The 57671-nt window shown below is 35.9% G+C and carries 48 protein-coding genes and 3 pseudogenes (2 of these 51 cut by a window edge); 16 read left to right on the forward strand and 35 right to left on the reverse strand.

Going from position 1 to position 57671, the window contains the following annotated elements; translation table 11 throughout:
* From rbsA to CQ058_RS20040, 6 genes are all read right to left on the reverse strand, one after another.
* Positions 1-1206 carry the 5' portion of a ribose ABC transporter ATP-binding protein RbsA gene (rbsA, locus tag CQ058_RS20015; protein ID WP_002125250.1) on the reverse strand. The gene continues 279 nt to the left of window position 1, outside the view, so the window shows 1206 of its 1485 coding nt (coding positions 1-1206); it begins with the start codon at positions 1204-1206; its stop codon lies off the left edge, out of view.
* An 18-nt stretch (positions 1207-1224) separates the two neighbouring features.
* Positions 1225-1620 (reverse strand): D-ribose pyranase, encoded by a 396-nt coding sequence (rbsD, locus tag CQ058_RS20020; RefSeq protein ID WP_002125248.1) that lies wholly within the window; start codon positions 1618-1620, stop codon positions 1225-1227.
* Positions 1617-2513, reverse strand: coding sequence for a ribokinase (rbsK, locus tag CQ058_RS20025; RefSeq protein WP_002010585.1), 897 nt, complete (start codon positions 2511-2513; stop codon positions 1617-1619). The genes rbsD and rbsK overlap by 4 nt, the downstream gene beginning before the upstream one ends.
* 13 nt (positions 2514-2526) lie before the next feature.
* Positions 2527-3498 (reverse strand): ribose operon transcriptional repressor RbsR, encoded by a 972-nt coding sequence (gene rbsR / locus CQ058_RS20030; protein ID WP_105589943.1) that lies wholly within the window; start codon positions 3496-3498, stop codon positions 2527-2529.
* A 138-nt stretch (positions 3499-3636) separates the two neighbouring features.
* Complete coding sequence (locus CQ058_RS20035; protein ID WP_105589944.1) at positions 3637-5250, reverse strand: MDR family MFS transporter; 1614 nt, start codon at positions 5248-5250, stop codon at positions 3637-3639.
* Between the two features lie 19 nt (positions 5251-5269).
* On the reverse strand, positions 5270-5728 hold the full coding sequence (locus CQ058_RS20040; protein ID WP_002125240.1) for a MarR family winged helix-turn-helix transcriptional regulator: 459 nt from the start codon (positions 5726-5728) through the stop codon (positions 5270-5272).
* 271 nt (positions 5729-5999) lie between these two features.
* On the opposite strand from CQ058_RS20040, the gene glpT reads away from it, so the two are divergent.
* The 6 genes from glpT to opp4A all read left to right on the forward strand — a co-directional run bounded on the left by glpT (position 6000) and on the right by opp4A (position 13259).
* Positions 6000-7349 carry a glycerol-3-phosphate transporter gene (glpT, locus tag CQ058_RS20045; protein ID WP_002188318.1) on the forward strand — a complete coding sequence of 450 codons (1350 nt, stop codon included), beginning with the start codon at positions 6000-6002 and terminating at the stop codon, positions 7347-7349.
* Positions 7350-7623: 274 nt separating this feature from the next.
* Positions 7624-8643, forward strand: a complete 1020-nt coding sequence (locus tag CQ058_RS20050) for an ABC transporter ATP-binding protein (protein ID WP_002188317.1) — start codon at positions 7624-7626, stop codon at positions 8641-8643.
* A complete protein-coding gene (locus CQ058_RS20055) occupies positions 8630-9556 on the forward strand; it encodes an ABC transporter ATP-binding protein (RefSeq protein WP_002188316.1) in 927 nt (308 codons plus the stop codon). Before CQ058_RS20050 ends, CQ058_RS20055 begins: the two co-directional genes overlap by 14 nt.
* A gap of 14 nt (positions 9557-9570) precedes the next feature.
* On the forward strand, positions 9571-10539 hold the full coding sequence (gene opp4B, locus CQ058_RS20060) for an oligopeptide ABC transporter permease (RefSeq protein WP_002188315.1): 969 nt from the start codon (positions 9571-9573) through the stop codon (positions 10537-10539).
* 18 nt (positions 10540-10557) lie between these two features.
* The gene (locus CQ058_RS20065) at positions 10558-11463 is read left to right on the forward strand and encodes an ABC transporter permease (RefSeq protein ID WP_000880731.1); all 906 of its coding nucleotides are present in this window, start codon (positions 10558-10560) and stop codon (positions 11461-11463) included.
* 14 nt (positions 11464-11477) lie between these two features.
* Positions 11478-13259, forward strand: coding sequence for an oligopeptide ABC transporter substrate-binding protein (gene opp4A / locus CQ058_RS20070; protein WP_002188314.1), 1782 nt, complete (start codon positions 11478-11480; stop codon positions 13257-13259).
* A gap of 104 nt (positions 13260-13363) precedes the next feature.
* On the opposite strand, the gene CQ058_RS20075 is transcribed toward opp4A, so the two are convergent.
* The 4 genes and pseudogenes from CQ058_RS20075 to CQ058_RS20090 form a co-directional block, all read right to left on the reverse strand.
* A complete protein-coding gene (locus CQ058_RS20075; RefSeq protein ID WP_002188313.1) occupies positions 13364-13480 on the reverse strand; it encodes a DUF4027 family protein in 117 nt (38 codons plus the stop codon).
* Positions 13481-13694: 214 nt separating this feature from the next.
* Positions 13695-14117, reverse strand: coding sequence for a universal stress protein (locus CQ058_RS20080; protein WP_002010593.1), 423 nt, complete (start codon positions 14115-14117; stop codon positions 13695-13697).
* A 65-nt stretch (positions 14118-14182) separates the two neighbouring features.
* Positions 14183-15634, reverse strand: coding sequence for a SulP family inorganic anion transporter (locus tag CQ058_RS20085; RefSeq protein WP_002188312.1), 1452 nt, complete (start codon positions 15632-15634; stop codon positions 14183-14185).
* Between the two features lie 156 nt (positions 15635-15790).
* Positions 15791-17038 (reverse strand): annotated as a pseudogene (locus tag CQ058_RS20090) (cell wall-binding repeat-containing protein).
* A gap of 174 nt (positions 17039-17212) precedes the next feature.
* On the opposite strand from CQ058_RS20090, the gene CQ058_RS20095 reads away from it, so the two are divergent.
* Both CQ058_RS20095 and CQ058_RS20100 read left to right on the forward strand, forming a co-directional pair.
* Entirely contained in the window at positions 17213-17890 is a 678-nt protein-coding gene (locus CQ058_RS20095; protein ID WP_002029819.1) for a response regulator transcription factor, read from the forward strand.
* Positions 17891-17901: 11 nt separating this feature from the next.
* Positions 17902-19272, forward strand: a complete 1371-nt coding sequence (locus CQ058_RS20100) for a sensor histidine kinase (RefSeq protein WP_002188309.1) — start codon at positions 17902-17904, stop codon at positions 19270-19272.
* 38 nt (positions 19273-19310) lie between these two features.
* Here CQ058_RS20100 and CQ058_RS20105 read toward each other — a convergent pair whose 3' ends face one another.
* Positions 19311-19835, reverse strand: coding sequence for a dihydrofolate reductase family protein (locus tag CQ058_RS20105; RefSeq protein WP_002186949.1), 525 nt, complete (start codon positions 19833-19835; stop codon positions 19311-19313).
* A gap of 65 nt (positions 19836-19900) precedes the next feature.
* On the opposite strand from CQ058_RS20105, the gene CQ058_RS20110 reads away from it, so the two are divergent.
* On the forward strand, positions 19901-20884 hold the full coding sequence (locus tag CQ058_RS20110; protein ID WP_181150772.1) for a helix-turn-helix transcriptional regulator: 984 nt from the start codon (positions 19901-19903) through the stop codon (positions 20882-20884).
* Positions 20885-20905: 21 nt separating this feature from the next.
* On the opposite strand, the gene CQ058_RS20115 is transcribed toward CQ058_RS20110, so the two are convergent.
* The 14 genes from CQ058_RS20115 to CQ058_RS20185 all read right to left on the reverse strand — a co-directional run bounded on the left by CQ058_RS20115 (position 20906) and on the right by CQ058_RS20185 (position 37938).
* Positions 20906-21340, reverse strand: a complete 435-nt coding sequence (locus tag CQ058_RS20115; protein WP_002188308.1) for an HIT family protein — start codon at positions 21338-21340, stop codon at positions 20906-20908.
* A 62-nt stretch (positions 21341-21402) separates the two neighbouring features.
* A complete protein-coding gene (locus CQ058_RS20120) occupies positions 21403-21780 on the reverse strand; it encodes an OsmC family protein (RefSeq protein WP_002193359.1) in 378 nt (125 codons plus the stop codon).
* Positions 21764-23182: an amino acid permease gene (locus tag CQ058_RS20125; protein ID WP_002029755.1), complete on the reverse strand. Its 1419-nt coding sequence runs from the start codon at positions 23180-23182 to the stop codon at positions 21764-21766. The genes CQ058_RS20120 and CQ058_RS20125 overlap by 17 nt, the downstream gene beginning before the upstream one ends.
* Before the next feature lie 204 nt (positions 23183-23386).
* Positions 23387-24031 carry an amino acid ABC transporter permease gene (locus CQ058_RS20130; RefSeq protein WP_002188305.1) on the reverse strand — a complete coding sequence of 215 codons (645 nt, stop codon included), beginning with the start codon at positions 24029-24031 and terminating at the stop codon, positions 23387-23389.
* Positions 24032-24688, reverse strand: a complete 657-nt coding sequence (locus CQ058_RS20135) for an amino acid ABC transporter permease (RefSeq protein ID WP_002188304.1) — start codon at positions 24686-24688, stop codon at positions 24032-24034.
* An 87-nt stretch (positions 24689-24775) separates the two neighbouring features.
* A complete protein-coding gene (gene glnH, locus CQ058_RS20140; protein WP_000916483.1) occupies positions 24776-25606 on the reverse strand; it encodes a glutamine ABC transporter substrate-binding protein GlnH in 831 nt (276 codons plus the stop codon).
* Positions 25607-25618: 12 nt separating this feature from the next.
* Positions 25619-26350, reverse strand: coding sequence for an amino acid ABC transporter ATP-binding protein (locus CQ058_RS20145; RefSeq protein ID WP_002193360.1), 732 nt, complete (start codon positions 26348-26350; stop codon positions 25619-25621).
* 134 nt (positions 26351-26484) lie between these two features.
* Positions 26485-27945 (reverse strand): alanine/glycine:cation symporter family protein, encoded by a 1461-nt coding sequence (locus CQ058_RS20155; protein WP_002010512.1) that lies wholly within the window; start codon positions 27943-27945, stop codon positions 26485-26487.
* Positions 27946-28104: 159 nt separating this feature from the next.
* Positions 28105-29076, reverse strand: coding sequence for a phosphotransferase enzyme family protein (locus tag CQ058_RS20160; protein WP_002188298.1), 972 nt, complete (start codon positions 29074-29076; stop codon positions 28105-28107).
* Between the two features lie 29 nt (positions 29077-29105).
* The gene (locus CQ058_RS20165) at positions 29106-29792 is read right to left on the reverse strand and encodes a CPBP family intramembrane glutamic endopeptidase (RefSeq protein WP_002188296.1); all 687 of its coding nucleotides are present in this window, start codon (positions 29790-29792) and stop codon (positions 29106-29108) included.
* Positions 29793-29992: 200 nt separating this feature from the next.
* Complete coding sequence (locus CQ058_RS20170; RefSeq protein ID WP_002188294.1) at positions 29993-30592, reverse strand: TasA family protein; 600 nt, start codon at positions 30590-30592, stop codon at positions 29993-29995.
* A gap of 258 nt (positions 30593-30850) precedes the next feature.
* On the reverse strand, positions 30851-35092 hold the full coding sequence (locus CQ058_RS20175; protein WP_002188293.1) for a S8 family serine peptidase: 4242 nt from the start codon (positions 35090-35092) through the stop codon (positions 30851-30853).
* A 370-nt stretch (positions 35093-35462) separates the two neighbouring features.
* Positions 35463-36104 (reverse strand): response regulator, encoded by a 642-nt coding sequence (locus CQ058_RS20180; protein ID WP_002188290.1) that lies wholly within the window; start codon positions 36102-36104, stop codon positions 35463-35465.
* Position 36105: 1 nt separating this feature from the next.
* Complete coding sequence (locus CQ058_RS20185; protein WP_105589945.1) at positions 36106-37938, reverse strand: GAF domain-containing sensor histidine kinase; 1833 nt, start codon at positions 37936-37938, stop codon at positions 36106-36108.
* A 393-nt stretch (positions 37939-38331) separates the two neighbouring features.
* Here CQ058_RS20185 and CQ058_RS20190 point away from each other — a divergent pair.
* Positions 38332-38511: pseudogene (locus CQ058_RS20190) on the forward strand (spore germination protein); the annotation flags it as partial.
* A pseudogene (locus CQ058_RS32745) lies at positions 38511-38639 on the forward strand (Ger(x)C family spore germination C-terminal domain-containing protein); the annotation flags it as partial. The pseudogenes CQ058_RS20190 and CQ058_RS32745, both read left to right, overlap by 1 nt.
* A 31-nt stretch (positions 38640-38670) precedes the next feature.
* Here the strand turns inward: CQ058_RS32745 and treC are convergent.
* From treC to treR, 3 genes are all read right to left on the reverse strand, one after another.
* The gene (treC, locus tag CQ058_RS20195) at positions 38671-40332 is read right to left on the reverse strand and encodes an alpha,alpha-phosphotrehalase (protein WP_002188285.1); all 1662 of its coding nucleotides are present in this window, start codon (positions 40330-40332) and stop codon (positions 38671-38673) included.
* Between the two features lie 13 nt (positions 40333-40345).
* Positions 40346-41773 carry a PTS system trehalose-specific EIIBC component gene (gene treP / locus CQ058_RS20200; RefSeq protein ID WP_002188283.1) on the reverse strand — a complete coding sequence of 476 codons (1428 nt, stop codon included), beginning with the start codon at positions 41771-41773 and terminating at the stop codon, positions 40346-40348.
* A gap of 140 nt (positions 41774-41913) precedes the next feature.
* Positions 41914-42624 carry a trehalose operon repressor gene (gene treR, locus CQ058_RS20205; RefSeq protein ID WP_002010502.1) on the reverse strand — a complete coding sequence of 237 codons (711 nt, stop codon included), beginning with the start codon at positions 42622-42624 and terminating at the stop codon, positions 41914-41916.
* 438 nt (positions 42625-43062) lie between these two features.
* On the opposite strand from treR, the gene CQ058_RS20210 reads away from it, so the two are divergent.
* Positions 43063-44460 (forward strand): amino acid permease, encoded by a 1398-nt coding sequence (locus tag CQ058_RS20210; protein ID WP_002188282.1) that lies wholly within the window; start codon positions 43063-43065, stop codon positions 44458-44460.
* A gap of 31 nt (positions 44461-44491) precedes the next feature.
* Here the strand turns inward: CQ058_RS20210 and CQ058_RS20215 are convergent, their stop codons facing one another.
* Together CQ058_RS20215 and CQ058_RS20220 are read right to left on the reverse strand one after the other, a co-directional pair.
* Positions 44492-46195 carry a putative bifunctional diguanylate cyclase/phosphodiesterase gene (locus tag CQ058_RS20215; protein ID WP_002010499.1) on the reverse strand — a complete coding sequence of 568 codons (1704 nt, stop codon included), beginning with the start codon at positions 46193-46195 and terminating at the stop codon, positions 44492-44494.
* Positions 46196-47017: 822 nt separating this feature from the next.
* Complete coding sequence (locus CQ058_RS20220; RefSeq protein WP_002188278.1) at positions 47018-47338, reverse strand: hypothetical protein; 321 nt, start codon at positions 47336-47338, stop codon at positions 47018-47020.
* Positions 47339-47679: 341 nt separating this feature from the next.
* Between CQ058_RS20220 and CQ058_RS20225 the strand changes: the two genes are divergently transcribed.
* The 3 genes from CQ058_RS20225 (at position 47680) to CQ058_RS20235 (ending at position 52117) form a co-directional block, all read left to right on the forward strand.
* A complete protein-coding gene (locus tag CQ058_RS20225) occupies positions 47680-49209 on the forward strand; it encodes a cardiolipin synthase (RefSeq protein WP_002188277.1) in 1530 nt (509 codons plus the stop codon).
* Positions 49210-49336: 127 nt separating this feature from the next.
* Entirely contained in the window at positions 49337-50230 is an 894-nt protein-coding gene (locus tag CQ058_RS20230; RefSeq protein WP_000892986.1) for an ATP-binding protein, read from the forward strand.
* Between the two features lie 3 nt (positions 50231-50233).
* Positions 50234-52117, forward strand: a complete 1884-nt coding sequence (locus tag CQ058_RS20235) for a vWA domain-containing protein (protein ID WP_002029726.1) — start codon at positions 50234-50236, stop codon at positions 52115-52117.
* A gap of 40 nt (positions 52118-52157) precedes the next feature.
* Here the strand turns inward: CQ058_RS20235 and CQ058_RS20240 are convergent, their stop codons facing one another.
* Genes CQ058_RS20240 through CQ058_RS20250 form a run of 3 tightly spaced genes read right to left on the reverse strand, consistent with a single transcriptional unit; the run spans position 52158 to position 54841 of the window.
* Complete coding sequence (locus CQ058_RS20240; protein ID WP_002188276.1) at positions 52158-52580, reverse strand: NUDIX hydrolase; 423 nt, start codon at positions 52578-52580, stop codon at positions 52158-52160.
* A 60-nt stretch (positions 52581-52640) separates the two neighbouring features.
* Positions 52641-53606 (reverse strand): L-threonine 3-dehydrogenase, encoded by a 966-nt coding sequence (locus tag CQ058_RS20245; RefSeq protein WP_002188273.1) that lies wholly within the window; start codon positions 53604-53606, stop codon positions 52641-52643.
* Positions 53607-53650: 44 nt separating this feature from the next.
* Positions 53651-54841, reverse strand: a complete 1191-nt coding sequence (locus CQ058_RS20250; protein ID WP_105589946.1) for a glycine C-acetyltransferase — start codon at positions 54839-54841, stop codon at positions 53651-53653.
* Between the two features lie 212 nt (positions 54842-55053).
* Between CQ058_RS20250 and CQ058_RS20255 the strand changes: the two genes are divergently transcribed.
* Positions 55054-55785 (forward strand): class I SAM-dependent methyltransferase, encoded by a 732-nt coding sequence (locus CQ058_RS20255; RefSeq protein ID WP_002090994.1) that lies wholly within the window; start codon positions 55054-55056, stop codon positions 55783-55785.
* A gap of 32 nt (positions 55786-55817) precedes the next feature.
* Here the strand turns inward: CQ058_RS20255 and CQ058_RS20260 are convergent, their stop codons facing one another.
* Positions 55818-56639, reverse strand: a complete 822-nt coding sequence (locus CQ058_RS20260) for an ABC transporter ATP-binding protein (protein ID WP_002188271.1) — start codon at positions 56637-56639, stop codon at positions 55818-55820.
* A 12-nt stretch (positions 56640-56651) separates the two neighbouring features.
* Positions 56652-57671, reverse strand: the 3' portion of a protein-coding gene (locus CQ058_RS20265; protein ID WP_002188270.1) for a FecCD family ABC transporter permease. It continues 39 nt past the right edge of the window; only the last 1020 of its 1059 coding nucleotides appear in the window; its start codon lies beyond the right edge, outside the window; the stop codon is at positions 56652-56654.

Here is a 57671-nt window from a genome sequence, read left to right on the forward strand (position 1 = left end):
CTTTTGCTGATTTCCACCAGAAAGAGATTTGACAGCTTGCTCTCCGTTTGCTGCTTTCACATTAAGAAGCTTCATCATATCCTCTGTAAATTGCCGTTCTAAACCTTTATTAACCACGCTTCCCTTTGAAAGACTTTCTAAATTTGGTAAAGCTAAATTTTCACGAATCGAAAAATCTAACACAAGCCCTTCAGATTTTCTATCCTCTGTAATAAAGGCAATTCGTTGTCTAATCGCATCAATTGGACTATCAATTTTTACTTCTTGTCCATTCATGAAAATTTTTCCTGAATCGAGCGGTTCATATCCAAATATTGCTTTCATAATATCCGTGCGACCAGCTCCCATCAAGCCCGCAACACCAAGGATTTCACCTTTTCTAACTTGAAACGAAACATTTTCAAATTTTCCTTTTTTCGTTCCGTTTCGCATTTCAAAAATCACTTCGCCAATTTGACTATTTCGTTCTGGATAACGTTCACCAATACTGCGGCCCACCATCATGCTAACTACTTCATCAAATGACGTTTCTGGAATTAATCTTTTCCCTACATATTCTCCATCACGCAAAATCGTAATAGCATCACATATTGAAAAAATTTCTTCCATCCGGTGTGAAATATAAACGAATGAAACGCCCTCTTTACGCAATTTATTAATAACAATAAACAGAGTTTCAATTTCGCGATCTGTTAATGCTGCTGTAGGTTCATCCATAATAATAACGCTCGCCTTTGTCATTAATGCTTTAGCAATTTCAATAATTTGCTGTTGTCCAACTGATAATTCACCTGCTAGCATAGCACCTCTCACATGTAGACCAAGATCTGCTAATTGTTGCTGGGCAATCGCATTCATTTGACGCGTACGTAAAATGCCCGTTTTCCCATACATTAACTCTTTTCCAAGAAACATATTTTCAGCTACCGTTAAATTCGGTAATATGTTCAACTCTTGATGGATAAATGCAATACCATACTCTTCAGCTTCTTTCGCACTTTTAAAAGTTCGTTCTTTCCCATCAATCATGACTGTTCCACTGTCTTTTTTATATACACCTGTTAAAATCTTCATGAGCGTCGATTTCCCCGCTCCATTTTCCCCCATCAATGCATGGACTTCTCCTGTTTCAATCATAAACTGTGCGTTTTTTAGAACAGGATTACCACTGAACGCTTTTGAAATGTTCTTCATTTCAATATGCATTCTCATCACATCCCTTTATTAAAAAATCACGCCTGCATGTAAAATAACATTCGCATAAGGCGTTGCTTCTCCTGTACGAATAATCGCCTTCGCTCTCTTTGTATGCTCTTTAAATTCCTTATGAGACACATATTCAAATGCTGGCTCTATTAATCGCATCTCAACTTCTTTATTTACCTCTGCATTATTTATAATAACTTCTTCTGCTAACATCACTTTTTCAATTGCCATATCATCAGCAACTACTTGTAATACGTCTAAAAAGCTAGGCTTTCCGATTTCAACTGCTAAATCAATTCGTTTTACTCCATCAGGAATAGGTAACCCGCAATCAGCAATTACAATCGTATCTGTATGTCCAAGTGAAGCAAGGACTGCCGCAATTTCGCTATTTAATACACCGTGCTTTTTCATCCGACAATCACCTGCACTTCACGTACTCTATCTCTCGTTGGCATACCGCCCTGTGCCCCAAGTTTCGTTACAGAAAGACCACCAGCAATATTTGCAAAACGAATTGCCTTTTGAAGTGTTGCTCCTTCAGAAAGCGCAACTGCTAACGCACCGTTAAATGTATCACCTGCTCCAGTCGTATCTACTACGTCTACAGCAATACTTGGAACTTGAACAACTTCCGTTCCGTTATGGAAACGAACACCATTAGACCCTTCCGTCATCAATAGCTTATTTGGATATTTCGCAAGTAACTCTTCAATTGGTGATGTGAAATCATTTAATACGATGCGACATTCATGTTCATTCGGCGTAATATAAGTCGCTTTTTCTAAAATATCTTCTGATAAAAATTGTGCTGGAGCCGGATTCAACATAACTGGAATTTTATGCTCCTCACAAATAGACAGAACGTATTTTACTGTTTCAAGCGGAATCTCTAGTTGAAGAACAACCATATCAGCTTTTACAAGAAGGTCTTTTGAACGATCTACAATCGACTCATTTACAAGAGCATTTGCTCCTTGTACGACAACAATACTGTTATCCTCTTCTGCTAAAACGATATGAGCGATTCCTGTCGTCCTATCTGTAACCGGTACCACATAGTCGATAAAAATGCGTTCGTTCTCCAAATTTTTTCTAACTACTGTTCCGTAATCATCATTTCCTACTGCACCAACCATCGCTACATTTGCTCCTAATCTAGCTGCAGCAACTGCTTGGTTGGCCCCTTTTCCTCCTGGTATCGTATGAAACGCTTCACCAATTACTGTTTCTCCTGCTTTCGGCCGTATTTTTGAAACAGCCACTAAGTCCATTGAAATGCTACCTACTACTGCAATATTTGGCATCTGTCTCATCTCCTTACTTCGTTGTATTTCGTTCTATAATTTCAATCGGTAAACGATAGTGTTTCTCTTCTAATGGATTTCCTTCCATCTGCTCTAACAACAATTCTGTTGCAATTTTCCCCATTTCATAAATTGGCTGTGCAACAGTCGTAATAGATGGATACATCATTTCAGTTAAAGAAATTCCATCGAATCCAATAATTTGTAAATCGTCTGGAATAGAAATTCCCTTTTGAAGTGCAGCCTTTACAACGCCGATTGCAATTAAATCATTCCCAGCAACAATTCCATCAATATGCGGATATTCTTCTAATAATTCCACCGCTACCCGTTCACTATTAGCTGGATCGAATGTACTCTCTGCAATCATATAAGAAAGATTATTTTGCGTAATAACGTCTACAAAACCTTCAAAACGTTCATTAGCTGTGCTCACATCACGCGGTCCACGAATATGTGCAATATGTTTACACCCTTTGTCTATTAATAACTTTGTCGCCGCCTGGCTCCCTGCATAGTTATCTGCATATACAGTAGGAATGCGCTCATTAAACATACGGTCAATCGCAACAACTGGAATAGACAAATTCATGTAATTAACACTATTTTGTGGATTCGTTGCTACAATAAATCCGTCCACATTATTTTGTCTAAGCACATCAATGTATTGCTTCTCTTTTTCTAAATTTTCATCAGAGTTACAAAGTACAACTGTGTAACCTTGCTTATGTGCTACATCTTCTACAGCACGTGCAACTTCCGGAAAGAATGGATTCATGATATTTGGAACAACTAAGCCAATTAAACGAGACTTTTTATTATATAAAGAACGCGCTACTGTACTAGGCTTATAATCTAGCATTTCAATTGCTCGCTCTACTTTCTTTAATGTATCCTCATGGACATATCCATTTTTATTTAACACTCTGGAAACGGTCGCAACAGATACCCCTGCTAATTTTGCAACGTCTTTAATCGTACTCATTCTCTTTTCTCCTCATTTCATGTAACCGTTTACAGAAAATAATATAACGCATTTATAAAAATACGTCAATCATTTCTAACTAAAAAGCTTTTAAGGTTATACTCAAAAAAAGCATCGCCATAAGGCGATGCTTTTTTATTACGAATATGATACAGTTTTTTCCTTTTCTTCTACAGCAGGCTCTTCAGCATCTTTTTTACGATCAGACAGTTTAATTTTCTGTAAGAAAATCGTAAAGATAGCACCTACTACGATAAATACCAATCCTGTTAAGAATACAGTATGAAGTGAGTCCACTAAAGAGCTTTTCAAAATTGGTACGATGCTATTAGAAAATGCTTCTGGCATTTGTTTTAATGCCTCTGGACTAAATAGCATAGAATATAAACTTTGTGGATCTGTATGAATCATATCTTTAAATTTTGTTACCATTTGTCCCGCTTCTTTTGGGAATGTGTCTAATACAGGTACTAATTTATTTGTTAACGTTGTGCCTGAAGTATTATTCATAATTGATCCTAAAATTGTAATCCCAAACGTTCCACCGATTTGACGGAAGAATTGACTTGATGATGTTACAACGCCAAGATCTTTTTTCGGGAAGCTTTCTTGTAATGCTAATGTTAATATCGGCATAACAAGACCCATTCCTAAACCGATAACCATCATATAAGAAGTAGCGGTAAGCTTAGTTGTGTGCATATCCATCGTTGTTAATAACCAGAAACCACTAGCCATAATAAGCATCCCTGTAATAATTTGTGGTTTCACACCAATTTTTAATACAAGCTGACCACCAATAATACTCATAACGATCATTGTAATCATCATCGGTGTCATAATCGTTCCTGATTCAGCAGCACTTACGCCTACAATTCCTTGCATAAAGAACGGTACGAACATAATTGCTCCAAACATTCCGATACTCATAAAGAAACCGATCGCATTCAGTAGTGTAAATGTGCGGTTTTTAAAGAAGTACATCGGTAAAATTGGTTCTTCAGCCTTCGTTTCAACGATAATAAAGCTAACAATACCAATGGCAGCTAGTGCAAATAACCCGATAATTTGCCAAGAACCCCATGCATAATCTTTTCCGCCAAACGTTAACGCAAGTAATAAACTTACAACACCGAGAATCATCGTGAAGATTCCAGCGATATCAATTTTAATTGGTCCTGTTTGTTTATGTGCTTTTAATCCCATTGCAATGAAGATTGTCGCTAAAATACCAACTGGTAAGTTAATATAGAATACCCATCTCCAGTTCACTGCGTCTACAATCCAACCACCAACTTGTGGTCCAATTACAGAGGCAAGACCGTATAGAGCTCCAAAAATACCTTGCCATTTAGCACGTTCTTTTCCCGTGAACATATCTCCGATAATAATCATAGCCATTGGCATCATAATACCGCCACCAAGACCTTGAATACCACGGAAAATAATTAATTCTGTCATACCGTTTGCCATACCACATAACGCTGAACCAACCATAAAGATAATTAATCCTGCTATATATACGTTACGACGCCCAAGTAAATCCGCTAATTTACCTGCAATCGGTACAACCGTTGTTGATGTTAACATGTAAGCTGTTGTTAACCATGTCATTAAACTTAATCCACCTAGTTCACCGACGATACGCGGCATTGCTGTACCAACGATTGTTCCGTCCAATGCAGCAAATAGCATTGCGATTACTAAACCGATTAACAACAACTTTCTATTCTGATTTTCTTGTTGCTCCATGTAATCTCCTCAATTCCTCTTAGTTTTTCTCTTTTTTCTCTGGTTTCCCGCAAATAATTGTTTCTAGCTTTTCAAAGAGGCGCAACAAATCTTCCCTCTCTTGTAATTCTAAGTGTGAGAAGTACTTTGCAATATGCTCATTACGAGCCGCCATCGCTTCTTCTACTGTAGCTTTCCCCTTCTTCGTTAGCTCAATGACAACAACGCGGCGATCATTATCGTCGTGATAGCGCTCTACTAACCCATGATCAATTAAACGATCAGTCATTACTGTAATCGCGCTCGGTTTCACGTACATTTTCTCCGCCAATTGTGTCGCTCTTGAAGCTCCGTAATGATCTAAAATCTTTAAAATATAAAACTGCGGTGGTGTAAGTCCTGATGCTTGCATTTGTTCTAATAGCTCTGTTTGCATTTTCTTTCCTATAGCGAATGTAAGAGCTTGAATCTTATCAATATGAGTCATATCATTTGGCATGTTATCCACCTCTTATTTAAGCAATAAAATATTTAACGTATTTAAATATTAATCCCACAAACAAAATACGTCAACAACTTTCTTTATAAAAACGTTTACATTCTTGTCACAAAGTTGTATAATTTTCGTCGAAGTTAATATTGACAGTCACGGAGAATCGGAGTATATGGCTATGAATCATAAAGAAGGGAACTTTTTTATATTTCATAGCCTTTTTGTATTCTCTCTGTCTTAAAACGCTTCCAATTAATTAGGGGAGGATTTTCATTTTATGTTTTTCACACAATTATTTAAACCTGCGCCCCACGCAGAACGCTTACCAGCTGATCGCACTGATAGCGAATACCGCAAATTGCGTTTGCAAGTATTCTTAGGTATCTTCATCGGTTATGCGGGTTACTACTTTGTTCGAAAAAACTTTTCACTCGCAATGCCATACTTAATCGAACAAGGCTTTAGTAAAGGGGAACTTGGGGTTATCCTTTCAGCAGTATCTATCGCTTACGGATTAAGTAAATTTCTTATGGGTATCGTATCCGATCGTTGTAATCCTCGCTACTTTTTAGCAGCTGGGCTATTTTTATCCGGTATCATTAATATTATTTTCGGCTCATTTTCTTTCATTACAACGAGCATTATACTTATGTTTGTACTTCAGTTTTTAAATGGATGGGTACAAGGTATGGGATGGCCTCCTTGTGGTCGTACGATGGTTCACTGGTTCTCCATTAGTGAACGTGGTACAAAAATGTCTATTTGGAACGTCGCTCATAATGTCGGCGGCGCGCTTATGCCTTCTCTCGTTACATTAGGCTTATATTTCTTTGCAAATGACTGGAAAAGTATATTTTACTTCCCAGGTATTCTTTCAATTTTGGTGGGGATTTATGTATTAATTACGATGAGAGATACACCTCAATCTTGCGGATTACCTTCTATTGAAGAACATACTGGGGAATATCCATCAGATGAAAAAGTAGCGGACCGTGAACGCGAACTTTCGGTAAAGGAAATTTTATTTACATACATATTAAACAATAAGTTTTTATGGTACATCGCTATCGCTAATGTCTTTGTTTATTTCGTTCGTTACGGCGTTGTAGACTGGGCTCCTACTTATTTAGTAGAAGAAAAAAGCTTTACTCACAGTAGCTCACGTACAGCTTATGCTCTATACGAATGGGCTGGTATTCCAGGTACACTTCTTTGCGGATGGATGAGTGATAAACTATTTAAAGGGCGCCGCGCACCTGCTGGCATTCTATTTATGGTCGGTGTATTCATTGCCGTTCTTGTTTACTGGCTAAATCCTGCTGGGCATCCAATCATTGATAGTATCGCACTTGTTTCCATTGGATTTTTAATTTACGGACCTGTTATGCTAATTGGTCTTCACGCGCTTGACTTAGCACCCAAAAAAGCTGCTGGAACTGCCGCTGGGTTAACTGGGTTCTTCGGTTACCTAGGGGGAGCTACTTTTGCTAGCGCAGCTATGGGCTTTATTGTAGATGGATTCGGATGGGACGGCGGATTCATTTTGCTCCTTGCTTCTTGTGTGCTTGCAATGTTCTTCCTTGCTCTTACTTTAAATACAGGATCTACAAAACAAAAACAAGCTTAAACACTAATATTATACTTACAAAAAAAAGAGAGACAGTTCTTTCCAGAACACCTCTCTTTTTTCTACATATAGTACTTTTTTATTACAAATAATTTATCAATCCAACCCATAATTGTGAGCGTTTTAAAAGGGTTTTTATCCTTATATTACTGCATCTCATCTCTATATAAAAAGATTTTTGAATATTTACTCTTGTCAAACATTGTCACTTTATATTAAAATAGCAACAACATACTAAATATTTAGTCTTTTCAGAAAAGATGGAGGGATAACCATGAAGAATCCACTTCTTCGCATTGAAAACTTACAGACTTCCTTTCGCATACAAGATCAATATCATGCAGCAGTTGATAACGTTTCGTTAACTGTCCATGAAAATGAAATTGTCGCGATAGTTGGTGAATCCGGTTGCGGAAAAAGTGCACTTGCCCTTTCCATTATGCGACTGCATAATGAAGCAAATACAAAATTACAAGGGCAACTTAACTATAGAGATAAGGATTTACTTACTATGTCGACCGCAGAGATGAATAAAGTACGCGGATCAAACATCGGTATGATTTTCCAGGAACCTCTTACAGCACTCGATCCTCTTATGACAGTTGGAAAACAAATCGAAGAAAACTTAGACTACCACACAAACCTTTCGAAAGCAGAAAAGAAAGAACGCACCTTAGAACTACTCCATCAAGTTGGTATTCCAAAACCAGAATTTACATATAAACAATACCCTCACGAATTATCTGGCGGAATGAGACAAAGAATTGTTATCGCGATTGCGATTGCTTGTAACCCAGCACTCATTATTGCGGATGAGCCAACAACGGCTCTTGACGTAACCATCCAAGCACAAATTTTAGACTTACTAAAATCTATTCAAGAACAAACGAAAATGGGCATCATTTTAATTACACATGATTTAAGCGTTGTTGCCGAAACAGCTGATCGTATTGTCGTTATGTATGCAGGACAAGTTGTAGAAACAGGAACAGTAGAAGAGATTTTTAATAACCCGCTTCACCCATATACTCGTTCTCTATTAAACTCAATTCCATCTGCGTATGCGGAAAAAGAAAAATTGCATGTAATTCAAGGCGTGGTTCCTTCGTTAGCGAAGCTTCCTCGCACTGGATGTCGATTCCAAGCCCGAATCCCTTGGGTTAGACCAGATCAACATGAGGAAAATCCTGTTTTACATGAAGTAAAACCAGACCATTGGGTACGTTGTACTTGCTATAAGCACTTCAACTTCCAACATAAGAAAGGAGATGACGTAACTCATGGCACTGCTTAAAGTAGAAGATTTAAAAGTACACTTTCCAATTAAGGGTGGGTTCTTCGGACGTACATTAGATTACGTACGAGCAGTTGATGGCGTAAGTTTTGAATTGCAGCCTGGTGAAACATATGGAATCGTTGGTGAATCAGGTAGCGGCAAATCAACAACTGGTAAAGCAATTATGCACTTAACGAAAGCTACAGGCGGTAACATTCATTTTAATAATAGAGATTTAACGAAATTAAGTCGCTCGGAGCTACGTGAACAACGAAAAGATATTCAGATGATTTTTCAAGATCCTTATTCATCCTTAAACCCGAAGAAACGTGTTATCGATATTATTGCCGAACCACTTCGGAATTTTGAAAAGCTCTCACCCGATGAAGAGCGTCGAGCAGTTCAAGAATACCTTGATAAAGTTGGGTTAAATCCAGAGTCTATTTATAAATACCCACATGAATTTTCCGGTGGACAAAGACAGCGGATTGGTATTGCACGCGCACTTACATTAAAACCGAAGCTTATTATCGCAGATGAACCTGTATCTGCACTTGACGTGTCGGTACAAGCGCAAGTTTTAAACTTCTTACAAGATTTACAATCTGAACTTGGATTAACGTACCTATTCATAAGTCACGATTTAGGCGTAATTCGTCATATGTGTGATCGCATCGGTGTAATGTATCGAGGGCGCATTGTCGAAGAAGCAACTAGTGCAGAAATTTATAATAATCCACAGCACATCTATACGAAACGCCTAATATCAGCTATTCCTGATATTCGTCCAGAAAACCGCGAGCAACAACGTAAATTGCGTCGTGAGGTAAGCGCTGAGTATGAGAAATCCTACGAAAATTATTTCAATGAAAATGGACGTGCTTACGATTTAAAACCAATCTCGCCAACTCACCGGGTGGCATTACCTTAAGGGAGTGATAAAACATGTGGAAATTTATATTACGCCGGGTTTTAGTTATGATACCGCAATTATTCATATTAAGCGTACTCGTCTTTACACTGGCTAAGGCAATGCCAGGTGATGCATTAAGTGGCGCTGAACTAGCAAATCCAAAAGCCGATCCAAAAGTGATTGAAGAACAACGTGAAAAACTAGGTTTAAACGATCCTATTCCCACTCAATATGTAAGGTGGATTTCAAATGCCGTGCAAGGGGATTTCGGTATTTCTTACGCACATAAAATAAAAGTAACGGATATTATTGGGGAACGTCTTGGCAATACAATACTGTTAGCTCTTTTTATTCTTATTCTTACTTACTTAATTGCTATTCCACTTGGAGTTATAAGTGGACGTTGGAATGATACGTGGGCTGATCGACTCATTACGCTATATAACTTTTTAGGATTCGGTACACCACTGTTTATTTTCGGATTAGTAATGTTATTCTTATTCGGCTTTTTATATCCAATTTTCCCTACGAGTGGTAGCGTTGACCCACAAGTTGCAACCGGATCATTTGATTACTACTTAAGTAAATTAAATCATATGATTTTACCAGCTTTATCTGGGGCATTAATTGGAACTGTAGGAACTGTCCAATATTTACGAAGTGAAATTATCGATACGAAACATAAAGATTTTGTACGCACGGTAAAGGCAAAAGGTGTACCAGAATCTAAAGTATATTCCAGACATATTTTACGAAATTCATTTTTACCAATCGCAGCATTTTTAGGATATGAAATTACAGGTTTAGTTGGGGGCTCTATTATTCTAGAAAACATTTTCGGCTACCCAGGAATTGGACAACTATTTTTCCAATCTATCACTCAACGTGATTTCAGTGTCGTAACTGCTCTTGTATTATTTACTGGATTCGCAACGCTACTCGGGACTCTTCTTTCCGATATTATTCTAAGCATCGTTGATCCACGTATTCGTATTGATTAATGGAGGTGAAGAAACGTTATGTTAGCAAATCCTGAAAAACAAACTGAAGTCATTCATTACGAAAAGAGCCCTTCTGGTTTCTCCATTATGTGGCGAGAATTTCGTAAAGATAAACTAGCAATGTTTTCTCTATTCTTTTTAGCTTTAATATTAATAGCCGTTTATGCAACTTCATTTATTATGAAGCAAGAAGATATCGTCCGAGTCGATCTGTTCGCCATTTATGATCCTCCTTCTGCTGAACATTGGTTAGGAACTGATTATGGAGGTCGCGATATTTTCGGACAATTAATTATTGGTACACGTAACTCCTTTACAGTTGGTTTAGCTATCACTCTTTTATCAACCCTTATCGGTCTTACGATGGGACTAATTGCTGGCTATTTTGGAGGAGTTGTCGATAACATCATTATGCGTTTTATCGACTTTATGATGATTTTACCATTCTTAATGATTGTTATCGTGTTTATCTCACTCGTTCCAACTTTCAATATTACGACATTTATTCTCATAATGACCGCTTTCTTATGGGTCGGAAAAGCAAGGCTGATACGTTCTAAAGTATTGACTGAGAAAGAACTTGATTACGTATCTGCATCAAAAACGTTAGGAACACCAAATTGGAAAATAATCTTCCAGCAAATATTACCTAATTTAAGTTCTATTATCATCGTAAATATTACATTAAATCTTGCTGGTAACATCGGAATTGAATCTAGTTTAACTTACTTAGGCTTCGGTCTACCAGAGAGCACACCAAGTCTTGGTACACTTGTAAGTTACGCAACTAACCCAGATGTATTGCAAGAAAAGTGGTGGATTTGGTTACCCGCATCAATCATGATTTTAGTGTTGATGCTGTGTATAAATTTTATTGGTCAAGCGTTAAAGCGTGCGGCTGATGCTAGACAAAGAAAAGGATAAGGGGTGGAGAAGTTATGAACAAACCAAAACTGTACAAAGTATTAAGCACACTTGCTGCTTCAGCATTATTACTATCTGCATGTGGGGGTGCTGATAGCGGTAGTAAAAAAGCAAACACAAAAAAAGTAGAAACAAATAAATTTAGTGCTACTGTAAAAAATGACGGTAAAGAAATTAAAGACGGATCATTAACTTATGGACTCGTTTCAAATTCACCTTTCTCTGGTGTTTTAAGTAGGGTATTGTATGAAGTTGCTCCAGATTCAGAAATTATGGATTTCTTTGATGAACAATTATTAGCTACAGATAAAAACTGGGAAATTACAAATGAAGGTGCTGCAACTTATACAATTTCTGAAGATAAAAAAACAATTACAATTAAAATTAAAGATAATGTAAAATGGCATGATGGTAACCCTTTAACAGCTGAGGATTTAGAATATTCTTACTTAATTATCGGTAATAGTAAATATACAGGTATTCGTTACGATACACAAATGCAAATGATTGAGGGTATGGAAGAATATCACACTGGAAAAGCTGACAAAATTTCTGGTATTAAAGTAGTCGATCCAAAAACAATTTCCATTACTTATAAAGAAGTAAACCCTTCACTGAAAACTGGTATTTGGACATATCCTACACCTAAAAAATATTTAGGTGATGTACCAATTGAAAAACTAGCTGAATCAGATAAAATCCGTCAAAATCCAATTGGATTCGGTCCATTTAAAGTGAAGAAAATCGTTCCTGGTGAATCAGTTGAGTATGAGCGCTTTGATGATTACTGGGGTGGCAAACCTAAGCTGAAAAATGTAACATTAAAAGTTGTAAATCCATCTATTGTTAGTGCATCTCTGAAAAAAGGTGATATTGATATTGCATCAATTACTGCTGATCAATATCCGAACGTAAGTAAATTAAAAAACACACAACTAATTGGTAAAACTGACCTTGCTTACACTTATATCGGATTTAAGTTCGGACATATGGACAAAGCAAAGAATGAAGCTGTAATGGATAACGATAAGTTCAAAGACGTTCGTTTACGTCAAGCGATGGCATATGCAATTGATAGAGAAAAATTAGGAGAAAAAGTATATCACGGACTTCGTGTTCCAGCTAACTCTCCAATTCCACCATCTATGCCAAAGTACCATAATAACAGTGTTGGCGCATATAACTTAGATGTAGATAAAGCGAAAAAACTATTAGATGAAGCTGGCTATAAAGACAAGAATGGTGATGGATTCCGTGAGGATCCAAAAGGTAATGAATTTAAAATTAACTTCCTAGCTAGTAACGGTAGTGAGACAAGTGAACCACTTGCAAAATTCTATATTCAATCTTGGAAAGATATCGGCTTAAAAGTAGAACTTCTTGATGGACGCTTACACGAATTTAATGCTATGCGTGATATGATTAAAAAAGATGATCCGAAGGTTGATATTTTCTCTGGTGCTTGGAATACTGGCTCTGACCCTGACCTTTCTGGCCTATGGGGCAAAAATGCCGGATTCAACTACCAGCGCTGGGTAAATGATGAAAATACGAAGTTATTAGACGCAGGATTATCAGAAAAAGCTACTGATGAAAAATATCGTAAAGAAATATACGATAAATGGCAAAAATTAATTCATGACGAAGCACCGATGATTCCAATTCATTACACATTTGATTTAACAGGTGTTAATAAGCGCGTAAAAAATTATGATGTCAACACTGAAGTAAATCAAATAACTTCACATTGGAAAGACGTTACTGTAACAAGTGAGAAGCCAGAAGTAGAAAAATAATCATAAAAATAGCTCTTAGCATCTACATACATGCTAAGAGCTATTTTTTATTTACAATCCTTTTCTTACTATTTATAACAACCAATTCCTTCCCTACTATAAAATCAAAAAATTTGATGAATCATCTTTATTAAAACAGCTAACGTAACAGATCCAGCAAATCCACCTAAACAAATTAAACTTACCCCTTGGCTATAAGACAAATTTTGAAATGATTTCATACCTTCCATCCTCCCTATGTCCCCATTGATATTCTTATTGTATCAATGGGAAAAATTTCATAACATCGATTTCGCTGACAACTAACTTACAAATTTGTAAGTTAGCAATTTCCCTCTAAACTTATATCTAGTATTTCCATAATCTCCCCCTCTATACATCAAAAAAGACCTCGAATTATATCAAGGTCCTGCTTACACTACAGAATATCTCACTTTATTTTATAATCATAACCGGGCATTTCACACGCTTTGCTATTTTATGACTTACACTACCAAGCACCATCTCTTGCAGTGTATTTAGCCCTCTACTCCCAGCAATAATAAGATCTATATCTCCTGTATTTACATATTGAACAATCGTATCTCCTGGATCGCCATGTAGAATCGTAATTTTGTAGGAAATGTTCTCTTTCTTTAATAAACCCTCAATCTCTTTTAATTTATCTTTTCGACTAGCTGATATTGTTTCTAAATCCGTTTGTCCTTGTATAATATCTGACTTTGCCGTTCTATTATCTACTACGTACACAACTTCAACATGTGTTTCTTCGTTAAATTTCGCAATATATGTTGCATGCTCGGCTGCTCGAAGTGCATGTTCAGAACCATCGCATGCTAATAAAATTTGTTTGTACATATGCTGAATCCCCTTTTCGTTATCCTACCCGTATTATATAATAAAGCCCCCTAAAAAGGAGGCTTCTAACTAGCAATTCTCTTATTATAAGTAGCTAAATTCGCAACGAGCTTCGAGCTACGTTCATTTAACCCTGTGATCCTTACTTTTACACCGTTCTGTTCATATTTCATGATAACCTTATCAATTGCCGCTACTGCTGAATCATCCCATACGTGTGCGTTAGTAAAGTTCATCTCAATTTCTTTCACATTTTCATTGTATGAAAAAGCATTTATATACTCTGCCGTAGATGCGAAGAATAGTTGGCCGTGAATTTCGTATATTTTCTTATTTTCAATATACAAATGTTTCACGTGAATCTTTGCCATATTGAATGCAAATAAAACTGCACTAATTATCGTTCCGATAATTACACCTAATCCTAAATTATGTGTAATTAGGACAATCACAACTGTTACGATCATAACAAATGCGTTTCCTTTTGGTACTTTATGAATCGTCGCTACAGAGTTCCAATCAAACGTCCCAATCGAAACCATAATCATAACTGCAACTAAAGCTGCCATCGGAATATGAACAACGTAATCACCTAAAACAAATAGCAATACGATTAAAAAACCACCGGCTACAAACGTCGATAATCTCCCGCGACCACCTGATTTAATGTTAATAACAGATTGTCCAATCATTGCACATCCTGCCATTCCTCCGAAGAAACCAGCAACAACGTTCGCAATCCCTTGTCCACGTGCCTCTTTATGCTTATTACTTTCCGTATGTGTCATATCGTCTAAAACCGACGCCGTTAATAATGACTCTAGTAAACCTATAACCGCTAGCATAACTGAATACGGTAAAATAATTGCTAATGTCTCAAGTGTAAATGGAACATCAGGAATACTAAAGAACGGTAATTCTTTCGGTAAGCTTCCCATATCCCCTACTGTTTTCAACTGTAATCCGCTCATAAGTGCAATGCTTGTCACAATAATAATTGAAATAAGTGTAGACGGAACAGCCGTCGTAATACGTGGAAATAAATATATAATTGCAAGTCCTAATGCGACAAGTGCATACATTTGCCAAGTTGCATTTTTAAAATGCGGCAATTGCGCTGTAAAAACTAAAATTCCAAGTGAATTTAAAAAACCACTCATAACGGATTTAGGAACAAACTTCATAAATGAGCTCAGCTTGAACACTCCAAAAATAATTTGAACAATACCTGTTACTATTGTCACAGCAAATAAATATTGCAAACCATGATCCTTAACGAGCGTCACCATTAATAATGCCATCGCACCCGTTGCCGCCGAGATCATCCCTGGTCTTCCGCCGACAAACGAAATTGTAACCGCAATACAAAAAGCGGCGTATAACCCAACGGTCGGATCTACACCTGCAATAACAGAGAAAGCAATCGCTTCAGGAATTAACGCTAAAGCAACAACAATTCCTGACAGCACATCCCCTCTCATATTTGAGAACCATTCATTTTTTATAGTTTGAAACAAAGTAACACTCCTCCACTCTTTTATCATTTGATTTTCTCCATAAGAAAATCAAGGCCGACTGCACGAAGGCTATTATATAACGAGCAAAGGATGTTGTGCTATGTAAAAGTTTCCTAAAGAAAAGACGCTACCTTAGCAGCGTCTTTTCTCATTTCATTAATGTCCACCGTGACCTTGACCACTTTCCTGAACAATTTCTAACCTCTCATCCAATATACCTTGTGTTTCAAATGAAACATCACTACTACTTCCTAATAGGAAACCATGGTTATATGGTCCAAGTGTTGGATCATCTTTAAACTTCGGCTAAATAGTAGCAAGGAAGTCATAAACTGGTTGTGAAGCTTTTCCTTCCTCAAGCAAAACAACAGGGGCATGTTTACCCATATGTGAAAACGGTGCTCCCGCAATTGCTAAGTCTGGTGTTTTGCTTGAAACAAATGACAAACCGTGACCTGGTTTTGTGAATCCCCAGCCAAATTTCGTTTTTTCATCTTTAAATTTCGCAAATGCAACCGAATTTTCTGTTGGAGTCTCCCCACTAATACGCGTTACTTTCCCGTATTTACTTAACTCTTTTTCTACTTCTTTCGAAACGATTTTTTCTGGTCCTAACACATATATATTCGCTTTATCTTTTCTCGTCTTTAATGCCTCTATTGTCGCTTCTGGCACTTTATTTTTTTCAGTATATAGAAGAGGTTCTGGCATATGAGAAATCCAATTTACAGCTGGTGTTGTATATAAACGTCCTTCTTCTTCAGACGAACCGATAATAACGCTATTTGGATAATTTCCTGTTATATCGGCATATTCTTTATCAACATCTTTAGCAAATTTAGCTGGGTCCGTTTCTTTTATTTGCTTTACTTTATATTCTTTTAATTGCTCTAGGCTAGATGCCCCTATATCCCCCATCACCATAATTTGCGTTCCATCTTTCGTTCCGAGCGGATTTAATCGTTTTATTTCTTTTAACGTTATTTCGGGTACCTTTTCTTTTTCTATAAATAAAATCGGTCCGTTATTCGGGTGATGAATAAGATCCGCACTTGCAATACCTAATTGCCACTCGTTCACTGGCACTAAAATAATAGCGCCTGGCTGATTCTCTTTATGCGTTGCTGGCCATATCGTTTGCGAAGTTAATACTGCCATTTGCAGAGGATCATTTGTATTTAATCTCGTTACATTTTTTAAACTTGTCGTTAATAAATCATTCGATGCACCTTGATTCATTTCTTTCGGCGCAGTTACCTCCTGATTCATTTTCATTTCCTTTTGCTCTGTTTTCTTCTCTTCTGTAGATTCATGATTTTTATGATCTGTACTCGTTTGTCCGCATGCCGCAAGACCGACTGCTGCAATTATTGTTATCCCCAAAATTCGGGTCATCTTTTTCACTATATCGCCTCCGTATTATTCGTTTTCGAGCCAATATTATTACCTAAAATGGAATTTCAACTTTACAATAACAAGCAATTCTGAAGAAATTATGCAGATGCATTATAATCTGCACCATTTCTTCATGATTTTGACTTACAATTTAAGTAATAACTACAAATGCGGAGGTACTCTATGATCGATATACTACTCGTAGATGATGAACCGAGAATGCTTGAATTATTAACGCTTTATCTTACTCCAATCGGATATAACTGCGTATGTGCAGTATCCGGAGAAGAAGCTATTTCACATATAGAAAATCGAAACTTCAAATTTGTTTTACTCGATATTATGATGCCAAAGATGGATGGGTGGGAAACTTGCAAAAGAATTCGATCATTTAGTAACGTTCCTATCATTATGGTAACTGCTCGTGATCAAACGGTAGATGTCGTTCAAGGGTTAAAACTTGGAGCAGATGATTACGTGACGAAACCCTTCCACGAAGAGGAGCTCTTCGCAAGAATTGAAGCTGTTTTACGCCGAACCAATCAACATGCACAAATCCAATATCACGGCATTTTATGGGATGAGGCCAAGCATTTCATTTCTGTCCATAATGAAGAACTTCTTCTCACCCCAATCGAATTCTCTTTACTCGGATTATTTTTACGTCATGTGAACTACGTATTAAGCCGTGATCAGCTCATTGAACGAATTTGGGGATTAAATACAAATACAGAAGATAGAACAGTCGATTCACATATTCGTAATTTACGTGATAAATTACGAAAAGTAAATTTCCCCATTGATCACCATTTAAAAACTGTTTACGGAGTAGGATATCGATGGATTGATATTGAAAACTAAGGAGCAAAACGATGAAGCGAATTTCTATTCAACTCGGATTTTATTTTCTAATTGTTACACTTTTAATCGAAAGTGTTCTATTTGTCTTGCTCTATTATAGCCTTGTAAACAATAGAGTGAATGAAGAAATGACTGCTTTATTAAAGCGTGGAAATAGTCACCGAGATGTCCTTGAAAAATATTTTGACAGGCAAACAATCTCCCATGTTGCTTTAATGGAATCCGAAGCTGAAACAACTGTTATTATTACAAATGCAAATAAGGAAATACTAGCTAAATCCAATGAAATAAATACTACTATAAAAAAACATATTGAAGGAATGCAAACACGAACAGATCATGATGGAGCAATTATAGAGAATCATTGGAAAACATCTAATTATATATGTACAGTTAGCCCAATTGTAGTGGCAGGAAAAACGGAAGGCTATGTATATATGTTTCTCGGGACGGAATCAATCGAAGAAATGGTTAACGGGCTCACACGGCAATTCATTATCGCTGGAGTCATTACTTTCCTATTAACAGCCATCACCATTTTTCTATTATCACGTTTGTTAACAAAACTATTGTTACACATGAAACAAGCGACTGAAAAAATGAGTAAGGGCGATTTATCCGTTTCATTAACAACTACTCGAAATGACGAAATTGGTGAACTAGCACAATCTATCCAAACTCTCGCAAATGATTTACATTATATGAAAACGGAGCGAAGTGAATTTCTAGCAAGTGTTGCTCACGAATTACGAACACCATTAACGTACGTAAGAGGTTATGCTGACATTGCATCAAAAGAAAACACACCCCCAGAGCAACGTTTACGATACTTATCCATTATAAAAGACGAGTCTGATTATATTACAAACTTAGTCCAAGATTTATTTTCACTCGCTCAAATGGAAAAGCATAACTTTTTCATTCAAGTACAGGAAGTGCATTTACACACCTTCCTTACTCGCATCACTGAAAAAATAAATGTGATGTACGGAGAAAAACAAATTAAAGTTGTTTTCACATGTCCTTCCTCACTCTTAGTAAAGCTAGATGAGCAACGCTTTGAACAAGTTATGGCTAACATTTTAAATAACGCGTATAGACATTCAAAAGAACATTCTCATATAAATATTTCTGTTACAGAAGAACATAAACGTATTTCCATTACAATTGAAGATGAAGGCGAAGGTATTCCGCCTGAAGACCTCCCTCACATTTTCGATCGCTTTTACCGTGTTGATAAAGCGCGCTCTAGAGCTACAGGAGGCACTGGTTTAGGGCTCTCCATCGTAAAAGAAATCGTAGAACTACACGGCGGGAATATTACTGTCACAAGTGAAATTGATCACGGATCTTGCTTTACAATTTCATTGCCATCTATATAGAAACACGACTATCATCAATAGTCGTGTTTTCTTATCCTTTAGGACTTTACTTTATAATATAAATTTACGAATTGGCCAAAACGTTTCGTATCCGTTAAAGTTAAATTAATTTCTGGATTCTTTTCTTTAAATAACGGAACTCCAGAACCTAATATGTGAGGTGTAATCGTAACAACATATTCATCAATTAAATTATTCTTAAAGAACTCTCTCAGTAGACTCCCTCCACCGACCATCCATATTTTAGATCCTTCCTGCTCTTTCAACCTTTTTGTAAACTCTAATACATCTTCATTTACAAACTCTACATGTTCGTTTGAACCTTTTTCTGAATTAGAAAAAACATAACATTTTTTATCTAGGTACGGGAATGTTTCCGTATGCTCTACCACATAATCGTACGTTCTCTTTCCCATAATTATCGTATCAATTGTTTCGTACATTTCTGTATAACCGTTGTCTCCCTCACCTTCTGTTTCCATTAACCACTCTAAATCATCATCTTCTTTCGCGATAAATCCATCTAAGCTCGCTGCAATAAATAAAACAATTTCACGTGACATATCTTTTCCTCCTTACAGCTTCTATTGATAAAATCATCTTATAAGCACTATACTAACCATAAAACATGACAACTTATGTCATGTTAAAAAAGAAAAAGGTGATATCCTTGTCAAAAGCAAAACGTTTACTAGACATTCTTATATTTGCTTCTACGAAAAAAACATTTACAGCTCAAGAAATAGCTGATGAATTTAATATTTCCGTTCGTACGGTCCATAGATATATTTTAGATTTAAGTGATATGGGATTACCCATTTACGCTGAACAAGGTCGTAACGGAGGATATAAAGTATTAACAAGCAGCATGCTTCCCCCCATTTTATTTACCGAAGAAGAAGCGGTCTCCATCTTTTTTGCTTTTCAGTCTTTAAGCTACTACAGAGACTTGCCTTTTAACACAGGAATCAATTCCGTTACGCATAAACTGTATAGCTCCCTACAACATGATGCGAAAGCGAAAGTTGATAAAATACGATCTTATATCTCTTTTTGGAATCCGAAGAGAACAATTGATACACCTCTTTTAAACGAAGTATTAACCGCGGCTATTGAAAATAAAAATTTACACTTTCAATACGAATCTAAATCAGGGATTAAAACAAAACATGTTCATCCTATCGGTGTATATGCTCACGACGGTTTATGGTATTTGCCATCCTATGACTTTAGTAGAAAAAAGGTATTACTGTATCGCGTTGATCGTATTCTTTCTATATTATCAACAGAAGAAAATAAAGATACGTTCATGAATTTAGAAGAATGGTTCGAATCTAACTCTAACGTAGTACACACTCCTATCCAATTCCATGTTTTATTAACGACAGAAGGCGTGCGCCAATGTAAAAGCGTTCCTTACCTTGAAGAATTCGTGGTAGTAAACGAAGATGGGACAGGATATATAAATTCAACAATTGATAAAGGTGAAATTAATTTTATTACGCCTCTATTTTATCGGCTTGGAAAAGATGCACGAGTTTTAGAACCGAAAGAATTAATAGATGGTTTACGTATACGTGCGAAAGAAGTTTTAAATATGTATGGAGACTAAAAAGGCGTAAGAAAACTCCTCTTACGCCTTTTCGCTATGTATTATTTTCTCTATTGCTTCTTTTAATAAATTCTTTGTCTCTTCAAAGTTATGATTCTGCTGTTCTCCTGGCTGCACCGTATAAAACTCAGCAAACGAACGCTCTTTATACCTCGGTACAATATGCATGTGATAATGAGTTAACTCGTTAAAGATTCCACCATTTTGACAAATTGTAACTCCGTCTGGTTTATATAATACTTTAATCGCCTTTGCAATAATCTGAGAAACATCCATAATCGCTTTTGCTACACAATCATCTAATTCGTCCACTTCTACAACATGCTGCTTTGGAACGATTAAAGTATGCCCTGTATAGAAAGGTTCATGATCTAAAAAACATGTTACATAGTCATCTTCATATATTTTATATATAATTTCTTCTTCGTTGGCTAATTTACATCCTAAACATTCCATCACACTTTCCCCTCTCTCTAAAACATAAAAACGTGAGAGCTATATTCTCACGTTTTTATATTTCACTTTATTAGTTCAATTGTTTCCGTAACTTTTATACTATCTTTTACCGATTGAACAATCGTGCAATTTTTCACCGCAAGTTGCAGTGCCTTGTCTAATTGTTCTTCTGTAATGTTTTGCGCTTTAATTTTATAGTGCAAATGAACACTTTCAACTGGTTTTGATAAAGCTTCACTTCTACCAATTTCAGTTTCAATTGTAAACATATCGTATGCAATACGTTTCTTTTCTAAAATCGTTCGAAAAACAATTGCACTACATCCTGCGATAGAAGAAACGAGTAATTGTAACGGTGAATATCCGTTTTCTTTCCCAATCGCTAAGTGACCATGCGATAAATCTGCCTCTATATCATCATGCTTAATTTTTATTTTCATACTTTGCTTCCATCTCCACTTTCATCGGTTTCTTCCGTTTCTTACTCATATAATAATATATGTAGCAGAAAATGATAAATGGAATACCACAATATAACGCCATTCTTTGTTCTGGAATAAACGCTAAACTAATAACAACGATGCTATTTGTAATTAAAGCTAAAATTGGAACAAGCGGGTATAGTGGTGTTCTATACTTTAAGTCCTCTAATTTTCCTCCGCCTTTTAAATACTGACTTCTAAAGCGAAGTTGTGATAAAGCAATAATGATCCAACTTGAAACAGCCGATAAACCAGCTATAGATAATAAATACATATATACTGTATCTTCTGCAAGGAAACTTGTTAATAAAGATAACGCCGCTACAGCAATTGTTACGACTAACGCTGTAATCGGAATACCACGTTTATTTACTTTCTTGAAAGAAGTTGGTGCCATTCCTTCATTTGCAAGTGACCATAGTATACGCGTTGCTGCATATAACCCTGAGTTCGCTACAGATAGAAGAGCTGTAATAATAACGAAGTTCATAATATCAGCTGCATATGGAATACCGATTTTATCAAATACAACTACGAATGGGCTTTCAATTATCCCTGCTTCTTTCCAAGAAATTAACCCTACTAAAATTGTCATTGTTAAAATGAAGAATAACATAATGCGCCATACTGTATTACGAATCGCACGTGGAATTGTTTTTTCAGGATTCTGACTCTCTCCTGCTGCAATCCCGATTAACTCTGTTCCTTGGAAGGAAAAGTTAACTGTAATCATCGTAAGAAGCACTGCAGCTAGTCCATTTGGGAATAGCCCACCATCACTTACAAAGTTAGAGAAAAGAGGCGCTGCTTCTTTTCCATCGTATGGTAAGAATCCTAGTAATGCGCTACCACCAAGTAAAATGAATGCAATAATTGTAACTACTTTAATACTAGAGAACCAAAACTCTAATTCAGCATAACTCTTCGCTGATATTGCATTTGAAGCATATAAAATAACTCCGAATACGAGACACCATACCCAAACATCAACATTCGGAAACCATCTTTTCATCATTAAACCGATCGATGTTAATTCTAATCCTACTGTTACTGCCCATCCAATCCAGTATAGCCAACCGATCATAAATCCAGTTCCTGGTCCAATAAACTTCGTCGCATACTTTTGGAAAGATCCTGAAACTGGCATTGCTACCGTTAGCTCTCCAAGACAAAGCATTGTTAAATACATAATAAATCCGCCCACTAAATATGAAAGGATGGCTCCCCCTGGTCCAGCCTGATTAATGGTGTAACCTGAACCTAGAAAAAAACCAGTTCCGATTACACCACCTAGTGCGATCATAAATAAATGTCTACTCTTCATCGTACGATGTAATTGCTCATTCGTTGTTTGCTGCATCTTAATCCTCCCCCTACAAGTACCCCTATCTCTTTTTAAAATTTTCTGATAATAAAAATATACACGAAAGCGATTACAATTTCTATATAAAATTAAAACTTTTCTGATAAAACAATATAAAAAATCGAATTATCGCGAGATTTAGATTATAATTAAAGGAAAATAAGGAGAAACAAGGAAAAACCTTTACATATATTGTAAAGGTTAACGGATTTCTAATCTTCTCGATAAAATTGATAAACTATAATTTATGATAAAGTACATACAAGCTACTACTATAAACGTTGGAATCATATAATTCACATTCTGTCCGCTAATAATTTGAGCATTATGCATAAGCTCTGGCAGTGATATAACAACTGCTAATGATGTATCTTTCAGCAATGAAATAAACTGACTAACAAGCGGCGGGACCATTCTTCTTAATGCTTGTGGTAAAATAATGTGCCAAAGCGCTTGAACATACGTTAATCCTGAAGATCTTGCAGCCTCAATCTGTCCTTTTTCAATCGATAATAAACCACTTCGAACAATTTCAGATATCATTGCTGCTTCAAATATTGTTAAAGCAACAATTACAGCTGTTATAATTTCTAATTTCAAGCCTGCTTCTGGAAGTGCAAAATATGTGAAAAATATAATTAATAGTAGTGGTAAGTTTCGAATTACTTCAACGACAATTCCTAATATTTGTGAGACGACAGGTATTTTCATGTAGCGCAATATCCCTATTACACTACCAATAATAAAGCTAAGTACAATTGCTACGAGCGCTACCTCTAGCGTTATAAGTAATCCTTTTAATAAAAACAGAATATGATCTCCTGTAATTGCTCCCTTAAAATCCATTTACACCGCCTCCTTTGCTAAGCGTTTTTCTAAATAACGCACTAGCATACTGAGCGGAATTGTTAATATTAAATAAAACATCCCGACAAATATATAGACGTCGAACGTAACCAATGTCTTCGTTGAAATTAAGTCTCCTTGATACATTAAATCCGTACCAGCGATAATTCCGAGTATGGAAGAGTTTTTTACTAAATTGAGAAATTGATTTCCTAGAGGAGGGATTACGATTTTCATCGCTTGAGGTAAAACGACATGGTACATTGCTTGCGTATACGTCAATCCTGAGGAACGTGCTGCTTCCATCTGACCTTTCGCGACTGATAAAATACCAGCGCGAATAACTTCCGCAATAAACGCTGCCGTATATACGGTAAGCGTAACTGTTCCTGCTACAAACCCATTTAAAGTAATTCCTATTACAGGTAAAGCGAAATAAAATATAAATGCAATTAATACGAGTGGAATATTTCTTACAAACTCCACAAAAGCTGATCCTATCCAATTTAAAATACGAATCGGTGCAATACGCATTACAGCCAAAATTACTCCCAAGATAAAGCTTCCTATTAATGCAATTACACTAGACATCACTGTATATTTAAATCCTTCTACATACATATCAATATTATTCGTTAATATAGAAAAATCAGGCACATATTCTCCCCTCTTTCTTTACAAGAAGAGGATGAGTACTCTCATCCTCTCACTCTTACTATTTATCACGAGAAATAAAGTTTCATTTTACTTCTCTTGTTTTTGACCAATCCATTTTTCATACAATTTATCGTATTCTCCATTCGCTTTCATATCTTTTAATAAACTATTAATCTCTTTCGTTAAATCGTCTGCACCTTTTTGTACTGCAATTCCATACGGTTCATCCGTGAAAATTTTCCCTACAACTTCATAATTAGAATCTTGTTTTGCCATTCCGTAAAGAATCGCATTATCTGTAGTTAAAACATCGCCTTTACCTGCTTTTAACGCTGTAAATGCCTCACTATAATTCTCAAACTCTAATACAGTCGCTTCTGGTGACTTTTGACGAATATTATTTGTAGACGTTGAACCTTTTACAGCTAACACTTTCACACCCTTTTTCACATCATCAATACTTTTAATATCGCTCCCTTTTTTCACAAGTAACGATTGCCCCGCTTTAAAATATACATCTGAAAAATCCACTTCTTTTTTACGTTCTTCTGTAATTGTCATTGTTGCGATAATTGCATCAATATCACCGTTTTTCAATAGTGGAATACGCGTTTTAGATGTTACTTCTTTTAATTCTAGTTTCTTTTCATCTCCGAGAATTTTTTTCGCAAGCGCCTTTGCAACATCAACATCGAATCCTTCTACTTGCCCTGTTGAAGGGTTTTTCAATCCGAATAAGTTCGTATCATTCTTCACTCCAACTACTAATTTCCCGCGCTTCTTAATTTGCTCCACAGCCCCGCCTTGCTTCGTATTCGTTTCTTTCGCCTCATCTTTTTTACTTCCGCACCCGGCAACGACAAGTACGAATAAACATGAAAATACGATTAACGTAAACAACTTTTTCATTTTAAGCATGAAATTCCTCCTTTAATGGTTTAACACCCGGCTTAAAAATAGACGTGCTCTTTCTTGTTCAGGATTTGCAAAAAATTGTGATGGTGTTGTATCTTCAATGATTTGGCCATCATCCATAAATAAAATCCGATCGGCTACCTCCCGCGCGAATCCCATCTCATGCGTGACAACGACCATCGTCATCCCTTCTTTAGCTAGCGTTTTCATAACATCAAGTACTTCCCCGATCATCTCTGGATCAAGAGCAGACGTAGGCTCATCGAATAGCATAATTTCCGGCTGCATTGCCAGTCCCCTAGCAATAGCTACCCTTTGCTGTTGACCTCCGGATAATTGATGAGGATATACACCTGCCTTCTCCGGGATTCCTACTTTCTCTAAATAAACCATCGCTGTTTTTTCTGCTTCTTCTTTTGAAGTTTTATTTACTTTAATTGGTGCTAGTGTAATATTTTGCAGAACTGTTTTATGTGGGTATAAGTAAAAATGCTGGAAGACCATACCAATATTTCGGCGTAATTCATTCATATCTGTTTTTTTATTGTGTACGTCTGTATTTTGTACGATTAATTCTCCATCGGTAATCGCCTCTAACTGATTTATACACCGAAGCAATGTACTTTTTCCTGATCCTGAAGGACCAACAACTACTACCACTTCACCTTTTTTCACTTGCATATTAATATTTTCCAAAACTTGGAAGTTACCATAATATTTATTTACATTACGAAACTCTATCACCATACTCCCCCCCTCCCCTAAACAAAGCATGTACATTCTTTTTATATTCAAAAATAGGCAAAAAAATAACTTTCATCTTCATTTTGTCCATAAAAAAGAGCAAAGGGATTTCCCTTTGCTCCTTCATTTCTATTCTCTTAAGATACTTCTTCTTTCTTGTCTTTCCCGTATTCATGCTCCCAGAAATCAGCATTTTTAATTCCTAATTTCTGCGGATCGAACACTGGATCTTTTCCTTCTTTTTTCTGCTTTTCATAATCCTTTAATGCGATCAATGCCGGTTTTTGTAATAATAGAATCGCAATAATGTTAACCCATGCCATAATTCCTACACCAATATCTCCTAAAGCCCATGCTGTTTCTGCTGTTTTTACACAACCGTAGAATACAACTCCTAAGAATACAAACTTTAGTACGATAGACATCCAAGGACGGTCTTTATCACGATTTAAGTAAGCTATATTCGTTTCTGCAATGTAGTAATAAGCCATAATTGTTGTAAATGCGAAGAATAGTAAAGAGATTGCTACGAAACCGTTTCCAAATCCAGGGAAAACAGATTCTACTGCTGCCTGTGTATAACCAGGACCTGGCTGTGCACCATTTAATTTATTGACGATAAAGTTTTTTCCGCTTGCATCAAATACGTTATACATGCCTGTAATAATCATCATAAATGCTGTTGCTGAACAAACAAATAATGTATCAATGTAAACGGAAAATGCTTGTACTAACCCTTGTTTAGCTGGATGCGATACTTCAGCAGCTGCTGCTGCATGGGCCCCAGTTCCTTGCCCTGCTTCGTTTGAATAAATACCACGTTTTACACCCCAAGAAATTGCTAAACCAATAATCCCGCCAAAAGCTGCTTCTAATGCAAATGCACTTTTTAAAATTAACATGAAAGCGTCTGGTAATTTTTCAATATTCATAGCTACAATTACACAAGCTACTAAAATATAGCCAAGCGCCATAAACGGTACTACAACTTGCGCTACGTTAACAATTCGCTTAACTCCACCAAAAATAATAAGTGCTAATGCCGCTACTAATACCGCCCCGGATACAGAAGTATTAATACCAAAAGCTGTTTCTAGACTTACAGCAATACTATTCGCCTGAACACCTGGAAGCAGCATTCCTGTTGCAAGAATTGTCGCTGCAACGAATACTAAAGCGTACCATTTAACACCTAGTCCTTTTTCAATGTAATAAGCAGGTCCACCGCGGAATTGTCCTTGATGTTTCGTCTTATATATTTGTGCTAATGTAGATTCTACATAAGCCGATCCTGCTCCTAAAAAGGCCACCGCCCACATCCAAAAGACAGCTCCTGGACCACCAAATGCAACAGCCGTTGCAACACCTGCAATATTTCCTGTTCCAACGCGCCCTGATAATGAAAGTGCTAAAGCTTGGAACGAAGAAACACCCGCATCCGATTTTTCCCCTTGAAATGTAAGTTTCACCATTTCTCCTACATGTCTTACTTGTAAAAACCTTGTTCGAATGGAAAAATATAGACCTACTCCTAAACATAAATAGACAAGTGCTGGACTCCAAACAATATTATTTATCCAACTTACGATAGCTTCCAACTTTCCCCCTCCTTCTTTATAAAGAATATTCAGAATATATATAAAATTATAAGTGTATACCGAATCTATAACAATATTATTTTAATAAAGTAAACATATTTTTGTATAAAAAAACAAAGTATATATTTATTTTATATACTTTGTTCCCTTATCTCTGTATTATATATTCACTATTGCCTCTTGCTTTATAATTCTTTCATACAACTCATCTGATAACTTTTGAAAATCCTCTGGCATATCTTTCCCCTTAAATTTCTTTTGAATCGTACCGTATAGGCCTATATCACGTAACCGTAAAAATAACGGTAACGATTCATACCAACTATCCGCCAGCCTGTGCTCATATTCGTACCCCTTTCTTAACACTTGTAACTGTTTACGAGCAAATTCCGTCTTTTTCTCCAATGTCCACGGTGTAAAAAGAACAGAGTAATAAAGAACCATTGCCAAATCATGAATGAAGTAATTATAGGCAGCGTCATCAAAATCAAAGATTGTTAGCCCTTTTCCATCATAATGAAAATTACCTGGATGAATATCGCCATGCATAAGGCCAAACGTTTCTCTTTCGATTGGAAGAGCCTTTATTTCATCCATTAATACAGTGGCAATCCCTTTCACCTTCTCATCTTCTAATCCATTAACAATGCTACTTTCATCCTCTTCCCACGTATCACGGTAGTCTGTTTTAGGATAATCCATTGTAAGGCGGTGCAGTTGTCCAATCGCTTTTCCCCACGCTTCAAAGTAAGCATCTCCCCAATAAGGCGATTCTTCTCCTTTTACTTGCTCACCTTGTGCATATGTAAATAAAGACGCGAAAAAGAAAGTGCCATCTTCCGCTCCAATTTCTTCTACAAGGTTTTGAGATATTGAATTACGAGGTCCCGCCACTTTTGCCCCATGCTCTGCAACATACCGTAAAAAATCTAGTTCGGCCTCTACCTCTTTTTTAGACCGATGAGAAGAATGGGTTAAGCGTAATACGTAATCTTCATTATTTTTATCCTTCGCCTTAAAAATATAATTTTCAAAATCACCAAGTGGCTTTTCTTCTACTTTCACATTAAATACCTTTGCAGCTTCTGCTAAAATCTCATGTGTAAAAACTCGTTCCACAGCTATTTCCATATTTATTCCCTCCTATATGTACCCTCTAATTAATTCGACATGAATGTGAGAAGTACTGCTATGAAATTGAATAATGCGTGGGCAATCATAGCCGATAAAATAGAATTTGTTTTCTCATATAACCACGCAAATACTACTCCGCTTAAAAAATTCACCGGTAATGTGTTATATGTCGGGATATGAACAACAGTAAATATTATTGAACTTATAAGCATACCGCCCCATATACCATACCTATCACGAAAAAATGTATAAAAAACACCTCTATATAAAATTTCTTCATAGATTGGTGATATAACTGCTGCTCCAATTACCGCGATACAGAACGCATATATTGATTTATCATTTTGGATCGTCTCCGTTTTACTATTTTCGAAAGAAATCCCCAGTTTCTCCATTATCATTAATACTCCAACACTCACTACAATCAAAGAAATAACCGCTACAAATGTCCACAATAAATCTTTCCATGAAAGCTTCCGAATTCCAATATCTTTCCACGACAGTTTATATCTTTTTATGCAAAAAAGATAAACTAAAAATGTAAATATCACTGCCATTATAAGTCCCATTAATACTCCAGCATATAATGAGTTCCCTATTATTTTTAAAGCATAATCATAAAAAAGAGATTCAACCATTACTGGTACAATCAGAAATACGAAAACAAATAAATATAAAATTTCTTTCCATCCCCACGTACATTTTAAAGTCATCTACACCATCCCCCTATATCCTATTTTCTTTAGTATAAAAGATGACGTAACGTAACTTTCAAGCTACTTTTTTTCAAATAATCTAAGCATAATTTTCTCACAAAATAAAAAAAGGTTGATTCACTCAATCAACCTTTACACTATTAAAAATTCTATTCCTCAATTCTTCATCAATTCATTCTCATATATAATATTTATCTTTATTTCTCTTCACCTTTTGTCTGCATTGAGTTGAAGGTCCAATTTAACTTCAATGAATCTCCTTGAAATACATTTTGCTCTTCATCGTTATCTACAAATGTGAACATTACGTAGAAAGTATCATCATCACCAGGAGCAAGTCCATTTCCTTCTCGGTCTACAACACCTTTTTGTACAAGATCAGGAATACTTCCGTTTTGCGTAGCTACCTTTAATTCAGATAATTTAGTAGACCAAATTGGAACCTCATTTTTATCCAAATTCCACAAGAAATCAACACGGATATGATCACCAAAATCAGCATTTCCATTATCTCCTTTAGCATCGATTACACTATAATCTGTAAAAAGTTTCACGTCTCCTATCGCTAAAGTTCCTTTGTTAACTAATTGAAAACCGCGTTCCATTTCATCACCTGGTTTAATATTGTCGACATTAATAACAACTTCAGGATTAACACTCAAATCTAAAGTACCCGCTGCAAACGTGTTTTGTGATACTTCCTTATCACTAAAATACGCATATGTCCCCCCGCCAATTAAAGATAAACCAAGCCCTGCAGTTACAACACCCATACCAAGTTTTTTCTTAATACCCATTTCACAAGTCCCCCTATTTTTAAAGTTCAAACTCCAAACCTTATTTCCATCCCACAAACAATACTAATTAAACAAATAATATCCCCCATAACGAAACCTAACCAACGTTAAACTATTTACTTCATGTATACAAATAACTATCACTTTAAGAATAGCCGGTAATGTTACATCGAATCATTACCGGTCCATTGTTAGTAAATCCTATTTAATTCTATACTCATTGTTTTATCACTTAGTTTACTCTAGAATTGTGCCCACTTATTTTTTTGGCTCTAATCCAATGGAACGTAAGATTTTATCTAACGTCACTGGCCCTACATTTTCTTTCGGTTTCTGATTTTCTTTGGCATCTGGACCCTTTTTCAAGAAATTCTTCTCAATAAAACGAATATCTGTTTCATTTACAACACCATCTTGATTGACATCTCCATCTTTTACAGCCACTTTTCCTTTTTCATATGAAAGAGCTGCTATTCTAGCATCTTGAATATCTACCATTTTATCGCCGTTTACATCACCTGCAAGGCTGTCATCCATATCAGCTCTAAAGTTTTGTCCCACTAATTCTCCATCCTGCATTTTCCCTATTTTTGTAGTTAATTTACTATTTAAATGACCTGGCATTTCTACGAAAATATTATATTCTGTATCACTTACTGGAACACTATGAATTTCAAATTGCCCATTATCATCAACCGTTCCTGTATATTTCTTTCCATCCTTACCAACTGCATACACTTTTGCTCCTAGTTTTGTGTAGTCATTCTTACCTAAATACCCCTCTTCAGTTAAGAAAGCTTCTGGTCCAATATATCCTGTAACCATTGCATGTTTCGAAATAATAGAAAAGGATTTATCTTTAAACACAGGAATCTCAACGCCTTCTGATGCACCTGTTTTTGTATAAGAGAATTTATCTACTCCAAATGCTGTTAAATTATTAAAATACTCGTCACTCGTCATCTCGAATGTAACATCTACAAATGGTGCGTCTCCATCTAGACCTTTAAATTCTGTTCCTTCTAAAGATGCACCAACTTTCACCTTGTTTTCCCAGTTTCCTTCTTCATTTATCACTGGATCTTCTAATTTAATATTTAATCCATGTTGTTTTGCATATTCTGCAAGTGCTGGATTTGGTTTAACATCTACAAATTTAAACAACTGTTTACTATAAGGAATCTCAAATGTACCTGACATAAGTTGTTTCACATTATTAAGATTTAAAGTTAATGTAATTTTTTCTCCTAGTTTAACTTTATCCTTGTCATAGCTTGGGACAGCGTATTCCGTTCCCTCTTTAACAAAGACATAATCTTTAAATCCATTTGCCATATTTGATGCAGTTGCAAGATCATATCCAAATAACCTTAAATTAAGCGGTTCATTGATTTCCTCTGGAAGTACACCAAATTTAAAATCACCATTGGCTTGAATTGTATTCAACCAACCTGACGGAAAAGCAGAGTTTTGGTAATATACAATTTCATTAGTTTTTTGGTCATACTGAAGGCCTTTTGCCTTTAATACATCTATCGTAGAATCATAAATGTTACCATGTACCCATAATGCACGCTGACCATCTTCTTCTTTGAACATAGATTCATTTACCTCATGAACGCCAGGTTTTACATCGGTAAATTTCATTTCAGGTTTGATATTATCAATAATTACGCTATCTCCTTTTGTATAAGGTTTCCCTTCTTTGTCATATCCAATGAAATCAAGTTGGTAATCTCCATCAGGCAACGTAACTCGCTTGTCTCCAATTGGATGATTTGGATCTCCTGTAAACGGGAATACATAGCCACCCATACCATCGAACATGATATATTCAATATTTGGTGTTAGACTGCTAGCATTAATTGTCCCCACAATTCCTAATGCCTTTCCTGTTTTTCGATCCTTCACCACTGCATCGATAGTTTCAAGTGGACTGTTCAATTTAAATGTCAGCGGTGAACTCGGCCTTTCCATAAATGGATGGAAGTTAGATGTATCTGTTGCCATTGCATCTCTCAGCAAATCTACAGATTCAATTCCTTTTTCTGTGAATTTAACTGCAAATGGCACTTGATATACTTCTTTTTCATTTTTTTTATTTGAAATATGAATATATCCCTCATATCTACCAAATTCAGCGTTTTCTGGAATGATAATTTCAGGGCTAATTTCCCCTGATGTACTAGGAGCTACTTTAATAGAATCTTGTACGTTCAGCTTCACACCATTCTTCGCTGCATCTTGCACACCTACACTTGTTGGTGAAAACTCTACTTCTAATTTAAACTCTTTCTCGTCTGTTTTATTGCTGTTCTTAATTAAGACTTTTCGACTATCTTTAATAGGTCCATTTCCCAATTGGTTTTTATACCCGAATGCAATAGACCCTGTTTTTTCTTCAATTTCTACTTCTTCATCATTTACAACGTTTGATGTTTTATCGATAACCTCGATAGCTGTATCTGCATGAACTGCACGATACGCATCAATTCGGCCTGATCCTACCTCAAATACAGAGCGTGCCTCTTTTAAGTCAACTGCAGTATTCATAAGCGCTTCTTTTACTTCAAACGGACTATAGTTTGGATGTTCTTGTAAAATGAGTGCCGCCACCCCCGCTGTATGAGGAGTTGCCATAGATGTACCTGACATACGTCCATACGCTACCGGATAATTTTCTCCATCCTTTGGATCATTAATATATTCAGGAACAGTTGAGAAAATAGAAACACCTGGCGCTACAATATCCGGCTTAATATCATCTGTTTTACTTGCAGGACCGCGAGAGCTGAAATCAGCTAAGTGATCTCCTTCTGTTTTTGTGTTACTCAGTTCTCCAAATGTTAAAGAGACATCTCCTTGGACAGCTTTTGCTTGCAATTTCTCACCATCTGCCTTTGTTAAGCGGAACGATGGAATAGATGAAGTACTTTCCCCAAGGTAACTTGTAATTTCACCATCTACATTGTTATATACAATTACCGCCTTTGCACCTGCTTCCTTAGCATTTTTAATTTTTTCATCGAATGTAATCTCACCGCGCTGGATGAGCGCTAACTTTCCTTGTACATCTTTCCCTTTAAAATCATCTATTTTCCCAAGACCTGTATATACAACAGATAATGATTGACCTTTCAAATCTTCAATCTTATCAGTAAAGCTTTTTCCAAGTAGCATCATTTTATCCACATGTAAATCAGCTGCATCGGCGGAAAATGTCGGGATAGTCATCGCAGCGTCACTTGCTCCAACTGTAATTGGAAGTGCTGCTGCACTAGGTGATCCAAGGGTACCTTCTTCTGGACCACTATTACCTGCCGCTACTACTGTAACAACACCAGCTAACATCGCATTGTTTACTGCAATAGAAGTAGGATATAAAGGATCATTAATAGACGCACCTAATGATAAATTGATAACGTCCATATCGTCTTTCACTGCTTTATCAATCGCAGCAAGAATACCGCTTGTTTGTCCACTTCCATATGGACCTAATACACGATATGAATATAAATCTACATCCGGAGCGACTCCCGTAACTGCATAATCCACACTATTCTTTTTGTCTGCAGCAATTGTCCCAGCTACATGAGTACCGTGGGATGTATAGTATGCACTTCCATCATAAATTTCAGGATATCCTCCAGAATTTTGCCAATCCTTATACGTTGTCTCCATTGGATCAGCATCATTATTAACAAAATCCCATCCTTTTATTGAGTTCGGATCTATTTTGCTTGCATCTTCACCTTGCTTTGCACGATACCCTTTATAAGCATCTTTTAAATCAGGGTGGTTATAATCAATACCTGTGTCCAGTACACCTACCTTAATTCCTTTTCCTGTTATTTTTTCATCATGCAGCTTGTCCACACCAATTTGTGGTACACTATCTGCCATTTTGGGTTCGGCAGCCGTCTTAGCTGTTTCTTTCGGTAAATCAATTTTGACCTCACTATCTTCCCATACGCGCTTAACAATACCAGTGCGAACTAAGTCTTCAATCATATTCGCAGGTAACGAAATCGCTACACCATTAAAAGCATTCTTATATTCTCTTGTTATTTTGGCAGATTTAAAATTCGTCCCTTTATCTTTATTCTTTTGAAGCTGCTCAAACTCTGATTTAAATTCTTTATGAGATGCTTCTACCTTTTGTTCCGCAGTTGAAAGGGCTATTTTTTTCCCCTTAGCTGCTTGTTTTAACATCTCGATTTTGCTAGGTGCTTGCTTAAACTCTACAATCACATTCACATTATCAGGACTTGCTGTATTGATGCCTGGTGAAATAACAAAACCTGGTTTTGTATCTAACGTTTTTAAGGCATTACGTTGTTCCTTTGTAAGACCTTTCAATATAGCATTTGCATCATCAATCCCAGTTAAAGTAGTTGTATTTACCTCTTCGGCCAATACGTTATATGGAATTCCTTGAGACATTAACATACCAACAGTTAGCGTTCCGATAAGTATTTTTCCGAATTTCCCCTTCTTCATAGCGCATCTCCTTATTATTAAAATTATTTTTTCTAAAATAAATCCTCTGATCTCCTATTTAGCATTGGCAATTCTATCAACCTTGAATCTATTTAAAACAATCGAGAATCTCCAACACTACTAATCTTCTTTCTATAAAAGCCCCCATAAATTGTTTCCAACTACAACGATTTACAACATGAATTATTAGTAGCGTTAAGCAATAATTCTATTTTTATTATTTCACATTTTGATTTTTCTGAATATTGAACAAAAGGAGTAATTTTTTTCTAATGATTCTATGCCCAAATAGTACAAAAGAACTACCTTGCCCTTTATTCTTTGTAATATAGAATAAAGAAACACGATAGTTCTTTTAAGCATCTCTTATTTAATCCAACGGAACCAATTGATTTCGAACAGCATAAATCACTGCTTGTGAACGACTTTTCACATTGAGTTTTTTAAAAATTTTATTGATGTGAATTTTAACTGTTTTATCACTAATATATAGAGCTTCAGCAATTTCTTTATTACTAAGTCCTTTTACTAATTCAAAAAGAACTTCCTTTTCACGTTCCGTCAGTTCATTTTCATTTGATTCTAATTTCATTTTTTGCTGATGATATGTAATTAATTTTTTAGTCATACGCGGATGAATAACTGAATCGCCTCGATATAACATTCGAATTGCTGCTATTACCTGCTCCGATGATGAATCCTTCAATAAATAACCATCAGCACCAGCCTGAAGTGCATCCATTAAATACTCATCATGTTCATACATTGTAAACACAAGCACTCGGCAATTTGGATAATTTTTTTTTACTAACTCTGTGGCTTCAATCCCATTTTTCCCTGGAAGATTAATATCCATCAAAATACAATCTGGTCTGCATTCTTCTACTTTTCCCAATACTCCGTCCCCAGAGCTAGCTTCTCCAACCACTTTCATATCAGATTCATCCTCTAGTATGCTCCGAATTGCGTCTCGTAAAAAAGCATGATCATCCACTACTAATATTTTAATCATTTTACGCACCCCTTGTTTGTGAATCTGGAATTAATAGTGTAATTTCTGTCCCTTTCCCTACAGAACTATCAATCTGTAAAGTAGCCCCTAATTGTTCAGCTTGTTCATTCATATGTAATATACCATAATGTGGCTCATTCTTCGTTTTAACCATAGACTCAAATAGTGAAAAGCCGACTCCATTATCCTTAACCCTTAAAAGCACGTGCTCACTTTGATAGCTAAGTAAAACATCAGTCTTTTCTGCTTGTGCATGTTTTACAATGTTTTGCAAACTCTCTTGTAATGTATCAAAAATAACTCTTTCTTTTGAAAAGCTGAGTGCACGTGCATGACCTCTTTCATGATATGTAATATCTAGTTCATATTCTTGTTTTAAAGATTTTATTTTACTTGCTATCGCCTGCTTAAGCCCTAATTGTTGTGTCGGATATGGTTTTAAAGCATAAATAGAATAACGAACTTCTCCTAGGCTTCCTCTAAAATCTTTTATACTTTTCTCTACTATTTGCTGCATATCTATTGGTTTATCACGGTATTTTTTCTGCGCGGATTCTAGTTGGTATATCACCCCGGCCAATGTTTGTGCAATACCATCGTGAATTTCGCGTGCGATTCTATTTCTTTCTTCTAAAATCATTCTTTTTTCCTGTTCAGAAATCAATATTCTTGTTTTAACTACGTTAGCTAATTGGTTAGAAAACGTAGCTAACGACTGTACATCTTCCGGAAAAAAACCCGCAGTTCTACTTTTCCCTGCAACAAACATTCCGACTAGTTCATCATTTACAATAAGAGGAAAATATACAAGCGAGCGTATGACGCTATCAAATATTTCATCTCCAGGAGCCGTACCAGTTTTCCAATCATGAAACACAAGATTTTTAGAGATTCCCTCAAACGCCTTGGATATTTCTGAATGATCAGAAATATCCAGACGAACTTTCCCATCTTTTAATAGAAGATTCCAGTTCCCATCATCTTTTGTCCATATTACATATGCTTGTATGCCAAAAAAGCCTTTAAGCGCTTGTTTAATATGTTTCAAGTTTCCTCCGGTTAGTCCACGACTAATTTCTGTCGTAATAAGAAACAGCTCATATAATCGTTCCTTCTCCATCCTTATCCGTACAGAAAAAGAACTAATAACTGAAATTGCTACAAGTGGAAAAAAGAAAAACAGTACTGTAATCTCGTTTATTTCCACACTATATGTACTAATTAATACATGCATCAGGGCCGCATAAGAGAAACCAAAAGTTTCGCAAAGAAATACCGTTACAGTTTTTTTATACCACTGATAGATTGAATATGGCTGCGGAAGAATTATCATTAACAAATCGTAAAAGCGGTTGTTGAAGAAGCCAAAAAACACGCAAAATAACAACAAAGATATTAAATTTTCATATAGAACTGACATATCTATCTTGTTAATTAATAAAGACATACATTTATTTGAAAACCATTCGGCCAAGATCAAACTAAGCGCATGCTGAGTACTATTAAATAACATTCTTTGTATCGGTGAACGACGATGCAGGTGAATAATTAGCGTTACGAGTACAATAGCAATAATAGTCATATGGATTCCAAACTGCCAACTCATAGCGTAAATTATCGGAAAGGTAAGCGAGCTAGTTCCTCTCCAAAATCGTACAGGAAAATACTCTGCAATCCCCATAAATATTAATAACAATATTAATATCGTTGGATAAGAAGGGATTTTAATATCAAGTAAAGATATGGTTATAGTAATCAAGCCAAGAAAAGAAATAAAATAAAGATAAGAACTAGCAATCTTTTCTCTCATAAAGATAGAATTTACATCCTTCAAAACAACCCCTTCTTTCTTTATAAAACTTCATTTTCTCTATTATCCAACAAAAAACCGGCACTGGCAAAATGGAAAAACCTCCACTAGCCAATCACCGGCTGTGTACTACACCTAAAAAGGCAAGACACAATATTAGTATAAATCGATTCTCATAAATTTCCTATTCATCAAACGATGTAATTATGCATACCGCTAGGCTTATCCTCTATAGTACAAAAGATATATATTAATATCGCTAATCTAATATACGCTTTCTTTCCATCCCCTATATCCTATTTTCTTTAGTATAAAAGATGACGTAACGTAACCTTCAAGCTACTTTTTTCAAATAATCCAAGCATAATTTTCTCACAAACAACAAAAATTAACAGAAACAATTTCAATGTAAAGGAGATGGAAATTATGGCCGAACAGAAAAATTCACAACAAGATAATAAAAAAAAGCATATGTTTCCATCACTTCCGGAAAATATTAATTACATTGAAAATAAGCTCTGTCATTCAGATGATATAAAAAAATTAGATGTCCCTTTCCAAAATGGAAAAGGAACAATCTTATATATCGAATCTTTATAGGTAGAAATCTTATCGCTTATCATCCAGAGTTATGGAAGAAAAAGAATTGGAATAAAGATTATGCAAAGGTAAAATTTAAACCGGAAGTAGAAGTAAAGATTTTATATAGTGGCGTCTTAAAATAAAAAGGTTGGACGCCCGCCGGCATCCAACCTTTTATTTCATATAACGATATACAATTGACTCATACGGTCTTAAGTTAAGATTGGTAATATCTTTACTTGAATCTTTGTAATTTGATAATAATACTTCTTGTTTCATACCATCTAATTGAACATGAACTGGTACAGAATACGTTATTTCTTCTCCATAGAAGTTATTTATAACAAGTAATACTTCATTATTTACAGTACGTGTATACGCCCAAATGCTAGGATGATTTCCATCTAAAATAGCATATTTCCCTTCTGTAAGGACATCGTATTTTTTTCTAAGTTCAATTAGCTTTTTATAATGATAAAATACAGATTCTCTATCTTCTAATGCCTTCTCTACGTTTATTTCTTTAAAGTTTTCAGCCACAGAAATCCAAGGTGTACTTGTTGTAAAACCACTATTCACCTCTTCATTCCACTGCATCGGAGTACGGGAATTGTCACGAGATTTTTGTTTTAAAATCCCGATAATCTCTTTTTTTGATAATCCTTCTTCTAGCTTTATATCATATATATTTAACGATTCTACATCACGATATTGCTCGATGGACTCGAATTTAGGATTCGTCATACCGATTTCTTCACCTTGGTAAATGTAAGGCGTTCCTTGCAACATATGCATAGCTGTCGCTAACATTTTCGCAGATTCATTCCGGTACTTCTCATCATCACCAAACCGTGAAACGATACGAGGCTGGTCATGATTACACCAGAATAACGCATTCCATCCTCCGCCCTTTTGCATTTCAATTTGCCAATTAGACATAATTTCTTTTAATTTAATGAAATCAAAATCAGCTTTCGTCCACTTATCACCATTCGGATAATCTACTTTTAAATGATGGAAACTAAACGTCATGCTTAGTTCATTGCGCTCAGGATTCGAATATTTAATACAATTATCAATTGTCGTAGATGACATTTCTCCAACTGTAATTACATCTTTCCCTTCAAAAACATTTTGGCTCATCTCTTGTAAATATTCATGGACGCGTGGACCATCTGTGTAATATTTACGCCCATCACTTGTAGCCGTGGTGCCTTCATCACTTAAAAATCTTTGATCTTTTGAAATTAAGTTAATAACATCAAGGCGGAATCCTTTTACACCTTTCTCCAACCAAAAGCGCATCATATCGTACACTTCTTCACGAAGCTTTTCATTTTCCCAGTTTAAATCAGCTTGCGTCTCATCAAATAGATGTAAAAAATATTGCCCTGTTTTCTCATCATATTTCCAAGCAGATCCTCCAAATTTAGACTGCCAATTATTCTTTTCATCACGCCAAATATAATAATTTCGATACGGACTATTCTTATCTTCTTTTGCTTCTTTAAACCACTTATGCTCCGTTGAACTATGATTTACAACGATATCAAGCATGATTTCAATGTCACGTACTTTCGCTTCTTTTAAAAGCTCTTCAAACTCTTCCATCGTCCCGTAAGATGGATCAATGCTGTAATAATCACTTACATCGTATCCATTGTCATTTTGTGGTGATCGGTATATCGGTGTTAACCAAATATAATCCACTCCAAGTTCCTTTAAATAATCTAATTTCTCTGTAACTCCCTTTATATCACCGGTTTCTTTATTATAGTAACTATTAAAGCTCTTCGGATAAATTTGATAGACTACACTTTTATGCCAATCTTTCATGCTTAATTTCCTCCTACTTCTGTTTTACTCGTTTCGCAAATAACCATGTTAATGTAAATGGAATTACTACTGCGATTATCATCCCTACAATAAACATTGGAATCGATTTCGGAATGATAGAAATAAATGCTGGCAATCCGCCAATTCCGATTGCTGGTGCTAATACACCATTTAATGTAATAAATATCGCTGCTATAGCAGACCCAATAATCGCTGCATAGAACGGGAATTTATTTCTTAAATTCACACCGAACATCGCTGGCTCTGTAATACCGAAGTACGCTGAGATTGCTGATGTTGATGCCATACTTTTATCATTTTGATTTTTAGAAATCCAGAACATCGCTAGTGCCGCACTACCTTGTGCAATGTTAGAAAGAGCAATCATCGGCCAAATAAATGTACCGCCGTGCTGTGCAATTAGCTGTAAATCAATTGCAATAAACATATGATGCATTCCTGTAATTACGAGCGGTGCATATAATGCTCCAAATAATACTGCTCCAAGTACTGGTACCGTTTCATATACGCCAACTAATCCAGCCGTTAATAAATCGCCAATATGACGTGTAACTGGACCGATAATTCCTAACGCTAACACACCCGTTACAACGATTGTTGTAATTGGTACAACTAATAATTGAATTGCGTTTGGCACATGTTTCTTTAAGAAGATTTCAACTTTACTTAATACGAATGCTGCTACTAAAATGGGTAAAATTTGACCTTGATACCCTACCTTTTCAATTTGGAATAGCCCTAAAATATCGAAGTACTCAATCTTTTGTCCCTCTAAACCAGTCGCTGCTTTTCCATAATCCCACGCGTTTAATAAGGCCGGATGCACAAGCATTAATCCCATAACAATCCCTAGTATTGGACTACCACCAAAGCGCTTCGTTGCTGACCAACCAACAAGTGCCGGTAAGAATACGAATGCTGTATTGGCCATCATATTAATTAAATCCCAAAGCCCACCTAAGTTCGGATATACTTCTAATAAATTTTTCCCATCAAAAAATAAGTCCTTTGCCCCTAACAGGTTATTAATCCCCATTAGTAAACCTGCCGTAATAATTGCTGGCAAAATCGGCATAAATACATCTGAAAATACTTTTACAAACTTTTGAACTGGATTTAATTTTTTATCCCCTGAACCTTTTACGTCAGCTACTGTCGATTCTTTCATACCTGCAAGCGTTATCAATTCAGCGTACACTCGATCGACATCACCTGGACCAATTACAATTTGAAATACCCCAGCGTTATGAAACGCTCCCTTTACTAATGAAACAGACTGTAATTTATCATTATCTATTTTATTTTCATCTTTTAAAGCGATACGTAGCCTCGTTACACAGTGCGCAGCTTGTTCAATATTGTCTTTCCCACCAATATACTGCAACACTTCTTTTGCTGTTTTACGATAGTCTTTCCCCATATTCCCGTCCCTCTTTTCTTTTTTTGATACCGTTTACACTTACATATTAACTCGTATATATAAGTTAGTCAACACTCATATATATAAGTTGGTGATTTTTTATAAATAAAGAGATGGAACGATTATTTCGCTCCATCTCTTTATTTTCTTCGCGCCACATCCGAAAAGTGAAAAATATCTAAACGGTGACGTGATTCCGTATATTCGAACTGACTCCCATCGTATAAATGAGTAAAGTTTTTTACAACGACAACATAGTCTGTTCCATTTAAATCCAAATACTTTCGGTCATCCTCTGTACATGGTTGCACTTCAATTACCCGCTGTGAATAGCTAATATGTAGCCCTAATTCTTTCTCAATGTATTTATAAATCGATGCAGTTGCAATTTCTCTCGTTAATCCTGGAATATATTCCGATACAAAATGGTTTATATCTAAAATTACTTTTTCTCCATCAATATTTCGTACACGTTTAATATGATTTATTTCCGTTTTTTCTTTCACGTTTAATAACTTTGCTACATCTTGTGTCGCTTTCATTTTCTCTATTTCCACGACTTCTGTAATACAATGACGTCCTAAACGTTCATTTTCTTCTTGAAAACTTACAATACCACCAAAGTTAAATTCAATGTTTTTGCGCTTTAATACAAAAACACCTTTTCCGTGTATTTTTTGAACATATCCACGCTCTTGCAATAAATCTACAGCTTTTCTTACAGTACCCCTACTTGCCTCATACTGCTTCATTAATTCCGTTTCTGATGGGATTTTACATCCTTCTTTTAATTGTTTATTATCAATAGACTTGCTGATTTCTGTATAAATTTGTTCATACTTACTCATCATCTACAATAGCCCCTTGTCACCTTCTAGTTCTATATATATTATACCACGCTATACTCTTCTGCCAATCTCTCACTTATTTTCCAGTACAAGAAAACTATAGGTAAATATTTAGTCTCTAAAACGTATTTTTATAAATTTTTCTTTTCATTCAAAAAAACATGTAGTATACTAACTTCAAAATCAGAGGAGAAAGGGAGCAAAGAACTATGCTTACTTATACAACTGTAGTTACATTTGCACAAAAACATCATCATCATACTTAACCCTTGAAACCTAGCGGAAAAATTACGCGTAGGTACAAGGGTTATTCCCGTTGTACCTACGCTTTGGCAAAGAGCCATGTAGGTATTTTTTATCTACATGGCTCTTTTTTTATTGCCAAAAATGCTAGTAAAAAATGATGTTTAAGCAAAACTTACTACAAAGGAGTTAACAAAAATGGAAACGAAAAAATGGGGATTATGGATTTTAACAGCTTTTGTTATCGGGAATATGGTTGGCGGTGGCGTATTTATGCTCCCAGCAAATTTAGCACACGTATCAGGTCCAATGGGATCTACACTGGCATGGAGTATTACAGGACTTGGTGTATTTATGATTGCACTCGTATTTGGAAATTTAGCAATTCGTAAACCAGAATTAAAAGCAGGACCACAAAGTTACGCCCAAGCAATGTTTACTTCTCAAAAGACAGGTAAAGTTGCAGGATATAGTATGGCTTGGGGATACTGGGCTGCTAACTGGGCTGCTACAGCATCTGTAATTATTTCCTTTGCAGGATATTTATCAACATTCTTCCCAGTTTTACAAAGTAAGCAAATTCTCTTTTCAACAAACGGATTTTCATTAGAACTTGGAAAAGCTTTAACCTTCATAGTATGTAGTATGATGCTATGGGGAATTCAATATATTCTTTCTCAAAATATTGATAGAGCCGGAAATATGAACCTTCTTGCAACAATCGCAAAAATCATCGGATTTACAATGTTTATTGTAATCACATTATTCATTTTCAATGCCTCTAATTTCGGGGACGGTCAAACATTTATGAATGAATCCGGACAACCTATTTCGTTGGGTGGACAAATAAATTCCGCTGCTATTGCAACACTTTGGGCGTTTATCGGTATTGAGTCAGCAGTTATGCTCTCTAACCGTGCAAAATCTCAGCACGATGTTAAGAAAGCTACGATTTTCGGATTAATCATCGCTCTTCTTATTTACATGGCAATTACTCTACTAACAATGGGCGCTCTTCCACAAGACGCTTTAAAAGAGTCTCAAAAACCATTAGTAGATGCATTAAATTTAGCAATTGGTACTAAAGGTGCTTATATAATGGCCTTACTTGCACTCGTATCTTTATTCGGCTCTACTGTAGGATGGATCGTTGTTAGCTCAGAAGTACCTTACCAGGCTGCTAAAAATGGACTTTTCCCTAAGTTTTTCAGTAAAACAAATAAAAAAGGTAGTCCTTCAAAATCATTATTTATTACAAATGTGATGACGCAAATTTTCTTATTCTCAACGATTTCTGGTACTGTTTCAGAAGCATATAATTTCGCTATTGTTGTAGCGACATTAGCATATTTAATCCCGTACCTTGTTTCTACCTTGTATCAGTTAAAATTAGTTATTACGGGGGAAACGTATGATATAATGCCGGGATCTCGAATAAAAGATGGAATCATTACTGCATTAGCATTTTTATATTCCATATGGGTTATTAAAACGGGAACTGCTGATTTAAAAACATTCTTCTTAGGCATTGGTTTGTTTGTATTAGGTCTTATTCTTTATCCAGTTTTAATGAAAGATTCACAAAAAAAACAATAAAAAAGAGAAGCTTTTCGCTTCTCTTTTTTTATTAAAAATCAGTTAATAACTTTTCTTTTAGTTCCCCTATATCTAACGGTTTCGCATAATAAAAACCTTGTACAAAGTCGCAACTCATTGATTTTAATAAACTTTCTTGTTCTACCGTTTCTACCCCTTCAGCAACCACTAATAAATTTAAACTATGGGCGATTTCAATAACCGATTTTACAATCGTTCGCTCTGGTTGTGCATGATCATAATGAAACTCACGAATAAAATTACGATCAATTTTCACAATATCAAGTGGTAGTTGTTTTAAATAATATAATGAGGAATACCCTGTTCCGAAATCGTCTAAAGCGATTAAAATTCCCATACTTCTTAATTCTTGTAATGTAGCAATAATATAATCAAAATGACGTACAGCTATACTTTCTGTTATTTCTAATATTAAACGATTTGGCGGAAACCCTGTTCGCTTCAATATACTACGAACAGATAAAATAAATCGCTTTTGCATCAATTGTTGTATTGATAAATTAACAGATAACTTCAGTCCCTCTTGATAATCTGGTAAAGTTTTAAACAGTCGACATGACTTTTCTAGTACCCAGTCTCCTAGTTTTATAATAAGTCCACACTCTTCAGCTACAGGGATAAATTCACTTGGTGAAATAGGACCTTCTTCTGTCTTACAGCGTACTAAAGCCTCAATACCAGTACATTTCTTTGTTTTCAAATCAATAATGGGTTGTAATGCCACTTTTAATTCTTCGTCACGAATCGCTTTTTGCAAAGCAAATTCTATTTTCATTCTACGGTTTATTTTCGCACGTAATTCATCTGTAAAGAAGCACGCCGCATTTCTTCCTTGCTCTTTCGCACTATACATGGCTAAATCCGAATTTTTTAATAACGTTTCAACGTCTTTTCCATCTTGCGGATAGGAACAAAGTCCTAGACTAGCTGAAATATATACTTCATGACCTTCAAGCATAAATGGCGCTTGAAAGCATGATAACACGGATGTCGCTAACTGCCTCATCTCATCATGTGTATGAGTTTTTGTTAACAGCACAAATTCGTCGCCACCAAGCCTAGCCAGAACATCTTTCTCTCCTAGCACATAATGCAACCGTGAAGCAACTTCGCTTAAAAGTAAATCTCCTATCATATGACCTAACGTATCATTCACTAATTTAAAACGATCTAAATCAAAGTAAATCATGCCAAACTCTATTTTCTCTGCAATCATCTTATTTACAGTCGTAATTAACTGTAAACGGTTCGGTAAACTTGTTAACGCATCATGATAAGCAAGTTCCCTATAACGACTTTCGCTTAATCGTAATCTTTGTTCTGCTTCTTTCCTACTACTTATATCATTTCGAATTGCAATAAATTGATAAGGTTCTCCCTTTTCATTTAAAAATGGAACAATTGTTGTTTTAACCCAATAATACGTACCATCTTTTGCTTGATTTCGAATTTCCCCTGTCCAGACTTTTCCACTCAAAATACGCTTCCATAGGATTTGAAAAAATGCTTTCGGATGATATCCGGAATTTAAAATACGGTGATCTTTTCCTATTAACTCTTCTCTTTTATATTTTGAGATTTTACAAAATTTATCATTCACATATGTAATAAGACCATTTCGGTCTGTAATAGCAACAATTGAAGACTCATCTAATGCTAATTTTAAATCTTGCAATGAAGAGTCATATAATGCATGACCTCTTTGTTCTAGCATGCGCACCTCTCCTTGCTTCCTATCTGACTAAAACACAACTCGTTTCTCTTCATAGAAATAGAGATATTTCATTTTCTAACAATACGCCTTTACATAAAATGAAACTTTAATCAGTGGGGGGTTGTCCATCCCCCACTGATTATTAGCCTTCACCAATCGGGCTTTTATCTCCCACCTAACTTCCTCACATTCACCGAATTTTGAGGTGGGAGTCTTACTGCCCGTTAATGCGGGATAAATCACAATTTTTTTCTAAATAGGCCGATTAAAATAACATAATATTATTTATAAAAAAAAGCAATATGGTGCTGTTTTAATTATAGTAGAAGCTTCTCATCTCTCTACTTATCTAAGCTTATTATACAGTATTCTCTTACATTCTTTGAATTTGTAAAGTGACAATTTCATCACTATTAGCCTCTGCTCCCTACTAATACGACCTCACACCTAACCTCTTTTATTTCATTAAATGTTAAGATGTAAATCTAACTGCCGATACATAATGAAATAGAGATTAACATACAAAATGCAACGATTCACGAATAATAATATAAAGTGAAACTTTAATCAGTGGGGGTTTTGTTCATCCCAACTGATCACCAATCGGGCTTTTACGGGTAGCAGGGCTTCCACCTAACTTCTTTGTTCCAGCTGAATATTGAGGTGGGGGTTTTACTGCCCACAAATAGCGGGATAAAGCCAAAATTTTCATTTAACATATTGAATTATAATAACAAAATATTAAAATATTTTCACCTTGTTTTTGGAAATATTTTATAAATAAATTATTAAACTAAAAAAGAGGATATCCTCTTTTTTAGTTTAATACTGATATGGTATTTGCTGATAACCCGGGTATGGCATTGGATATGGTGCTGGGTATGTTACTGGGTACGGTGCTGGATAGTAGCCTCCACCTGCCGCACCCGTTAATGCGCCAGCTGTAAGCCCACCTAACATGCCTCCAGCAAAACTTCCTGGAAAGAATCCTCCACCCCACGAGCCGCCACCCCAGCCGCCGCCGTGATGATGGTGGTGATGATCATAATGATTGTGTCCTCCATGGTGATTATGCCCGCCATTATGATGGTGTCCTCCATGATTATGACGATAATACAATCCGTTATTTTCTATATAATTCATTATTCCCCTCTCCTTTCCATTTTCTCACCTTAATAAGAATCCGCGTAATATGGATAACCATATCCTGTGCTTCATAATGTACCTGCTACAAATCCAGGAAAGAAACCTCATTCCCTTTTCTATATAAGGGGCAAGGTTTTTGTCCCCCCTACACTGATCATTAACCAGCAAATAGCGGGATAACAACGTAACAATATACTGTATGTAGGACAAATGCGGAAAGTATAGGACAAATGTCTATATTTTGTAAAAAAAACAAAACACTTTATAATAAGGATGTCAGATTATATCTTCTATTTAAGAAGTCTATATTTAAGAAAGATTAGAGGAATTATATAGAAATGAAGAAACCTATCGTTCAATTATTATTAATATTTACAATCGTATCTATCGTTCTTTTCCTATTAAATACATCGGTTATTTCGTTATATACGTTTGTTGGTGCTCTATGGTCCATCACAATCGTAGGAATTTCATTCGTTATTTTTATCGAAAATAGATCACCCCAAAGCACTTTAGCGTGGTTTTTAGTATTAGCACTTCTTCCTGTTGTAGGTGTACTTTTATACTCTATTTTCGGGCGTAGCCGTTGGAGAAGAAAAAAACATCTTCATCGTTCAGAAGAACAAAGAAAGTTATTCCGCGAAATATTAGAAGGAAGACGACTAGAATTATCACTCACAGTCCCATTACATGAACGTTCTATACATTTAACAGAAGTCGTACAAAAATTCGGAGGCGGGCCTGCCGCAGATAGAACGACAACAAAACTTTTAACAAACGGTGATCACACCTTTTCAGAAATTTTGAACGCAATCGAGAATGCAAAACATCACATACATATTCAATACTATATTTATAAATCTGATGAGATTGGTACAAAAGTACGAGATGCTTTAATACAAAAAGCAAAAGATGGTGTTATTGTACGCTTCCTTTATGATGGACTCGGAAGTAATACGTTAAGACGACGATTTTTACAACCTATGAAAAAAGCTGGAATTGAAATTGTCGAATTTGACCCTATTTTTTCAGCTTGGTTACTCGAGACCGTTAATTATCGTAATCACCGTAAAATCGTCATTGTAGATGGAGAAATTGGTTTTACCGGAGGGCTCAACGTCGGTGATGAATATCTTGGTCGCTCAAAAAAATTCCCTGTTTGGCGTGATAGTCATTTAAAAATAGAAGGAAAAGCATTGTATAAATTACAAGCCATCTTTCTAGAAGATTGGCTTTATGCGTCTAGTGGATTGAATACTTATTCTTGGGATCAATTTATGAATAGACACTACTTCCCAGGAAAAGAAATTCCGGATGCAGAAGGTGCGGTGCAAATTGTAGCAAGTGGACCAAGCTCAGATGATAAAAGTATTCGTAATACATTACTAGCTGTTATGGGCTCAGCCAAAAAATCTATTTGGATCGCTACACCATACTTTATTCCGGATCAAGAAACTTTAACATTATTACGCTTAAGTGCAATATCTGGAATAGATGTACGCATTTTATATCCTGGTAAGAGTGATAGTATTATTAGCGATCAAGCATCTCAATCCTATTTCACTCCACTTTTAAAAGCTGGTGCTTCTATTTACAGTTATAAAGATGGATTTATGCACGCAAAGATTGTACTCGTTGACGATAAAATTGCAACAATCGGAACAGCAAATATGGATGTACGTAGCTTTGAATTGAATTATGAAATTATTAGCGTACTATATGAATCAGAAACCGTTCATGATATTAAACGCGATTTTGAAGAAGACTTTAAACACTCCACTGAAATTAAATGGAACTCGTTCCAAAAAAGAAGTATCAAAAAACGAATATTAGAGTCCTTTATGCGACTCATTTCTCCTTTACTATAAGCAATCAATGTGATATTGATTGCTTTTTCTTTTATATTTCCCCCTTCTCCTTTTCTTTGCATACCATATTAAAACAAGTTATCATAAGATGTATTACTTTATGAAAATAATGTTAGGTGGGAAATACATGTTAGAACAATTTCATATACATTCTGATTTAAAACAGCAGCTTTCTACAATTCATGAAAAGAATAAACAAGAAGCTGGTGAAAATGCACATTTAATTGGCAAGAAAATATATAAAGCATCTGATAACAGCATTATTGAAGATGCCATTACAGCACTTTTACTTGGTAAAAACATTCTATTAAAAGGACCAACTGGTAGTGGTAAAACAGTACTAGCGGAAACTCTTTCTTCTTTATTCCAAAAACCAATGCATAGCATTAACTGTTCTGTCGACTTAGATGTAGAAGGTATTTTAGGATACAACACATTACAAACAAAAGACGGCGCATCTGAAGTTACGTTCGTTAACGGTCCTCTTATGAAGGCAATGAAAAACGGTCATTTCCTTTATATTGATGAAATCAATATGGCAAAACCTGAAACGTTACCACTTCTTCATGGTGCGTTAGATTACCGTAAAATGATTACAAACCCATTTACACAAGAAGTTGTATACGGTGATGACGAATATCGCGTAATTGCTGCGATTAACGAAGGTTATGTTGGGACAAGTGAACTAAACGAAGCGTTAAAAAACCGTTTCGTTATTATTGAAGTTCCTTACATTCAAGGTGATACATTAAAAGAACTATTACTATCTGAATCAAAATTAAATGATGTTGCAACAATTGAAAAGTTCGTTGCATTCGCAAGCGATCTTATGCCTTTAGCTCGTGATGGGCGCGTAAGTGAAGAAGCAGCTAGTATTCGTGGCATTATCGATGCATGTGATTTAGGTGTATATATTCCTGTTATGCGTGCAATTGAACGTAGTATTATCGCAAAATTAAACGATGAAACAGAACAAATGACTGTCCGTGAATTAGCAGAAAGTTATTTCTTTGAGGGATAATTCATGAGACAAATTTTTAGTGACAAAAAAATTGATGCGTCGCTGTTTCTACAAATGGAAAACTTAATGTATGCTCTTTTAAAAGAAGACGATGCCTATCTTGAGTATGGCTATAAAGCATACTACGACGAAATTGAAAAAAAGGTTGTCATTAGTCACTTTTGGGATGATCGAAAAGAAGAGGATACAGTAATCGGATTAAAAAGCGAAGTGTTCTTAAAGGCACTTGGTAATAAACATTACTCGGACATGACTTTAATTCGTTCTTATGCGATTGAGTTACAAGAATCGCCTCTAAAAAAGTTTTTAACACAATTATTTGTTCTATTAGAAGATTTACGTGTTGAGGAAATCGTCAAAAATTTACGTCCTGGCACAAAACATATTTTTAAACGCCGAAAAGAAATGTATCGCAATTACTTTGGCTCACAAAATGAAATAAATCGTGTTCGTAACTATCACGGTGATCGTCTATTTTGTCTATGCTATCTTTCATTAACGAGTGATAAATATGAAATGTTTAATAATGAATATTTCGAGCAAATTGAATCAATTTTGCATGAAACATTCCAAGCTCGTAATACGGAAGATATTATGTATATTGTTGAGAAAATTCGCTATCGTTTAGAAGGACTTCTTGAAAGTGATATGCTTAATAATTATTTCGGACATGCACCGCTTTATTTATCTGTGATTGCAGATGAGAAAGACAGTCGCGCTGAAAAATTAGCAAATGATGATACGCAGCTCCTAGATGACGATGATAACAAAAACAAAATGGATGAAAGCTTCTCGACATGGCACCGTGAAAATAAAAACAATGAAAACGAGAACTTTTTACGCTTTGATTTAGAAAGCGGAACAAAAACAAATATGATGGGTGATACTGCTCGTGAATCAGAAGATGGTGACCAAGCACTTGGTTCTGTACAAGGTACTTCCCAAAAAAGTACACAATCTAACTTTGATGGTGCTGATACAGAGGAAGCAAGAGCGTCTCATGCTTCTAGCCAAAACGACGGTGCATACGGCAAGTATAATGTGGGAGCTTCTCATACATTTAAAGAAGCTCGCAAATCGAATCCTGATGAGAAAAAAGATTACCAAGCTATCAAATCAGTCGTTAATAAAGATGTAAAAGAATTAAAGAAAATTATCGAAAAAACAATTGAAAACAAAACGAATGCAAACAGTGATAAATATTACGGAAGGCTTCGTAAGAAATTCCTTCGTATTTATACTGAAAAGCAGCCGCGTATGTTTTATAAAAAAGGACAAGAATCACAAGAGCTCGACGTTGCATTCCAACTATTAGTGGACTGCTCTGGTTCTATGTATAACAAAATGGAAGAAACGAAGAAGAGTGTGGTCCTATTCCATGAAGCTTTAAAATCTTTAAAAATCCCGCACGCTATTAGTGGATTTTGGGAAGATGCTTCTAGTGCTAAACCTGAAGATAAACCGAACGTTATCCATGAAGTTGTTACGTATAAAAACTCAACGTTACCAAACGTCGGTCCAGAAATTATGCAACTTCGCGAAGAAGAAGATAACCGCGACGGGTATATTATTCGTATCGTTTCCGAAAAGCTTGCGAAAAGACCAGAAAAACATAAATTCTTACTTGTCTTTACAGACGGTGAACCTTCTGCACTAGACTATCAACAAGACGGAATTTTAGATACGCACGAAGCAGTCAAACTTGCTCGTAAAAGTGGTATGGAAGTCATCGGCATCTTTATCGAAGAAGGCGAAGCGAAAGAAGCGACTTATCAACTAATGAAAAACATTTATAACCATCACTTCTTAGTTGCAAATCATGCTGAAGATTTACGCCTGAAGATTAAACCATTGTTGAAGAAACTATTACTGAAGACTATTGAATAGAAAAACAGGAGCCCCGAGGCTCCTGTTTTTCTTCGTTAACTTACTTTGTTTCTGGTTGAAACTTGTATGGAATGGAAACTTCTAATAATAATTCGAACCCTCCATCGTAGTATGGGAATCGCTCATTCGCAATTTTTCTATCTACCCACTCGATTGCGGAAATTTCTCCTTCATCTTCTGCACGAAGTTCACCTGTTACTACATTTGCTCGGAATGTAAAAAATAATGCATGATGTCCTTTCTCTTCAAAAAACTTCTCATTTAATGCGACAAGTCCACTGAGTGCGGCAGTTAAACCTGTCTCTTCTTTCACTTCTCTTACTAGTGCTTCCTCTAATATTTCACCTTTTTCAACAGCCCCGCCTGGCAATGACCAAACGTTTTGTTCTATATTATGTACCATTAATATTTTATCTTTTTCGCTATCGTGTACTAATGCATATACAACATCAACTCTTTGCATGTTGCTTTTCTCCCTTCCTAAAATAATTAAGAGCCAATTCCTAAGAATCGGCTCTTCCTATTAATTCATCACTAACTCAGCTGCAAGCTTTTTTTTTAACTTGGCTAACATATCAGTTGTCATTTTGTCTAAATCATATTCTGCTTTAAAGCCCCACTCTTTCATTGCTGCTGTTGCATCAATAGAGTTCGGCCAGCTATCAGCGATTGTTTGACGAGCTGGATCTACTGCGTAATCCATTGTAAAGTTCGGAATGTGTTTACGGATTGATGCTGCAATTTGCTCTGGTTCAAAGCTCATTGCTGTAATGTTAAACGCATTTCTATGAACTAGTTTATTTGGATCAGCTTCCATTAATGAGATGATTGCTTGTAAAGCATCTGGCATATACATCATGTCCATGTATGTTCCTTCTGCAATGTATGAGGTGTATGTACCTTTTTTAATCGCCTCATAATAAATTTCAACTGCATAGTCAGTTGTTCCGCCTCCTGGAGGAGCTACGTAAGAAATTAAGCCAGGGAAACGTACACCGCGCGTATCAACGCCAAACTTTTGATGATAATAATCACATAATAATTCTCCTGCTACTTTGTTTACCCCATACATCGTAGTAGGACGCTGAATTGTATCTTGTGGTGTATTATCTTTTGGCGTTGATGGACCAAATGCACCGATAGAACTTGGCGTGAAAAACTTACAGTTTAATTCACGTGCTGCTTCTAATGCATTTACAAGTCCACCCATATTTAAATTCCAAGCAAATAACGGATTTTTTTCTGCAGTTGCTGAAAGTAAAGCCGCTAAATGAATAATTGTATCTACTTCATTACGCTTTGCAATATCATGTAATTTTTGTCCATCCGTTACATCTAACGTTTCAAATGGACCAGACGTTACTACTTCACTGTCTGTTTCACGAATATCTGTTGCAATAACATTTGATGCGCCGTATACATCACGAAGTTTCATTACTAGTTCAGAACCAATTTGCCCTAAAGAACCGGTTACTAGAATTTTTTTCATTTTTCCCACTCCCCATTTGCAAGCTATTCAAAAGATGTCGTTAATTAAATGATACCCATTTCTTTCCCTACTTTTTCATACTTACGAATTGCTTCATCTAGCATTTCTTTCGTATGAGCTGCTGTAGGCATATTACGAACGCGTCCCATTCCTTTTGCTACGGTTGGGAATACGATAGATTTTGCGTATACGCCTTCTTCATTTAGACGTTTACTAAATTCTTGTGTTAATACTTCATCACCAATAATACAAGGTGTAATTGGTGTTTCACTTTCTCCAATGTTAAAGCCAAGTTCTTTTAACCCTTGTTTTAAATAGCGACCATTTTCCCATAAACGATCGTGTAACTCTGTGCTTTCCATTAGAATTTCAATTGATCTCATACAAGCAGCTGCATCAGCTGGTGTTAAAGCTGTTGAGAATAAGAATGGACGTGAACGCACTTTTAACCAATCGATTAAGTTTTGTTTCCCAGCTACATATCCACCAATTACCCCAATTGCTTTTGATAATGTACCAATTTGGAAATCAACTTTATCAGAAAGGCCGAAATGTTTTACAGTACCTGCACCTTTGCCAAGTACACCTGAACCGTGTGCATCATCTACATATGTCATTAAATCCAGCTCTTCTGCAATTTCAACAATCTCTGGTAATTTTGCAATATCTCCATCCATTGAGAAAACACCGTCTGTAATAACCATTAATTTATTATAAAGACCTGATTCTTTTGCCTCGATTGCTTTTTTGCGTAAATCTTCCATATCAGAATGCTTATAAACGATGATTTTCGCTCTTGATAGACGACTACCATCAATAATAGATGCATGGTTTAATTCATCTGAAAGAATCGCATCATTTTTATCCATAACAGCTGAAATCGCTGCCATATTACAGTTAAATCCTGATTGATAAGCAATTGCTGCTTCTGTATGTTTAAACTTTGCAATTGTTTCTTCTAATTTAATATGCAAATCTAAAGTACCGTTAATTGTACGAACAGCTCCTGCTCCAACGCCGTACTTATGAATTGCACCAATTGCTGCTTCTTGTAAGCGATTATCAGTCGCTAATCCAAGATAGTTGTTTGAAGATAAGTTAATATATTCTTTTCCGCCAAGTGTAATAATCGGTCCATTTGGACTTTCAAGCGGATCAATTACGTTATAAAGCCCCTTTGATTTTAAATCCTCTAAATTTTCTTCTAAAAAGTTTGCAAGTGTTTTACTAGACATCGTGAAGCCTCCCATCGTTCATGTAAGCGGATTATTATCTTAATAGTTATAATAATCCCTCTTCTAGCTTAACACGTTTTCAGAATTTATTATAGAAAAATAGTTTAAAGAAACCGCTTACAATTTTAGATTATATATGATTCATTACAAGAAATCTATCATTTACTTTTCATATTTGATAGAATTAAAAAAATATTTAGGAGGCTTTTAAAATGGCATTTACTGAATCTGATGTATATAATAACGAATCGTTTTTAGAGCAATATATGCAGCGAAGATATCGAGAAAATAGTCCAAACGAATCCCTTGAAAAACCAGCATTCTTTCAGCTCATTGGCAATGTAACAGGAAAACAAATCCTCGATTTAGGTTGTGGTGATGCTAAATTCGGCGAAGAATTATTAGAACATGGATGCCACTCTTACACTGGTATTGAAGGCTCCGAGCTTATGTATGAAAAAGCTAAAAAACAACTAGAAAATAAAAATGGCACCGTTCATTTTTTAAACCTCAAAGACTACACATACCCTCCTTCTACTTTTGATTTAGTAACATCTAGACTCGCCTTACATTATATTGAACACCTTGATATCATTTTTCAAAATGTGTTTCAAACTTTAAAAACAAACGGAACCTTCACCTTTAGCGTTCAACATCCCGTTATTACCTCTTCATTTGAAAGCTTGCAAACGAGTGGTAAAAGAACTAGTTGGCTCGTCGATGATTATTTCGAAACAGGAAAACGAGTTGAGCCATGGATTGATCAAGAAGTTATTAAATATCACCGGACTACGGAAGAATATTTTACATTATTACAACAAGCCGGATTTACGATTACAAGCTTAAAAGAAGCTACACCAAATCGAAACTGTTTTCAAGATGAAGAAGAATATGAACGACGTTTACGTATTCCCCTTTTTCTATTATTTTCTTGCCAAAAATAAAAAAGACGATGAATCCTCATCGTCTTTTTTCGTTATCTCATCGCCTGAACAGCCTCTTTAAATACACGTCTTCCTCTTCCATGCGGGATACAGAGCGGCGTCCCAAATAACGGATCAGCGCTTATTTGACACTCCATACGGAATACATCCCGAACTAACTTCTGGTCAATAACTTCTTCTGGTTTACCTTGCGCATATATTTGTTTATCTTGAATAGCTACAATGTTGTCTGCATAACGACATGCCAAATTTAAATCGTGCAATACCATAACAATCGTTCTTTTCTCTGTTTCATTTAATTCGAATAATAAATCTAACACTTCAATTTGGTGCGTCATATCTAAATATGTAGTCGGCTCATCAAGCAAAATAATATCTGTATCTTGTGCAAGGGTCATTGCAATCCAAGCACGTTGACGTTGTCCACCTGAAAGGGCATGAACATCACGCTCAGCAAATTCTGTCATACCCGTTGCAGCAAGCGCTTTTTGTACCATTTCCTCATCTTTTTCGGACCATTGCTTCAGCCATGTTTGATATGGATAACGTCCTTGCTTTACAAGTTGCAATACTGTAAGTCCTTCTGGAGCTTGTGGACCTTGCGGTAAAATTGCCATTTGGCGAGCAATTTGCTTCGTTTGCATACTTTGAATTGCTTGATTATCTAACAAAATGTCACCGGTTGTTGGCTTTAATAATCTAGCTAGTGAACGTAATAAAGTTGATTTCCCACAACCGTTAGAACCGATGAAGATTGTAATTTCCCCTTTTGGAATTTCTAAATTCAGCTCATCAATAATAATCGTTTCACCATACGACAGCGTCAAGCGTTTCGTCTCCAATGCTTTTTGCATATTCATCTCCCTTTATGAATTCCGACTTTTATAAAGTAAATAAATAAAATAAGGTGCACCAATTGCTGATGTAAATACCCCTACTGGAATTTCAAGTGGTGCGAAAACTGTACGCCCAATTAAATCTGCAGCGAGTACTAGAATTGCACCGATAATCGCCGCAACTGGGAGCAATGCACCGTAGAAAGAGCCAACTAATCTTCGCGAAATATGAGGTGCCATTAAACCAACAAATCCAATTCCTCCCGCAAAGGCAACTGCCCCGCCAATTAAAGCTGTACTAAGTAATAACATGAATACGCGTGACTTCGTTAAAGGAACACCCAGTCCTACCGCAATATCATCCCCTAACTCTTGAGCATTTAAATGTCTAGCCGCTATAAATGATATTACCGTTAAAATAAGAACCCACGGCGCAAGTATCATAACGTTTTGCCACGAAGAGCCATAAACAGTACCTGTGATCCATACATTCGCTTGACTTGCTTGATAAATTGGTGCTAACAACATAAATAAAGTTGTTGCTGCTTTCGTTAATGCCCAAAATCCAACACCAATTAAAACAAGACTAATCGGTGATAATCCATCATTTTTCCAGGCAAATAAATATACAAAAAACGCTACAATTGTTGCCCCAGCAAAAGCTGCTAGCGGCATATAATGAATGCTTACTGTTAACGCATTGTTTTTATCACTAAATATAGCTAAAAAGAGTACAACTGCAACACTTGCCCCGCCCGTAATTCCGATGATATCAGGAGAAGCAAGTGGGTTTCGAACGAGCCCTTGTAAAATACAGCCCGCTACCGCAAGCGCAATTCCTACGAGGATAGCAATTAAAATACGCGGCATACGAAATTTATTTACAACCATATTTGACATCGCATCACCATTTCCGGTAATCGCTTGCCATACGTCATAAGGAGCAATTTTCATATCCCCCATACCTGCACTCGCAAAAAATAATCCTATTAAAACAACTAGTAAACTCAATAAGACGAGACAAGCTCGTTTATACATTAAAAACGAGAG

It is taken from the genome of Bacillus sp. MYb56 (assembly GCF_002976445.1).
GTDB lineage: Bacteria > Bacillota > Bacilli > Bacillales > Bacillaceae_G > Bacillus_A > Bacillus_A mycoides.

What these genes read in the sequence shown, in the direction of transcription:
- glnH (WP_000916483.1), bottom strand. Translation starts at nt 25,606, where the DNA reads ATGCTTAAAATGAAAAAGTTGTTTACGTTAATCGTATTTTCATGTTTA.
- CQ058_RS20105 (WP_002186949.1), bottom strand. Translation starts at nt 19,835, where the DNA reads ATGTCACGTGAAATTGTTTTATTTATTGCAGCGAGCTTAGATGGATTT.
- CQ058_RS20175 (WP_002188293.1), bottom strand. Translation starts at nt 35,092, where the DNA reads ATGAAGAAGGGGAAATTCGGAAAAATACTTATCGGAACGCTAACTGTT.
- CQ058_RS20160 (WP_002188298.1), bottom strand. Translation starts at nt 29,076, where the DNA reads ATGGAAATAGCTGTGGAACGAGTTTTTACACATGAGATTTTAGCAGAA.
- rbsK (WP_002010585.1), bottom strand. Translation starts at nt 2,513, where the DNA reads ATGCCAAATATTGCAGTAGTAGGTAGCATTTCAATGGACTTAGTGGCT.
- opp4B (WP_002188315.1), top strand. Translation starts at nt 9,571, where the DNA reads ATGTGGAAATTTATATTACGCCGGGTTTTAGTTATGATACCGCAATTA.
- CQ058_RS20250 (WP_105589946.1), bottom strand. Translation starts at nt 54,841, where the DNA reads ATGTCTAGTAAAACACTTGCAAACTTTTTAGAAGAAAATTTAGAGGAT.
- CQ058_RS20035 (WP_105589944.1), bottom strand. Translation starts at nt 5,250, where the DNA reads ATGGAGCAACAAGAAAATCAGAATAGAAAGTTGTTGTTAATCGGTTTA.
- CQ058_RS20220 (WP_002188278.1), bottom strand. Translation starts at nt 47,338, where the DNA reads ATGAATTATATAGAAAATAACGGATTGTATTATCGTCATAATCATGGA.
- CQ058_RS20180 (WP_002188290.1), bottom strand. Translation starts at nt 36,104, where the DNA reads ATGATTAAAATATTAGTAGTGGATGATCATGCTTTTTTACGAGACGCA.
- CQ058_RS20210 (WP_002188282.1), top strand. Translation starts at nt 43,063, where the DNA reads ATGGAAACGAAAAAATGGGGATTATGGATTTTAACAGCTTTTGTTATC.
- CQ058_RS20115 (WP_002188308.1), bottom strand. Translation starts at nt 21,340, where the DNA reads ATGGAATGTTTAGGATGTAAATTAGCCAACGAAGAAGAAATTATATAT.
- rbsR (WP_105589943.1), bottom strand. Translation starts at nt 3,498, where the DNA reads ATGAGTACGATTAAAGACGTTGCAAAATTAGCAGGGGTATCTGTTGCG.
- opp4A (WP_002188314.1), top strand. Translation starts at nt 11,478, where the DNA reads ATGAACAAACCAAAACTGTACAAAGTATTAAGCACACTTGCTGCTTCA.
- rbsD (WP_002125248.1), bottom strand. Translation starts at nt 1,620, where the DNA reads ATGAAAAAGCACGGTGTATTAAATAGCGAAATTGCGGCAGTCCTTGCT.
- CQ058_RS20255 (WP_002090994.1), top strand. Translation starts at nt 55,054, where the DNA reads ATGGCATTTACTGAATCTGATGTATATAATAACGAATCGTTTTTAGAG.
- CQ058_RS20245 (WP_002188273.1), bottom strand. Translation starts at nt 53,606, where the DNA reads ATGAAAAAAATTCTAGTAACCGGTTCTTTAGGGCAAATTGGTTCTGAA.
- CQ058_RS20165 (WP_002188296.1), bottom strand. Translation starts at nt 29,792, where the DNA reads ATGACTTTAAAATGTACGTGGGGATGGAAAGAAATTTTATATTTATTT.
- CQ058_RS20260 (WP_002188271.1), bottom strand. Translation starts at nt 56,639, where the DNA reads ATGCAAAAAGCATTGGAGACGAAACGCTTGACGCTGTCGTATGGTGAA.
- CQ058_RS20100 (WP_002188309.1), top strand. Translation starts at nt 17,902, where the DNA reads ATGAAGCGAATTTCTATTCAACTCGGATTTTATTTTCTAATTGTTACA.
- CQ058_RS20235 (WP_002029726.1), top strand. Translation starts at nt 50,234, where the DNA reads ATGAGACAAATTTTTAGTGACAAAAAAATTGATGCGTCGCTGTTTCTA.
- glpT (WP_002188318.1), top strand. Translation starts at nt 6,000, where the DNA reads ATGTTTTTCACACAATTATTTAAACCTGCGCCCCACGCAGAACGCTTA.
- CQ058_RS20125 (WP_002029755.1), bottom strand. Translation starts at nt 23,182, where the DNA reads ATGCAGCAAACAACGAATGAGCAATTACATCGTACGATGAAGAGTAGA.
- CQ058_RS20170 (WP_002188294.1), bottom strand. Translation starts at nt 30,592, where the DNA reads ATGGGTATTAAGAAAAAACTTGGTATGGGTGTTGTAACTGCAGGGCTT.
- CQ058_RS20050 (WP_002188317.1), top strand. Translation starts at nt 7,624, where the DNA reads ATGAAGAATCCACTTCTTCGCATTGAAAACTTACAGACTTCCTTTCGC.
- treP (WP_002188283.1), bottom strand. Translation starts at nt 41,773, where the DNA reads ATGGGGAAAGACTATCGTAAAACAGCAAAAGAAGTGTTGCAGTATATT.
- CQ058_RS20145 (WP_002193360.1), bottom strand. Translation starts at nt 26,350, where the DNA reads ATGGTGATAGAGTTTCGTAATGTAAATAAATATTATGGTAACTTCCAA.
- CQ058_RS20215 (WP_002010499.1), bottom strand. Translation starts at nt 46,195, where the DNA reads ATGCTAGAACAAAGAGGTCATGCATTATATGACTCTTCATTGCAAGAT.
- CQ058_RS20240 (WP_002188276.1), bottom strand. Translation starts at nt 52,580, where the DNA reads ATGCAAAGAGTTGATGTTGTATATGCATTAGTACACGATAGCGAAAAA.
- CQ058_RS20230 (WP_000892986.1), top strand. Translation starts at nt 49,337, where the DNA reads ATGTTAGAACAATTTCATATACATTCTGATTTAAAACAGCAGCTTTCT.
- CQ058_RS20225 (WP_002188277.1), top strand. Translation starts at nt 47,680, where the DNA reads ATGAAGAAACCTATCGTTCAATTATTATTAATATTTACAATCGTATCT.
- CQ058_RS20110 (WP_181150772.1), top strand. Translation starts at nt 19,901, where the DNA reads ATGACAACTTATGTCATGTTAAAAAAGAAAAAGGTGATATCCTTGTCA.
- CQ058_RS20065 (WP_000880731.1), top strand. Translation starts at nt 10,558, where the DNA reads ATGTTAGCAAATCCTGAAAAACAAACTGAAGTCATTCATTACGAAAAG.
- CQ058_RS20055 (WP_002188316.1), top strand. Translation starts at nt 8,630, where the DNA reads ATGGCACTGCTTAAAGTAGAAGATTTAAAAGTACACTTTCCAATTAAG.
- CQ058_RS20040 (WP_002125240.1), bottom strand. Translation starts at nt 5,728, where the DNA reads ATGCCAAATGATATGACTCATATTGATAAGATTCAAGCTCTTACATTC.
- CQ058_RS20075 (WP_002188313.1), bottom strand. Translation starts at nt 13,480, where the DNA reads ATGAAATCATTTCAAAATTTGTCTTATAGCCAAGGGGTAAGTTTAATT.
- treC (WP_002188285.1), bottom strand. Translation starts at nt 40,332, where the DNA reads ATGAAAGATTGGCATAAAAGTGTAGTCTATCAAATTTATCCGAAGAGC.
- CQ058_RS20130 (WP_002188305.1), bottom strand. Translation starts at nt 24,031, where the DNA reads ATGGATTTTAAGGGAGCAATTACAGGAGATCATATTCTGTTTTTATTA.
- CQ058_RS20120 (WP_002193359.1), bottom strand. Translation starts at nt 21,780, where the DNA reads ATGAAAATAAAAATTAAGCATGATGATATAGAGGCAGATTTATCGCAT.
- treR (WP_002010502.1), bottom strand. Translation starts at nt 42,624, where the DNA reads ATGATGAGTAAGTATGAACAAATTTATACAGAAATCAGCAAGTCTATT.
- CQ058_RS20095 (WP_002029819.1), top strand. Translation starts at nt 17,213, where the DNA reads ATGATCGATATACTACTCGTAGATGATGAACCGAGAATGCTTGAATTA.
- CQ058_RS20080 (WP_002010593.1), bottom strand. Translation starts at nt 14,117, where the DNA reads ATGTACAAACAAATTTTATTAGCATGCGATGGTTCTGAACATGCACTT.